This is a genomic window from Haloarcula nitratireducens, assembly GCF_019599505.1.
In genome coordinates this window covers 441,502-494,750 of sequence record NZ_RKLT01000001.1, presented here as the reverse complement: position 1 = coordinate 494,750, position 53,249 = coordinate 441,502, and the positions used below count along the sequence as shown (strand labels likewise).

Here is a 53,249-nt window from a genome sequence, read left to right as displayed (position 1 = left end):
TCGAGAGCGTCCCGAACTGCCGGTCGAAGTCGCTGTCGGTCCACCACGTCCTGATGTTCAACGCGCCCGACTTCGGCGGGGTGCTCGCGTCGCTGGCGACGCTTCTCGAAGACGGCGATCTCACCGCAGAGGTCGCACAGACCTACAATCTCGCCGAGGTCGCCGACGCACACCGGGACGTTCTCGAAGAGAGCTTCCTCGGGAAGCTCGTCGTCACTCCCTGAGTCCGCCGGCGGACTGAGCTTTTATCGGGCCGTCGCCCCTCTCTTCGAACATGTCCGTCACCTTCGACATGGACGGCGAGGTCGCACTGGTCACCGGCGTCGGCGGCGCATTGGGGAGTTCCGTGGCCAACGCCTTCCTCGAAGCGGGGGCGACCGTCTGCGGGGCCGACGTGGTCGAACCCGACAGCGAGGACTTCCAGCTATCGGATCCCGACCGCGTCGACTTCCACGGCGGCGATTTCACCGAGGAGGACGACGTCGCGGACGTCGTCGAGACCGTCGTCGACGAACACGGCCGACTGGACTACCTCCTCAACATCGCGGGGACGTGGCGCGGCGGCGACCCGATAGCGGAGACCGAGGCCGATACGTTCGACTTCCTCTTCGACGTCAACCTGAAGACGATGTTCCTCGCCTCGAAACACGCCCTGCCGCACTTACAGGACAGCGAGGGCGCGATCGTCTCCGTCTCCGCCCGGTCGTCGCTCGAAGGCGGCGAGGGCGACGGTATCTATCGAGCGACGAAGGCCGGCGTTCGATTGCTGACCGAGACCATCGCCGAGGAGAACCTGGGCACCGTCCGAGCGAACAGCGTCATGCCGAGCGTCATCGACACGCCGATGAACCGCGACATGATGCCCGACGCCGACTTCGAGGAGTGGGTCGACCCAGCGGACATCGCCGCCGTGATGCTGTTCCTCTGTTCGGACGCCGCGGCGGTCACCAGCGGGGCGGCGGTGCCGGTCTACGGGGAGGCCTGAGATGCCGGAGAAGGCGGGGTCGAGGGGAGACCCCCGAAAGAGGAGAACGCATGACTGACTGTCCACACCGGGGATAGACGGGACGGAGCACCGTGACGACGGGTCGCTGACTGGTCCAGCGGCCGGCGGCCGAGTGTGGACGATCGGATCTGCGGGACCGACCCACTAGTACGTTGATAATATCGCTATATAGCGCTCCGTCGTCGGCCGGTACCGCGGTCGGCGTCGACCACGCCGCGATATCTCGCCGGAATCACAGCCGTTAACCGGGGAACCGGCACAATCGTTCCACTATGTCAGAACGAGAGACGTGGACGACGCGCGTCGGATTCCTCCTCGCGGCCATCGGGAGCGCAGTCGGTCTCGGGAACCTCTGGCAATTCCCGTTCAAGACCGCGACCAACGGCGGCGCGGCGTTCGTCGCCTTCTACCTCGTCGCCGTCCTCGTCGTCGGCTTCCCGGCGATGCTGGCGGAGTTCGTCCTCGGCAGGCGGACGAACGTCAACGCCGTCGACGCCTTCGAGGAGATGGGCCACCGCAACTGGCGCATCGTCGGGGGCTTCGCCGTCTTCACCGGATTCTGGATCCTCTCGTACTACAACGTCGTCGGCGGGTGGGTCCTCCGGTACATCCTCGGGAGCGTCCGCGGCGCGTACTTCGGCGACCCCGCCGGCTACTTCGGGGCCGTCTCCTCGGGCCCCGAGGCGGTGCTGGCACAGGCGATCTTCCTCGCCGTCGTCGTCGGCATCGTCGCCTTCGGCATCGAGGACGGCATCGAGAAGGCGACGAAGGTGATGGTTCCGAGCATCGTCGTCCTGATGGTCGCGCTGGCGGCGTGGGTGGCGACGCTTCCGGGCGCCGGCGAGGGCTACGCCTTCTTCCTCTCGCCGGACCTCGGGACGATGGTGGCTAACGCCGGGTCCATCATCCCCTTCGCCGTCGGACAGGCCTTCTTCACGCTCTCGCTGGGGATGGCCATCATGATAACGTACTCCTCGTACGTCGGCGAGGACGACAACCTCATCTTCGACGGCGGCGTCATCGTCGTCTCGAACACGCTCGTCGGCATCCTCGCCGGCATCGTGGTCTTCCCCATCCTGCTCACCATCGGCGCGGAGATTACCACCCAGACCGGCGGGGCGGGCGCGCTGTTCGTCGCGACGGCCGCCGGGTTCGGAACGCTCCCGTACAGCCGCGTCTTCGGCGTCGTCTTCTTCGGCGTCGTCCTCATCGCGGCGCTCTCCTCGGCGATCAGCCTACTGGAGGTGACCGTCGCCTACGCGAACGACAACTACGGGATACCGCGACCCTACCTCGCCGGGGCCGCCGGCCTCGGCCTGTTCGTGCTCGGTCTCCCTTCCGCGTGGAGTACGACGTGGCTGACGTGGTTCGACAACTTCGCGTACCAGTTGTTCCTCCCGTTCTCGGGGCTGCTGCTGACCGTGTTCGTCGGCTGGGTCGTCGGCGGGCGCGCCGTCGACGAACTGGGTCAGGGGGCGGAGGGGCTCGGTTCGTTCGGCGGGGTCTGGCTATGGACGCTCAGGCTCGTCGTGCTCGTCGCGCTCCTCGGGACGCTCGTCCTCGGTATCCAGACGATGTTCCTCGGTTCCGACCCCGCGTTCTTCGCACCGTTCTGACGTGTCTGGCCCGCTCTCGACACGCTTTTCGGTGTCGACGCGGACGCTGAGACGATGAGTAGAGCTACGTGGCGCACGCGAGTCGGGTTCGTCCTCGCCGCCGTCGGGAGCGCGGTCGGGCTGGGCAACATCTGGCGGTTCCCGTGGCTGACCGCCCAGAACGGCGGCGCGGCCTTTCTCCTGTTGTACGTACTGGTGATCGTCCTCGTCGGCGTCCCCGGGCTGCTGGGCGAGATGGTCATCGGGCGGCGGAGCCGGCGCAACCCGGTCGGCGCGTTCGGCGAACTGGGCGGCCGCCGCTGGCGGGCCCTCGGCGGCGTCGCGCTGCTCGCGTCCGTCGTCGTCCTCTCCTTCTACTCGGTCGTCGGCGGGTGGATCCTCCGCTACACGCTCGCCAGCGCCACCGGCGCGTACTTCGGAGACCCGCAGGGGTACTTCGCGGCCATCGACTACGGCGTCGGCGCGGCGGGCTTTCACGCGCTGTTCCTGCTGGCGACGGTCGGCGTCGTCTACGCCGGCGTCGACCGCGGCATCGAGGCGGCGACGAAGGTGATGGTCCCCGGCATCGTCCTCCTCTTCGGCGGCCTCGCGGCGTGGGCCGCGACGCTCCCGGGGAGCGCCGGCGGCTACGAGTTCTTCCTCTCGCTCGACGTGGGTTACCTCCGGGCGAACTTCTTCGACGTCCTCGTCGCCGCGGCGGGCCAAGCGCTCTTCACGCTCTCGGTCGGCGCGGGCGCGATGCTGACCTACGCCTCCTACATCGGCGAGGACCGCTCGCTGGCCGCCGACGGGACGCTCATCGCCGGGCTGAACACCGGCATCGGCGTCCTCGCGGGACTGGTCATCTTCCCGCTGCTGTTCTCGCTGGGCGTCTCGCCGGGCGAGGGCGGCCCGGGCGCGCTGTTCGTCAGTCTCGCGGGAGCCTTCGCGGATCTGCCCTACAGCCGCGTCGTCGGGTTCGTCTTCTTCGGCGTCGTCCTGCTGGCGGCGCTGTCCTCGGCCATCAGTATCTTCGAGGTGCTCGTCTCGTACCTCGTCGACGAACACGGTCTCGGCCGCTCCAGCGCCACGGTCGGCGTCGGCGGCCTGTTCCTCCTCACCGGGAGCGCCGCCGCGCTGTCGCCGCCGCTGTTCGCCCTGCTGGCCGACACGGTCGCCAACCTCGTCCTGACCGCCGGACTGCTCGGCTTCCTGCTGTTCGACGGCTGGGTGCTGGGGAAGGCGGCGCTCGACGAGTACGAGCGCGGCGCGGGCCGCCTGGCCCGACTGGCCGGTCGCCCGTGGTACTACGCCGTCGCCGTGGTCCTCCCGCTGTTCCTCGCGTTCACGCTCGTCTCCGGGCTGGGCGGTCTCCTCGGCGTCGCGGTCTCGGCGACGCAGGCCGCCGCCGTCGCTCTCGTCGGCGTCGCCGCCTTCGTCGCCGCCGTGCGGTTCCGCGGCCGACCCGCGAGCTGATCGAGAGCGGAAGATAGAAACCCGGAAACCGCTCCGAGGCGTCCGACCGAACGATGGAACGGGGCACTATCGACGTCGATTCCCTATCGGGCGGACTGGACCTGCAAGCCACCGTCGAGAGCGGCCAGTCGTACCTCTGGGACCGCGAGGACGGCCGAATGTACGAGCGGGAAGCGGCCAGCGGCGGCGATGCGTGGTACTGGACGACGCTCCGGACCGACGAGGGGCCGGTCGTCGTCCGCGTCCGCCAGACCGACGACGAACTGGTCTGGGAGTCGTCCGTCGACGCCGAATCGCGCGTCCGGACGCTGCTCGGCCTCGACGACGACCTCCCGGCGATACGAGAGACGGCCCCCTCCGACGACGTCGTCGAGGAGGCGTTCGACGCCTACTGGGGGATGCGTATCGTCCGCGACCCGGCGTTCCCGACGCTGATCTCCTTCATCTGCTCGGCCCAGATGCGAGTCGGACGCATCCACGGGATGCAGCGGGCGCTCCGCCGGGAGTTCGGCGAGACCGTCTCCTTCGACGGGCGGACTTACGACGCCTTCCCGACCCCCGCCGCGCTGGCGGCCGCGAGCGAGGCGGAGCTCCGAGACCTGAACCTGGGGTATCGCGCCCCCTACGTGAAGCGGAGCGCGGAGATGGTCGCCGACGGCGAGGCTCGCCCCGAGGACGCGATCGGCTCGGAGTACGAGGAGGCCCGCGAGGCGCTGACGGCGTTCGTCGGCGTCGGCGAGAAGGTGGCCGACTGCGTTCTCCTGTTCTCGCTCGGCTATCTCGAAGCGGTCCCGCTGGACACGTGGATTCGGAGCACCATCGAGGAGTACTACCCCGAGTGCGACCGCGGCAACTACGCCGAGACCTCCAGGGCCATCCGCGAGACCCTCGGCGGCGAGTACGCCGGCTACACGCAGACGTACCTCTTTCACTACCTTCGTTCGGGCGGGCGGGACTAGGCAACGGGCGACAGAACGAATTATACAGACCGTATCGGAGTAAGGTCCGAACCCCGAGGGATAGCGTCCGACTTACTTTCCGGACTCTATCTGCTACTATGACGCATGGAAGACGGCGATACTCCGGACGGGTCTGCCGTAGTGATATCGAACGACGCGCCCGGCTCGGTGACCGCCGTCAGGTCGCTGGGCCGGCGCGGCGTCAGAACTATCGTCGCGTCCGACAGCGACCGCTCGCCGGCGTTCGCCTCGAAGTACTGCGACGAGCGGGTCCGGTTGCCCAGTCCGTACGACGACCTGCTCTCGTATCGGGACGTGCTCCTCGACCTCGCGGCGCGCCCCTCCGTGAAGACTATCGTCCCGGTTCGGGAGGAAGATGTCTACGTCCTCTCGAGATACCGCGAGGCGTTCGAGGAGTACCTCACGCCGGTGTGGCCGACGATGGGGACGCTATCGAGAGTTCACGACAGGCTCGACCTCTTCTCGGCCGCCGAGCGTGCCGGCGTCACCGTTCCCGAAACCAAACTGCTCACCGACGTGGACGACTGGGACCGCCGTCTCATCGCGAAGGGGCGCTACGGGGCGCTTACCGACTACTACGTCGACGAGGTCCCCCCGACGGAGTCGTGGTCGATGCCGAACACGCAGTACTTCGAGCCGGGCGACCCTCCCGACGTCGAGGACCTGATCGACCGCATGGGACACGAACCCATCGTCCAGGAGTACGTCGCCGGGACCGAGTACACCATCCGTGCGCTGTACGACGAGGGAGAGGCGCTGTTCAGCACGCAGAAAGCCCTCCGTCGCGGGTTCAAGTACCCTCGCGGTCCGAGCGTCTACCACGAAGCCGTCGACATCCCGGAACTCCGCGAAGCGGGGCTCGCGGTGTTGGACGAACTGGAGTGGCACGGCGTGGCGTCGGTCGGGTTCATCCGCGACGAAGCGACAGGGGAGTTCGAGATCCTCGAAATCAACCCGCGGTTCTGGTCGTCGCTCCCCTGTGACCTCCACGCGGGGGTCGACTACCCGCTGTACTACTGGCGGCTCGCCAACGGAGACCGCGGCCCGTTCGCGCCCGAGTACCGGCCCGGAACGGCGTCGCACTTTCTCCGCGGCGAAGTCAGTCACCTGCACAGCGTCGCCACGGAGGAGTACCCGTTCGTCGAGAAGCCGTCGCTGCTGCGAACGGCGGCGGAGACGGTCGGCTCGATGGTCACGCAGCCGCACTTCGACTTTCTCGACAGCGACGACATCCGGCCGTTCCTGCGCGACGGTCTGAACGCCGTCCTAGAGCGACGAGATATCGGGACGTCGCGCCCGACGACCACGCTGTCAGCGGAGAGTCGTCTGGTCGACGCGGAGCCGAACACCGAGAGTACCGAGCGGGAAGTGAGCGCCGACCGCCGGGCCTAACTGCCCGCCGCGAGTAGGCGCGGACATGGCGCGCCGACGCGTTCACGTCTACGTCTCCGGGCGAGTACAGGGCGTCTACTACCGTGCGACGACGCGGGACACCGCCAACGACCACGGCGTCGACGGCTGGGTGACGAACTTAGACGACGGCCGCGTCGAGGCGGTGTTCGAGGGCGACCCCGACGACGTCGAGTCGATGGTCGAGTTCTGCCACGAGGGGAGTTCCCGGGCGGACGTCGTCGACGTCGAAGTGGAGGAGGAAGACCCCGAAGGCATCGACGGCTTCGAAGTCCGCTGGTAGCGCCACACCGCCCGTCGCTCCGCTGTCACCGTCCACCACCGTTACCACGCTGGCGGGCGAACCGCCGCCCATGCTCACCGGTACTGAGATGGGCGTCGTCGACGAGAACGCCGCGGCGCTCGGCGTGCCGCGCAAACAGCTGATGGAGTCCTCGGGCAACGCCGTCGCGCGGGCGGTTCGAGACCACGCCGACCCCGGCGACGAGGTGACGATCGTCGCCGGCCGCGGGAACAACGGCGGCGACGCCCTCGTCGCCGCGCGGTTCCTCGACGAGTTCGACCTCCGCGTCCTGCTGTTGGGCCGCCCAGAGACAATCACGACCGACATCGCCCGCGAGAACTGGGACGCGCTCGAAGCAGCGGAGTATCCGACCGAGCAGGTCCGCGACGCGAGCGACGTCTCGCTCGCAGACCCCGCGGTCGTCGTCGACGCGATGCTGGGGACCGGCATCGGCGGCGCGCTGCGAGAACCCGAAGCGACCGCCGCGAGCGCGATGAACGACGCCGACGCGCCGGTTCTCTCCGTGGACGTGCCGTCGGGGCTCGACGCCGCGGACGGCACGCTCGCGGGGAACGCTGTGGAAGCCGACCACGTCGTCACGTTCCACGACACGAAGCCCGGCCTCCCCGAGCTGGACGCCGAGGTCACCGTCGCGGACATCGGCATCCCCGACGCCGCCGAGCTGTTCGTCGAACGCGGCGACCTCACCCGCCTCAGTCGGGCCGGCGACGCGCACAAGGGCGACAGCGGCGAGGTGCTCGTCGTCGGCGGCGGCCCCTACACCGGCGCGCCGGCGCTCTCCGCGCAGGCGGCGCTCCGGGGCGGTGCCGACCTCGTCCGCGTCGCCGCCCCCGAGACCGTCGCCCGCGAGATTCAGGGCTACACGGAGAACCTCATCGTCCGCGAGTACGAGGCCGATTTCCTCGGTCCCGAACAGGTCGACTGGCTCGCCGACCTCGCCGAGGGCCACGATACGGTCGTCCTCGGTCCCGGGATGGGCGACGCCGACGAGACGCTCTCGGCCGTCGAGGAGTTCCTCGGCGGCTACGAGGGCACCGCCGTCGTCGACGCGGACCCGCTCGCCGTCGTCCCCGATATCGAGACGAACGCCGAACTCGTCTGTACGCCCCACCAGGGCGAACTGCAGAAGATGGGCGGGGAGACCAGCGACGACTGGCGCGAGCGGGCCGACCTCGTCGAATCCTTCGCCGCCGATATCGGTCACGCCCTACTCGTGAAGGGGGCCTACGACGTCATCACCGACGGCGAGGAGACGCGCATCAACCGCACCGGCAATCCGGGGATGACCGTCGGGGGCACCGGCGACGTGCTGGCGGGCGTCACCGGCGCACTGACTTGCGTGCAGGAGCCGCGCCACGCGGCCGCCATCGCGGCTCACGCCGTCGGCGACGCCGGCGATTCGATCGTGGACGAGCGGGGCTACGGACTGGTGGCGACCGACCTGCTGGCGGAAGTGCCGCCGGCGCTCTGGAAGTGACGATCAGACGCCGAGCCACTCGTCGTTCCGGACCGAGTAGCCGTTCTTCCGGCAGAACTTCGCCGCCTGCCGGCGCACGTCACGGGACCCAGGGAGCTTCTCCTTCTCGTGGATTCGCTCGACGATCCAGTCGCCGATGACCCGGATTCCCTCGTCCTCGTCGTCCTCGTCGATCGCCTTGAGTTCCCGGAACGTCTTCTCGTAGGCTTCTCGCTGTGAGGTGCCGAGGTCCACGTTCGGGAGCGAGTCGCTCGCTTCCACGATCCGCTTCATGGCCGCGGCGATTCTCGGCCGCTGTACCCGCATTCGGACGGCGGCGGTCGAACTGAACCGCTCCTCGTCCGTGTCCGGGACGAGTTCCTCGACGGTGTAGCTCTCGCCGCCCTCGGTCAGGGTTCGGTCGCCGACCGCCGCGACGACGTCGCTCCCCGTCGCCGGGAATTCGACCGCGTCGAGCGCCGCCTCGAAGTCGTCGAGTTCCGCCGGGTCGACCGGCGGTTCCGTCTCGTCCCCGCGCTCTAGTTCCGCGACGACGTCGCGCTCTCGCTGGCGTCTCTCCGCGTCGCGCGCTTGCTTGTCTCGGCCTGATTTATCGTCTGCCATCACTACGTGTAGGATTCGCAACTGGATAACCCTGTGGCTGGTACCCGGAGCCGACGGGGTTCGTCGTCGGCGAGCGGGCTCTCAGGCCGACGCGCCGACGAGGTCGCCCGCTTTCGCCCGAGACTGCTCGACGATGGCGGGGCGGGCCTCGAACTCGATGACGACCTGGTCGCCGTAGTCGACGGTCTCGACGTGGGCGTGGTCGTGGATCCACGACACGACGCTCATCGTCTCGTCGGTCATCGGGAGGACGAGGCGCTCGCGCTCGTAGTCAGGGAGCTCCGCGTCGATGCGGGCGGCGAGTTCCTCGATGTTCAATCCCTCCTTGCCGCTGACGGCCACGGGGTTGGGCGCGAGTTTCGAGAGCGCCTCTCGCTTCCGGCGGACCTCCTCGTCGTCTACCACGTCGGTCTTGTTCAGCACCGTCACGATGGGGGCCTGGTTGCGCTCGTAGAGCGTGTCGTGGCTCGTCACCAGCTTCTCGCGTATCTCCTCGACGGATTCGGAGACGTCCACGACCAGCAGGACGAGGTCGGCGCGGTACACCGAATCCAGCGTCGACTTGAAGGACTCGACCAGCCAGTGTGGGAGGTCCTGGATGAACCCGACAGTGTCCGTCACGAGCACGTCGCGTTTGCCGACCTGCGCCCGGCGCGTGGTGGTCCCCAGGGTCGTGAACAGCCGGTCCTCGCTCTCGGCGGTCGTGTCCAGGTCCGGGTGGAGGTCGTCGTTCTCGTCCACCTCGAGGTCGTCGGCCAGGCGGCGAAGCAGCGTCGACTTCCCGGCGTTGGTGTAGCCCGCCAGCGCCACGAGATCGAACCCGGACTCCCGGCGCTGTTCGCGGCGGTGTTGCTCGGTCTCCTCGATGGATTCGAGCTCGTCGCGGATGTTCGAGATCTGCTTTTTGATGTCCTCTTCGCGGGTCTCGTCGTACTCGCCCAGCCCCATGAACCCCGGGCGCTCGTCGCGCTTGGCGAGGCTGGCCTTGGCCTCCGCTCTGGGCAGTTCGTAGCGCAGTTCGGCGAGTTCGACCTGTAGCTGCGCCTTCCGCGTCTGGGCGCGCTGGCCGAAGATCTCGAGGATGAGTCGGAACCGGTCGACGGCCTGAACGCCCTTCGGGAGTTCGTTCCCGATGTTGTACGTCTGATAGGGCCCCAACTGGTTGTCGAAGATGACCGTGGTGGCGTCTTCGAGCGCCACTTTGTTGGCCAGCCGCGTTACCTTCCCCTCCCCGAGGTGATACGCCGGGTCCTCGGTTCTGGTCTGTGTGACTTCCCCGACCACTCGGTACCCGGCGGCCCGGGCGAGGTCGCGAATCTCTTCGGTGTCTGCCGTGCCGCTGTCGACCCGCTTTACGACAACCGCACGCTCGGTGGTGTGTGTCGCCGTCACTTACGCGACAGTACGCCGTCCGATTATTTAATCTGCGGGGTGGGTCGCGTCGCTCCACCGGTGATACTCTGAGCACAAAGGATTTAATAGCCGATATTCTGGTATCCAGTATGGTCGAATTTGTGTTACAACTAGAGGGGTTCAATCTCCCGCAGATGGGCCTCGAACTGGGTACTGGCGGCCTCATCGGCGGTATTATCGGATTTGCTGCCAAAAAGATCGCGAAGATCATCGCCGTCATCGTCGGTCTCGAACTGGCGCTCTTTAAGTTCCTGGAGACGCGGGGCATCCTCGAAGTGAACTGGCAGGCTATCGGCGGGGCCGCTCAGAACGCCACGCAGGGGGCGACGTCGGCCGCCGGGGGACAGCCGCCGTCGTGGATGATGTCGATCATCTCGGCGCTCCCGGTCAGCGCGGGCTTCACCGGCGGCTTCCTCGTCGGCTTCAAGCAGGGATGACCGGCCTCGGCGAATCCCTCGCGAAGTGAGTTCGGTAGGAGCGAGGTCGAAAGTAGAATCTTGGCCGTCCCGGCGGAGCGCTATACGGTGATACGGCTCACCCGAGGAAGTACCGAGCCCACGGGTACTGTTCTACGAGTGGTACTCCATCGACCTCGTACTGTTCGATATAGGCATCGAGACCGAAGATTCTGCCCGCGCCGAACGCGGCCACGGAGAGGAACACCAGCAGATACGCGAAGTCGCCGTTGATGTAGCCGTGAGCGATGTCCCAGTTGCCGAAGTAGAACATCACCATCGTGACTTCCTCCCACGAGTACAGTCGTGGGCTTCCCGAGGTTCTTATGTTACTCCCGTCAATTCGGATGGTTGGGAATTTACGGTTTGTTGGACAGTCAGCCACTGGGAAAGCCACGTCCCCGTTACTCCTATCCCGCGAAGGACTTGGAGATATCTGATTGTTTAACGACTGTCGGAGTGGTCGGCTTACGTTTTGATTTCGGCTACGAACCGTGGCAAACACCGAGTCAACTGCCAGTTCTCCACTCACACCACTCAATACGGTGGTTTGTGACTTACTAGGTCGGATCATCCCACGACTGAAGTCGTAGGTTTTCTCCTCGAATCTCTATAAATGCGCCCCAGAACGCCGCCAGCCGCGTCAGGCATCCGACTATCAGCCCGAGACCGATGAGCAACTGCCCCACGGGACGGCGACGTTCACGAAGACCGGAGACCGAGTCTGTCGCGGCCGTGATTCAGCGAGTGCTGATGTCGTCTTCGTCTTTGATGATCTGCGTCTCGGCTTCGCCGCTCGTGTGCTCGTTGACGAGGTCGTAGAACTCGTTTTGCATCCCCGCCGGGAACGTGAGCACGCCGACCCACGAGCCGTCCGATTGCCACTCTTCGCGCTCTAAGTCGCCGAACTGCCGGATCTGGGCCTGCGCGCTCCCGGCGTAGTCGGCGGGCACCTGCACGGCGACGGTCACCTCGTCGAACCGGATGGGGATGACCGGCCGCAGGGCGTCTAAGGCCTCGTCGACCTGCGTCTCGACGGGTTCCATCGGGTCGACGCGGAAGTCCGTCTCTTCGAGCGCCGACTCGATGCGTTCCGGCGGGTGGGGCGCGTCGTCCATCTGCGGGTTGACGGCGTTGCGGGTTATCTGCTGGACGAGTTGCTTGTGCTTCTGTTCCTGCATCTCGCGGCGCTGGTCGGCCGTGATCTGTATCTCGCCGCGTTCGACGACCTCGGGGATTATCTCCATCGGGTCTGTGGTGCCGAACACCTCCTCCAGGCTCTCTTCGGGCGGTCGATCACCGTGCGAGGCGTCCTCGAAGACGTCCTCGGCCGCGATGACGTCCTCTAGCTCGCCCTCGAACTCACCGCGCTTCATCGCCAGCGCCGCGTCGGGGTCGACCAGTACCTCGAAGCGCTGTCCGTGCGACTCGAGGCGCGCCGTCACAGCCTCGTCAAGCGATATCATACCCGTCGGTAGCGGGGGGTCGGTTAAAGTCCTTACTGCGTCGGTCGATTCGAACGCCCCCAGACGCGGCGAGAGCGAAAGAAGAGGGCGGCGGCGGGCGCGGCGTTTACTCCTCGTCTTCCGGTTCGTCGGTCTCCTCACCTTCGTCCTCTCCCTCGGACGGGAGCAGGTCGGCGTCGGCGAGGTGGTCCGCTTTCTCCTCGTCCGTGAGCTCGCGGAACCGCTCGGTCTCGACGTCGATGACGGCGACGCCGATCCCTTCGGGGGTGAGTTCGTCGTCGTTGGCCGAGGCCAGCGCCGCGAGCGCCAGGTCGACGCCGGCGTCTAAGTCCATCTCCTCGTCGTAGTGCTCTTCGAGGTAGTCGCGGATGTCGCTGCGGTCGGCACCGACCGCGAGCGCCTTCCACTCGTAGGGGGTCCCCGAGGGGTCCGTCTCGTACAGGCGGGGTTCGCCGTTGGCGATGCCGGCGATGATGAGCGCGACGCCGAACGGCCGCGCGCCGCCGACCTGCGTGTACTGCTGGATGTAGTCCGTGATCTCCTTCGTGAGCGTCTCGACGCCGACGGGTTCGCCGTAGCGCAGCTGGTTGACCTGCGCCTGCCGGCGGGCGAAGTCGATGAGCTGGCGGGCGTCGGCGACGTGGCCGGCGGAGGCGATGCCGATGTGGTCGTCGGCCTTGTGGATCTTCTCGACCGAGGAGCGCTCCATCAGCGGCGAGCGGATGCGCTTGTCGACGGCCAGCACCACGCCGTCCTTCGTCCGGATGCCGATGCTCGCTGTGCCGCGCTTGACCGCCTCGCGGGCGTACTCTACCTGATAGAGGCGTCCGTCCGGCGAGAAGATAGTGATTCCCCGGTCGTACGCCTGCTGTTGATTTTGTCCCTGCATAGTTATCGGAAATCGAGGTCTGTCGCGCCCGCGAACGCGTCGTCTGTGCGCACGTCGACTCGCTTTCCACGGGCGTCGGCGCGCCTCTCTGCGTTCTCGAACACGACGTGTCTCTGTTCGAACGGTTCCCCCGGCCCGCCTATATACTTTTCTTCACACGCACGTACGGTGCCGCTCGTTCCCGTCACGCGAAGGCCCACGGGTTGCCCGTCGATGGCGTCGATACAGGCCAGCGCGGCCCGCGCGTCGTCGGCGTGCCCGCGGCGGACCCGGACGATCGCGTGGCCCGTCGCGTCGTCGTGGGCGAAGCGGATGACGGTCATACCGGCGTCGGCGCTGCCCGGATCACCGAGGAGGTTCTGTGCGGCGTACCAGACTTCGCGCTGGAATGCCCGGCGGCCCACGTCGGCGTCGGGCCACGTCTCGATACGGACCGCGAGATAGCGCCAGCGCGGCCGGAGGTGTTTCGGGAGGTGTTTCATCGTCCTGTCGGCGCACTCCGCATACCCGACGGTGTCCCGCCCGAGTGAAGAACTGTCCGATACGTATCGGTCGTCGAAAACGGACCGCTACCGGTATCACGTCCGGCTAGCGCAGCGTCGACCCGATTCGACTGGCGCTGTCCTCCTCGTCGACCCGCCGCGGCGACTCGTCCTCGATCGGATTCCGGACGAGTAAGTACGCCGACGCGAGTCCCATCCCGACGGTCTCGGTGACGATGATGGGGTCGAACGCGAGCAGGGCGGGGGCGCTGAGCGCCGCGACGAGCAGGAACGTGAGGACGGTTGCCGCCCGCGCCCACCCCGCGCCGTCGACGATTCCGCCCGCCGCCACCACCAGCAGGAGTCCGGCGGCGAACGTCGCCGGGACCGACCCGGTGACCAGCATCGCGTCGCTCACCGCCGTCTCCACCGTTGCCAGCACCCCGCCGATGAGGTACTTCGCCCCGACGACGGCCGCGAGCGAGGCGACGACGAGCGCGCCGAACCTCGGGGTCCTCTCGGTCATATCAGGAGTTGACGCCTGTGAGACACATAAATGTATCAGACTGTTCGCGGCGCAAAATTGGGTTAGGCGTCGTCTATATCCTCGATTCGGACGCCCGGTTCGACGAACGCGTCGTCGGTGAGCCGTCGGTTGCGCTCGACGAGCGCCCCCCACTCCGCCAATCCCGACGTTATCTGCTCGGCGTCGAACCCGATGCGCTCGCCGAGCGCGACGAGCTCTCGGGGGGCGCGCATCTGGAGATGACCGCGGGGGTCGGCGCTGACGACGTAGGGCGCGTCGGCGTCGACGACGAGCTCTCGGAGCTTTCTGAGGTCCTGTAGCGCCCGGACGCGACTGCCGCCGGTCTCGCGCAGTATCGAGCGAAGCGAGAACTCCACCCGGACGCCGTTCTCTGCGGCCGCCTTCGCCAGCACGTGGTTGAAGTCGCCGTCGCCGCGCATCGGGTGGGCGAGGACGTCGACGGCCGGTTGCTCGACGGCGAACCGGTTGATGGCCCGAGTGCCGCCGTGGACGGCGACGAGCGTCTGTTTCGTCCGGTGGTTCCCGACGAGACCGCTGGCCTGCGAGCGGTCGTCGGCGCGCACTTCGACGCCGCTTACGACGTCGGTACCGTACTCCTCGGCGACAGTCTCGGGGTCGTAATCGGCCGGTTCGTCGCCGTGGTTCCGGACGACGATGCCGTCGAAGCCGTATTCGGCCGCGGTAAGCGCCTGTCGAGCGACGGTGCTCTCCCCGTCCGGGTGGGCGTGGACGGCCTCGTACATCACAACTCGTCGAGGACGGCGCGGGCGTTCGCCACCGCCTTCTCCCGCTTTGCGGGGTAGGCCTCTACTTTGGCCCGCAGGGTGATGCCGTCGCCGCGACGCGCCTCGCCGCCGAAGGCGGCCTGCTTGTCGAACGTGAGAAAGAACGAGCAGTTGTCGTCGACCCTGTCGCTCAGTTCCGCTTTGACGGCGTCGATATCGTCGACCGTCGCCACCTGCGAGAGGACGTGGCGCACGTCGTCGGCGTTCTCGACGCGCGCCGAGAGGACGACGATCCGATCGCCGTAGTGACCCTCGCTCTCGGCCCGTTCGATGGGATACTCCGCCGGCAGAAAGGTGCGGAGCGCGTCCTCGACGCGCTTGTCGTCCTCCGTGGCGTAACAGAACGTCCGGAGGTCGACGTAGTGGAACGGAACCGACGACATGGATACCTACGCGTCGTCCTCGGCCGCTTCGAGGTTATCCTCCGGGACGCCCTGTTCCTGGCCGTCTTCGAAGGAGACGGTGTAGTTGGCGTCGCCGAACATCGTCTCGACGACCTGCGTGACCGTCCCCGTCTGCCCGTCGTAGTCGCTGTGCTCGTCGTGAAGCGTGACGCTGTCGTCTTCTTCGAATGCCATGTCCCGCGGTACTCGATGGCCGGTCAAAAAGGGACTGATTCGCCGCGGGGAGCGGTTTCACTTCCGGAACCGTCGCGGACGACCCCCGATCGCTCGCCGGTCGCTGTCTTCTCCGTTCGACCGGGTGTCGAAGAGTTATAGTAATTCTTGCCCCTACGTGGTCGTATGACTGGTTCGTCTCTCTCCCTCCGGCCCCCGTCTCCGTGCGGTAGGTGCGACGCGTTCGACGGCGGCAGATGACCACCGTCGACGACCTGTGGTATCTCGCCGACGTCGCCAGCCAGCAGGCCGAGCAGGCGTATCACGAACTGACCGACGGCTACGACGCCTTCGTGGAGTTCACGCGCCACCACCGCGTCCCGCGGCGGCGATTCCGACGCGTCGCCGAGGACGCGAGAGACCACGGCGCGCCCTACGGCGCACACACGCTCACCTATCGACCGTCCGGCGACCTCCTGTTAGTCCGCCACGAGGGCGTCGACAAGTGGGTGTTGCCCGGTGGCGAACTCGACGGCGCCGAGTCGTTCCGCGAGGCGGCTATCCGCGAACTCGCCGAAGAAGGAGGCGTCGAGGCGACGATAGAGGGACTGGGGATGGTCGGCCGCATCGAATTCCACTGCGACGGCAACAGCACCTGGGGCGTCCTGCCGGTGTTCGAGGCGCGCGCCGAGACGACCGAGATAGCCGTCGCGGACCCGGACGGGGAGATAAGCGACGCGCGCTGGTTCGCCGAGCTACCCGAGGACACTCGGGACCGCGCGGAGATCCTCCGGTGGCGCGACCGGCGGTTCGCGTAGCGCACGCTATCGGCGTACCGAAGACGACGGAAGAAACCGAGACGGCTACGCTTACGCTTGCTCTTGGCTCTGTGACTCGGCGGACTGCTCGGACCGGCGCGACTTGGCCTTCTCGACGAACGGCGCGGCCGCGCCCAAGTTGTCGGAGGTCGTCGAGCGCGCCTTCTCGACGAACGGCGCGGCGCTGGACCACTTCTCGCCGACGAACGCGCCGGCCAGGGCACCGAAGCCAGCGCCGGTGCTGGCGGCGCTCCGCCCGACGAGTCCGCCGAGTGCGCCGCCGACTGCGCCGCCGATTGCTGCGTACTTTGCGCGACTGACCGCTCGTCCGACGCGTTCTTTCATACCTGTACTGTCGGGGGTCGGACGTATAAAAGTGACCGCCGAGAGCCGACATGTAGCTCACGTATCACGTCCGCTCACTCCGGCCCGTAGGACTTTCCCTCGCGGGCATCGGCGTTCATCCGACGCACGGTCGCCCGGGCGTTACTGGCGTCGTAGCCGAACAGCACCGAACGGCCGTATTCCTCGGCGACTTCGACCGCTTTGGCGAGGTCGTCCACGTCGACGTCGACGGCGTACAGTTCGATGCTGAACGGGGCGTCGAGGCGGTCGACGAACCCCTTCGCGAGTATCTCCAGCCAGTAGGTCGTCGAGTAGGCCATGTCGTAGATGGGGACGACGAACTCGTCGACGAACTGGGAGATATCGTCGACGCTGACGCCGGTGCGGGCTTCGAGGTGGCCCGGATAGGGGTCGGGATAGACTGTCACGTAGAGGTCGCCCGGCACGCGCTCTCGGGCGTCGGCGACGAACTCCGTGATGACGTTCGTGCGCCACGCCGACCAGTCCTCGAAGTCGCTCTCGGCGAACTTCCGCTCGCAGCGCTCGCAGTGACAGTACTCCTCTCGTGGAAACCCCACGTCGTCCAGGCGCACGTCCTCGTTGACGGTGGCAGCCTCCTCGACGATGTCGAGCAGTCCCTCGCGGTAGCGCTCGTGGGTCGGACAGACGTACGTCCAGTCGAAGTACGGTTCGTTCCGCGTCGCGGCGGTGCCCTCGTCGTCGAACGCCAGCAGCTCCTCCTCGCCCTCGACGGCGTTGTCCCCGAAACACGACACCATGTTGACCGCGTCCTCGATGGGTTCGACGGCTCGACCGGTGACGTCCTTGACCTCGTAGAACGCCCGGTCGAACTCGGACCACCGGGTCTCCTCCTCGTTGCGCGTGACGACGCCGTACATGGGCGGCCGTAGGACGGTAGGTCGGGTAAGGGTTCTGAAAAGGGCGGTCGGAAACGATACGACTGCGTCTCCCCCGCGTTATCGCTTGGTGGCGTACACCAGCGCGAGGGCGACGACGACGACCAGGGCAAGTACCTTCTTCGACATCGTTTCGAGGTGCGAACGGCGCTCGTAAAATACTATCGCTCAGATGACCACTCGCTCAGTCGTCTCCGGCCTGCGTCGCGTCGTCCGGCGTTCCGTCGTCCGTCGTCGCGGCGGCGTCGTGTGTCCCGACCGGCGGACGGTTGACCTCGGCGGCCGCGGTCGCCGACGCGTCGGTTCGGTCGTCGCCGTCGGTCTCGATGTCGGCCATCTCGCCGCTATCGCGGGCGTCCTGGTCGATGCGCATCGAGCAGAAGTCGACGCCGCACATCGAGCAAAAGCGGGTGTCCTTGTAGTTGTCGCCGGGCAGGGTCTGGTCGTGGTACTCGCGGGCGCGGTCGGGGTCCAGCGCCAGTTCGAACTGCTCGCGCCAGTCGAAGGCGTAGCGCGCCTCAGAGAGCGCGTCGTCCCACGCGCGAGCGCCGTCCCGCCCGTCGGCCACGTCGGCGGCGTGGGCGGCGATGCGATACGCGGCCAATCCCTCCCGAACGTCCTCCTCCTCGGGGAGACCGAGATGTTCCTTGGGCGTGACGTAACACAGCATCGCGGCACCGGCCCGAGCGGCCTCCGTCGCGCCGATGGCGCTCGTGATGTGGTCGTAGCCCGGCGCGACGTCGGTCACCAGCGGTCCGAGGACGTAGAACGGCGCGCCGTCGCAGACTTCTTGCTGACGCTCGACCTGCCCGGCGATCCGGTCCATCGGAACGTGGCCCGGCCCCTCGACCATCACCTGCACGCCCTGATCCCGCGCCGTCCTCGTGAGTTCCCCGAGCGTGTCCAACTCGGCGAACTGCGCGTCGTCGCCCGAGTCGGCGAGACAGCCGGGCCGGAGGCCGTCACCGAGGCTGAACGTCACGTCGTACTCGGCGAAGATATCGCAGATCTCCGCGAATGCCGCGTACAGGGGGTTCTGCATCTCGTTTTCCTCCATCCACTGCGCGAGGATGGACCCGCCGCGCGAGACGATGCCCGTCTTGCGGCCGTCGGTCAGCGGCAGATGCTCCATCAGGACACCGGCGTGGACAGTCATGTAGTCCACGCCCTGCTTTGCCTGTTTCTCGATGACGTCGAGCAGTAGTTCGTGGGTGATGTCGGTCGCGTCGCCGGCGCGCTTGACGGCCTCGTATATCGGCACCGTGCCGATGGGGACCGGCGAGTGCTCGACGTTCGCCTCCCGGATCGCGTCCAGGTCGCTGCCCGTCGAGAGGTCCATCACGGTGTCGGCCCCGTAGTGAACGGCGGTGTGCAGTTTCGACAGTTCGCCCTCGACGTCGCTGGTCTCCTCGCTGTTGCCGATGTTGGCGTTGACCTTCGTTCCGAACGCCCGACCGATGACCATCGAGTCCAGCGCGTCGTGCCCGACGTTGTTCGGGATCACGGCCCGTCCCTCGGCGACTCGCTCGCGGACGAACTCCGCCGAGACGCGCTCTCGTTCGGCGACACGCTCCATCGCTTCCGTGACGGTACCACGCCGTGCGGCCTCCAGTTGCGTCATCGATAATCTAGTTATATTACTAGGTAATAAGTCTGGGGTCGGCGGTTCTCGCGCGCATCCGAACAGCGAAGTGGGCGACTCGTCGATCCTAGCGTGATGAGTGATCGGCGTCGGCGAGACGCCCTCGCCGCCATCGGCAGCGGCGTCGCCGCCGGAATCGGCGGGTGTTTCGGGCTGGCACAGTCGCGGGTGCGGACGCTCGTCGCCGGAAGCATGCAGGCGGCCGCGAGCGGGACCCTCCAGCGGGAGACGACCGCCGAGTTGGCGGTCGAATCACACGGCACCGTCCACGCCGCGCGACTCGTCGCCGTCACCCTGCTCAGCGTCGCGCTCGGGACGCTACTCGTCGTTCACGCGCTTCGGGCGACGCCGTGGCGGTGACGCGAGTCAGGGAGTTCCCGAGTTATTAGATCCGGCGTGACTGATCGGCTCGGAGTCTAGTTCGGTCGGTAAAGACAAGTCTCCCACCACTCACCGAGAAAACGTTTTCCGTAGCAAATTCCTTAGCACAGGTATGTCTACGGCCATCACAACCCCAGACGCCGACGAGACCTGTGCGTATTGTGGGTCGCGTATCTTCGACCACGACCCAATCTGTATCCGTGATTGTACGGAGGACTGCGGGTCACCTGCGTACTTTTGTAACTACGCTTGTCTCTCCGCGTACATCGACGAGAACAGCCTCACAACGGGCGATGCGTGCGAATGGAACCCGGATGAAAATGACTGCTGTTGACCGAGGATACCGATAGATTCGCACCTCAAACTAACGCCCCCGCCACGATAGCTTTCGTCTGAAGAATAGAACTTCGACGGAGTCACGGCGACTGAAAAGCCGAGTCAGGCCCCCGGGACGCCGACGGCGTCGAAGCCCGCGATGCCGACCAGCGCCAGCAGATAGAGGACGACGAGCGAGGCGACCCACGCTAGCAGGGCGATGAGGATCGCGTTCCCCCACCCGCCGGGATACCGGGCGTTGATGACGGCCACGTACGCGAGGAGGACGAGCAGCGGTCCGAGAAACGGGATCCAGCCGAAGAAAAAGCCGACGACGCCCCAGACGATCGCCCCGAGTAGCGCCGTCACGATGGCGTAGGTGTAATCGTCGTAGCCCGCGACGACGCGCGCGCCGACGTAGATGCCGAGCGCGCCGACCAGCAGGCTGACGAGGAAGACGACGACGGAGTCGAGGAGTGCCATGTGGGGTCCTCCGAAGACGGAGACGTAGTTATACCGCGCTTACGTCGGGAATCCCCGGAATACCGGCTGTTCGCCAGTCTTCACAGGCGTTCAGTCCAGCAGTTGGTCCGCGATGGTGTTTCGCAGCACCTCGCTGGTCCCCTCGTAGATCTCGTTGAGTTTGGCGTCGCGGTAGAACCGCTCGACGGGGAAGTCCTTGGTGTAACCGTAGCCGCCGTGAATCTGGATGCCCTCGTTGGCCACCTCGCGGGAGACCTCAGAGGCGTAGAGTTTGGCCTGTGCGGCCTCCTTGACGAACGGTTCGCCGCGCTCTTTCAGGTCGGCGGCCCTGTGCATCAGCATCCGGGCGGCCGACGTCTTGGTGTCCATGTCCGCGAGTTTGTGCTGAATGGCCTGGAACTCGCTGATGGGCTGGCCGAACTGCTCGCGGTCCTGTGCGTACCGAAGCGACTCGTCGAGAGCCGCCTGTGCGATGCCGACCCCGCGGGCGGCGATCGTGATACGCCCGCCGTTGAGCGTCTTCAGCGCGTGGACGAACCCGCGGCCCTCCTCGCCGAGGCGGCGCTCTTCGGGGAGGAACATGTCGTCGAAGCGCAGTTCGGCGGTCGGACAGCCCTTGTCGCCGAGTTTGTGTTCGGTCCCCTCGACGACGAACCCGTCGTCTTCCTCCGGACGGACGACGAAGGAGGAGATTCCTTTGTTGTCTGCCTCGGGGTCCGTCTTGGCGAAGAGGACGACCGTGTCGGCGACCGAGCCGTTCGAGATCCAGAGCTTGCCGCCGTTTACGACGTAGCCGTCGCCGTCTCGCTCCGCGGCTACGCCGCTCCGTTCCGAGGCGCTTCGCGCCTCGCTACGCTCCGCCGTGGTCTCCATCGCCGGCACGTCGCTGCCGGCCCCGGCTTCCGAGAGGGCGAACGCGCCGACGTCTTCGCCCGCGGCCATCGGCGCGAGGTACGTCTCCTTCTGGGCCTCGTCGCCGAACTCGTAGACCATGTTGCAGGCGAGCGAGATGTGGGCGGCGACGATGGTCCCGAGGCCGCCGCTGCCGCGTGAGATCTCTTCGAGCGCCATCGCGTAGCTGTGGTAATCGAGGCCCGCGCCGTCGTACTCCTCGGGAATCGGCATCCCCATCAGCCCCAGTTCGGCCATCTGTTCGACGAGGTCCCGCGGGAACTCGTCGTCCGCGTCTATGTCGGCCGCCCGGGGAACGACCTCCTCGTCGACGAACTCCGCGACCATCTCCCGTATCTGGCGCTGCTCCGCAGAGGGACTGAAATCCATGCGAGTAGGTATCGAGCCACACTCCTTTACTGTTCGGCAACGGACGACCCGTTGTCGTCGGTCGTATCCGCCCCATCGTCCCGTCTCGGTCAGTCGTACTCGTAGAAGCCCGCGCCGGTCTTCTTCCCGAGATCGCCGGCGGCGACCTTGCGTTTCAGGAGATACGCCGGCTGGTAGCGGTCGCCCAGTTCCTCGTGGAGCGTCTCGGAGGCGTCCAACACCACGTCCAGCCCGATGTGGTCGGCCAGTTCCAGCGGTCCCATCGGGACGTTCGTCCCGAGCGTCATCCCGCGGTCGATGTCCGCCTCCTCGGCGACGCCCTCGTCGTAGGCGCGGATCCCCTCGTTTATCCACGGCATCAGGATGCGATTGACGACGAAGCCGGGCTTGTCGTCGGCCTCCCACGTCTCCTTTTCGAGGTCCTCGGCGAAGGCGTGACCGAGCGCGAGCGTCTCCTCGCCCGTCTTCTCGCCGACGACGACTTCGACGCCTTTCATCACCGGCACGGGATTCATGAAGTGCAGACCGAGCACGCGCTCCGGGTCCTCGACGACGCCGGCGATGGTCGTGATCGAGAGCGTGCTGGTGTTCGTCGCGAGAACCGTCTCCGGACCGCACGTCTCGGCGAGGTCGGTGAAGACGGACTGCTTGACGTCCATGTCCTCGGTGACGGCCTCGACGACGAGGTCGCAGTCCGCCAGGTCGTCCACGTCGGTGGTGCCGTCGATGCGGCCGCGCGCGCGGTCCGCCTCCTCGCGGGTGAGTTCGTCGCGGGCGACCAGCCGGTCGAGGCTATCGTCGATGTCCTCGAACCCCGCGGAGACGAAGCGCTGTTCGACGTCGCGCATTACCACGTCGTAGCCGGCGGTCGCGGCGACCTGCGCGATGCCGTTTCCCATCGTCCCCGCGCCGACGACGCCCACGGTGTCGATTTCGTCGAGTTCCATAGTCGAGGTTCGATCCGATTTCGTGTAAGTCTGCCGACGGTAGTAGAAGGGTAAATCTGCTTACCATCACCGAAAGGTGTGACTTACTACCACGCTAAAACCACCAGACAACGGACGATTCAAATAATTCACTCGCTCCGTAGTAAATGTCAGGAACAAGATACTTATGGGGTGCGCCGGAATAGACGAGTGACGTGACAGCGCTCACACCCGGACGACCGAGCCGGCTATCGACTAACCAGTACGACGTCCGGGAACCGACGCCCAGCATCTCCGAGAATGAGTAAATCATCCGACGCCTCGGCCGCCCAGGCCGACCAAACGGTCGCACAGGTAATCGACACCATCGCGGACACCGCTGCGGACGTACGCACGGCGATCGCCACGGAGCGCGAACACAGCGGGACGGTCAACCCCAGCGGCGACGAGCAACTGGCCGCCGACGTTCGCGCGGACGAACTGTTCGAACAGCGCATGCTCTCTATCGACGGCGTGGCCTCCTACGCCAGCGAGGAGCGCGAGGACGTGACGACCAGCGACGGGCACGTCCACATGGCGATGGACCCGCTCGACGGCTCCTCGAACCTCGAACCCAACAGCGGGATGGGGACCATCTTCGGCGTCTACAGCGAACAGCCCCCCACCCACGGCAGCGACCTGCTGGCGGCCGGGTTCGTCATCTACGGTCCCGTCACCTCGATGGTCGTCGCCCGCGACGGCACGGTCGAGGAGTACATCCTCGACAGCGAGGAGAAGCGCCTCGTCGACGACGACGTGACCGTCCCCGAAGACCCGACCGTGTTCGGCTTCGGCGGCGGCGTCGACTCCTGGACCGACAACTTCGGCTCTTTCGCCGAGGAGGTCCGTCAGGAACTGAAACTGCGCTACGGCGGCGCGATGATCGCCGACATCAACCAGGTGCTCAACTACGGCGGTATCTTCGCCTATCCCGCGCTGGAGTCCAGTCCCGACGGGAAACTCCGCCTCCAGTTCGAGGGGCAGCCGATGGCCTACATCGTCGAGACGGCGGGCGGCCGCTCCTCCGACGGTTCTCGTTCTCTTCTCGATCGGAACCCCGACGACCTCCACGAGCGCACGCCGCTCCACCTCGGAAACGCTGACCTCATCGACCGCCTCGAAGCCTCCGTCGAGCAGTACCAGCGGTAGAACGCCACCGACTTCGCAGCCGCGGACACCGTTCCAACCAGTTCTCCGTCTGTAACGCTCCGTTTCGACCGACCGGCCAGCGATGCGACCCGTCGGGGTAACTACTGTGACCCCGGGGGTCGTGTGGGGTGGTATGAAGGTACGTATCGCGGCGGGCGCGAGCCGCGAGGAAGCGTCCGCTATCGCCGCCGCCGTCGCCGAACACGTCGGCGAGACCGTCGAGGTGTTCGTCGGCGACAGCGACGAACCGACGCTCGTCCGCGAAGTCAGCGAGACGGACGACGACGGACCCGATAGCCCTCCCGAACCGGACGAGGACCTCGGCCCGACCGACCGCGAGGAACGCCTCCGCGAGGAGATCGCCGACATCGAACGCGGCGGCCCGGAGAAGTACCGCGAGCGACTGGCCGAACAGGGGAAGCTGTTCGTCCGCGACCGCCTCGACCTCTGGTTCGGCGAGGACGGACTGGACTTCGAGGACGGTCGGTTTGCCAACTTCGACAACTGGCATCCGGACAGCCCGGACGTCGAGGCGGGCGACAACGACGACCGGCTCCCGGCTGACGGCCTCGTCACCGGCGCGGGGACGCTCGACGGTCGGAAGGTCCACGTCGCCGCGAACGACTTCACCGTCAAGGCCGGTTCTGTCGCCAAGCACGGCGTCGAGAAGTTCCTGCGCCTCCAGCAGCGCGCGCTGAAGACCGGCCGACCGGCGCTGTACCTCGTCGACTCATCGGGCGGCCGGATCGACCAACAGCGCGGCTTCTTCGCGAACCGCGAGGGAATCGGGAAGTTCTACTACAACCACTCGATTCTCTCCGGGGCCGTCCCGCAGATCTGCGTGCTCTACGGTCCCTGCATCGCCGGGGCGGCCTACACGCCGGTTTTCTCGGACTTCACTGTGATGGTCCGCGGGATGAGCGCGCTGGCCATCGCCTCGCCGCGGATGGTCGAGATGGTCACCGGCGAGGACATCGACTTAGAGACGCTCGGCGGACCGGACGTCCACGCCCGCCACTCGGGAAGCGCCGACCTCGTCGCCGACGACGAGGAACACGCCCGCGAGCTCGTCGCCGACCTGATCACGTATCTGCCGGACAACTGCGAGGAGAAGCCGCCCGGCCGAGACCCCGTCGCCCCGTCGAAATCACCCGAGGGTCTCGATAGCGTCGTCCCGCGGGAACCGAACAAGGGCTACGACATGCACCGGGTCATCGACCGCGTGGTGGACGGGGACTCCTTCTTCGAACTCCAACCGGAGTACGGCAAGGAGATCCTGACCGGGTTCGCGCGCATCGACGGCCGCACCGTCGGCGTGGTCGCCAACCAGCCGAGCCACCGCGCCGGGGCCATCTTCCCCGACTCGGCCCGCAAGGCCGCCGAGTTCGTCTGGAAGTGCGACGCCTTCAACGTTCCCCTGCTGTACCTCTGTGACACGCCGGGGTTCATGGCGGGGTCCGGCGTCGAGAAGGAGGGGATCCTGGAGGCGGGCAAGAAGATGATCTACGCCACCTCCTCGGCCACCGTCCCGAAGCAGTGCGTCGTCGTCCGGAAGGCCTACGGCGCGGGCATCTACGCGATGTCCGGCCCGGCCTACGACCCCGAGACGACGCTCGCGCTCCCGAGCGGGGAAATCGCAATCATGGGACCGGAAGCAGCCATCAACGCCGTCTACGCCAACAAGCTCGACGCCATCGACGACCCCGAGGAACGGGCCGAGCGCGAGGCGGAACTGCGCGAGGAGTACCGCCGCGACATCGACGCCCACCGGATGGCCAGCGAGGTGGTCATCGACGAGATCGTCCCGCCGAGCGACCTGCGCGCGGAACTGGCCGCCCGCTTCGAGATGTACGAGACCGTCGAGAAGGACCGCCCCGAGAAGAAGCACGGCGCGATCTTGTAGCGGCGGTCAGTCGGCCGCCGAGTTCGCGGAGGTCCCGCCGAGCGTCTCGCGAGCGAGTTCCGGCGTTCCGCGAACCGCCAGCAGCGCCGCCGCGAGTCCGAACGCGGCAGTCCCCGCGAGGCCGACGGGGCTGGCGACCAGTTGCGCGACCAGTTCGCTATCGGACCGCGCGTACACCGCCACGAACCCGGCAGAGCCGTTGAAGACGCCGTGTAACAGCGCCGCCGCGAGAACGGAGTCGGCGCGCACGACGAGATAGGTGTACAGCGGCGAGAACGCCACGCAGGCCAGCACCATCATCCCGACGCCGACCGCCGGGAACGACGGGAAGTTGTAGCCGTCGAGGATGACCGGCGCGTGCCACAGCCCCCACAGCGCGCCGACGGAGAGCGACGCTCTCCAGAACCCCAGCGGCGCGAGCTCCCACAGCAGGTAGCCGCGCCAGCCGAACTCCTCGCCGAAGGCGAAGACGGCGTTGATGGTCACTCCGGCGACGAGGACGATTCCGAAGACGACGAACAGACCCGCCACACCGCCGGGGAGCGGGACGCCCGGCAGCGGATTCGCCGTCGGGTCGAAGGACGCGCCGGGGACCGCAAGCGAGAGAGCGAGGGTCAGTCCGACGAGCGGCAGCGCGACCAGCGCCGCGGCGGCCAGCCACCGCGGCCGCCCGATTCGCAGGCCGACCGTCGACGGGGAGACGTCGCTGGTGAGCACGGCGACGAGGCCCGCGACCATCGGCGTGAACATGTAGAGGGGAGCCAGCACGACCATACGAATCCCCGTCGAAAGCGAGACGGCGACGATGAGTGCCGCGAGACCGACGAGCGCGACGGCGAAGCGCGCGAGACGGCCGGTGTCCGGGCGATTCGGGTCCTGTCGCGCGGCGTCCGGCCGCGCCGCGTTCGTCCGAGTTCCGTCTGCTCCCGCCACGGTCACTCCGGTTTCCGCTCGACCAGCGCGGTCCGCTCGAACGTGCAGACGAGCGTGTCGTCCTGCTTGTACACGTCGACCCGCATCGTGACGACCCCGCGCTCCTCGTCGCTGGTGAGCCGCGTCCCGGTCACCGTCGTCTCGGCGCGGATCGTATCGCCGTGGAACACCGGCGCGGGATGCTCTACGTCGTCGTAGGAGAGGTTGGCGACGATAGTGCCGTCCGTCGTGTCCGGAATGGTCAGCCCCACCGCCAGCGACATCGTGTAGAGGCCGTTGACCAGTCGCTCGCCGAACTGCGTTTCACCCGCGAACTCGGCGTCGAGATGGAGCGGCTGCTGGTTCATCGTCAGGTCGCAGAAGCGCTGGTTGTCGCTCTCGCTTATCGTCCGGCGCTTCCCGTGACGGATGGTCTCGCCCTCCTCGAACTCCTCGTAATAGAGGCCTGGCATGGACGGGGTGACGACCGCCGGTCCCTTAGCAGTAAGCCCTTAGATACCCCCCGGCGGGATGTCCGGGTGGAGAGTCAGTCGGCGGAACGATCGAAGCGAGACTGCAAGCGCCGACACTTACGGGCCGGGGCCGTGTACGGGGTGCCATGCCCCGTCGTAGCATCCTGTTCTCCCCCGGCGACGACGCCGGGAAACTGCGGAAGGCCCCGGAGACGAACGCCGACGTGGTGGTCTTCGACCTGGAAGACGCCGTCGTGCCCGACCAGAAGGCCGCGGCCCGCGAAACCGTCCGCGACGCACTTTCGGACGTGTTTCCGGCCGACTGCGAAGTCTGCGTCCGCGTCAACCCGGTCGGCGCGGGCGCGGCCGAAGACCTCGCCGTGGTCCTCGACGGCCCGACGCCGGACAGCGTGATGCTCCCGAAGACGCGAGACGCCGACGACGTACGACGGCTCGCGGAGCTGTTAGCCGACGCGGGCGTCGACTGTCCGATACTCGCCCTCGTCGAGTCCGCGGCGGGCGTCCTCCGCGCCGAGGACATCGCCGCCACCGAGGCCGTCGAAGCGCTGATATTCGGGGCCGAGGACCTCGCCGGCGACATCGGCGCGACTCGAACCGAGGACGGGAGCGAGGTCGAGCACGCGCGCCAGCACGTCGTCCTCGCCGCGCGGGCCGCGAACGTGACGCCCATCGACACGCACTTCCCCTCTTACACCGACGACGAGGGGCTCCAGCGAGAGGCGAAACGCGCGCTCCAGTTGGGCTACGACGGGAAACTCGCCATCCACCCGGCGCAGGCGACCATCATCAACGAGGTGTTCACGCCGACGCCCGCGCGGGTCGAGTGGGCCGAGCGCATCCTCGCGGCGCGCGACGAGGCGGGCGGCGGCGTCTTCGTCGTCGACGGCGAGATGATCGACGCGCCGCAGATTCGCCAGGCCGAACGGGTCTTAGAGCGGGCGAACGCCGGCCGCGAGTGAGCGCCAGAGGAGGTAAACCCACGCGGGCCGACGCGTATCGTGTGCCATCGATACCCGAGGAGTACCACGACTTATTCGAGAAGTCGACGTTCGCCCACGTCGTGACCATGTTACCCGACGGCCGACCCCACTCGACGCCGGTCTGGGTCGACTACGACGCCGGGGGCGACCGCCTGCTCGTCAACACCGAACGGCATCGACGCAAGGCGAAGAACGTCGAGAACGACCCGACGGTCGCCGCGAGCATGACCGACCCCGAGAACCCGTATCGGTTCCTCTCGATAACGGGGGCAGTCGACGAGGTGACGACCGAGGGCGCGCGCGAGCACATCGACGAACTGGCGAAGCGGTACATGGGCGAAGACGAGTATCCCCAACCCATCGAGAGCGAGCGAATTATCCTTCGCATCCGCGCCGACGAGGTGTTCACCGGCGGGTAGGCCCCTTGCCTGCCAATGACGGCGGTATCCTTTTCCTGCCGGTCGACCACTGCTAGCGTATGTCTGACGAGGTGAATCCCTTCGAGAGCCTGCAGGAGCAGATCGACGACGCCGCCGCCTATCTCGAGTACTCGCCGGACGTGCTCGACCGATTGAAACGCCCCGAGCGCGTCCTCGAGACGAACCTCTCGGTCGAGATGGACGACGGCTCTATCGAGGTGTTCCGCGCGTACCGCTCGCAGTTCAACGGCGACCGCGGCCCCTACAAGGGCGGCGTCCGCTTCCACCCCGGCGTGTCCCGCGACGAGGTGAAGGCCCTCTCGGGGTGGATGGTCTACAAGTGCGCCGCCGTCGGCATCCCCTACGGCGGCGGGAAAGGCGGTATCGAGATCGATCCGGACGACTACTCGGCCGACGAGATGGAGCGCATCACCCGGTCGTTCGCCAAGGAGCTCCGCCCGCTCATCGGCGAGGACCGCGACATCCCCGCGCCGGACGTCAACACCGGCCAGCGCGAGATGAACTGGATCAAGGACACCTACGAGACCCTAGAGAACACGACCGAACCCGGCGTCGTCACCGGGAAAGGGAAGGACTCCGGCGGGAGCCTCGGTCGGATGGAGGCCACCGGGCGGTCGGTGATGCTGACGACCCGCGAGGCCTTCGACTACCTCGGGAAGGACATCGAGGGCGCGACCGTCGCCGTCCAGGGATACGGCAACGCCGGGTCCGTCGCCGCGAGGCTCATCGAGGACCTCGGCGCGGACATCGTCGCCGCCTCCGACTCCTCGGGCGCGGTGTACGACGCCGACGGACTCGACGCGCGAGCGGCGAAAGACCACAAGAGAGAGACCGGCTCGCTCGCCGAGTTCGAGGGCGCGAGCGAGGAGTTCTCGAACGAGGAACTGCTGACGATGGACGTCGACCTGCTGATCCCGGCGGCGCTGGAGAACGCCATCGACGGCGACCTCGCCGAGGAGGTGCAGGCGGACGTCGTCGTCGAGGCGGCCAACGGTCCGCTGACGCCGAAGGCCGACGACGTGATGACCGAGCGGGACGTCGCCGTCTTCCCGGACATCCTGGCCAACGCCGGCGGCGTCACGGTCTCGTACTTCGAGTGGGTGCAGAACCGTCAGCGCTTCTACTGGGACGAACAGCGCGTCAACGACGAGCTCGAACGGATCATCACGGACGCCTTCGACGAACTCGTCTCGACCTACGAGCGCACCGACGCGCCGAGCTTCCGCACCGCGATGTACGTCGTCGCCATCGAGCGGGTCGCCACCGCCGCCGAGGAAGCCGGCATCTGGCCCTGAGCTCGGGCGCAGTCGTCGCCTCGTCTCGAACCGCCGCCACCGCCGGTATTTTGCCCTCGTCGTCCGAACGGGAGGTATGGTCGTCTTCGAACGAGAGGTCCGCGTGGCCGCGCCGCTCCCCGAGGTCTGGGCGTTTCACTCCACGAGCGACGGCCTCGTGGCACTCACTCCCGACTGGATGCACCTCCGCGTCGAGGAGACGCGCGGGCCCGACGGCGACCCGAACCCCGAGGTGCTCGGCGAAGGGGCCGTCGTCATCTCCACGGCCCGACCGTTCGGCGTCGGCCCGCGCCAGCGCTGGGTCTCCGAGATCGTCGAGCGTCGCTTCGACGAAGACGAGGGCACCGCCGTGTTCCGGGACGTGATGCGGGACGGGCCGTTCCCGAAGTGGGAACACACCCACCGCTTCCGAGCCGACGGCGACGACGCGACCATCGTCCACGACCGCGTCGAGTACGAGCTGCCGGGCGGTCCCTTCGGCCGCGCCGTGGGACCGGTCGGCTTCCTCGGGATGGAACCGGTGTTCCGGTACCGCCACCAGCGGACCAAGGAGCTACTGGAAGGCTGAGCGGCGGCGCTCGCACCGCCGGATCGGTCGTGCGACTAGATGGCACAGCCGTGGCTTTATCCGGAAGTGGGACCCAGTAGCGCCCATGACAGACGTACTCGTCGCCGGCGGCGGTCCCGCCGGGCTGAGCGCCGCACTGTTCACGGCGAAGAACGGGCTGGACACCGTCGTCTACGACACCGACGAGACGTGGATGCACAAGGCTCACCTGTTCAACTACCTCGGCATCGACTCCGTGGACGGCTCGGAGTTCCTGGAGGACGCCCGCGACCAGGTCGAGGGGTTCGGCGTCGACCTCCGAGAAGGCGAGGTCGAGAGCGTCGAAGAGGGCGGCGACGGTTTCGTCGCCACCGTCGACGGAGAGGAGGTCGAAGCGCCGTATCTGGTGCTGGCGACCGGCGCGGACCGCTCGCTGGCCGAGGAACTGGGCTGTGCGTTCGACGGCGACGTGGTCGACGTGAACGTCTCGATGGAGACCAGCGTCGAGGACGCCTACGCCACCGGCGCGATGTGCCGCGACCAGGAGTGGCAGGCCATCATCTCCGCCGGCGACGGCGGCGCGGCCGCCCTCGACATCCTCTCGAAGGAGGAGGGCGAGCACTTCCACGACTTCGACGTGCCGGACGGCGCGTAGTGACGGGCACCGACTTCGCGGACCTCGACCCGCGGGTCGGCCTCGTCGTCGCGGTTCTCGCGGTCAGCACGAGCGCCATCCTCGTCCGGGCGAGCGACGCGCCGGCGAGCGTCGCGGCCTTCTACCGCGTGGCGATGACGACGCTGTTAGTGGCTCCGCTCGCGCTCTGGCGCGACCGCGGCGCCTTCTCGAAGCTCGCGCGCCGGGACCTGCTGGCGGCCGTAGCCACCGGCGTCGCCCTCGCGGTCCACTTCGCCGCGTGGTTCGAGAGCCTCGCGTGGACCAGCGTCGCCGCCTCGGTGACGCTCGTGCAGTCCCAGCCCCTGTTCGTCGCCGTCGGCGCGTGGGCGTTGCTCGACGAGCGGATCACCCGCGGGACGACGGCCGGCATCCTGCTCGCCGTCGGCGGCATCGTCGTGATGTCGCTCGGCGAACTGCTGGGCGGCGGCGTCGGCCCGCGACCGCTGTACGGCAACGCGCTGGCGCTCCTCGGCGGGGTGATGGCCGCCGCCTACGTGCTGGCGGGCCGGTCGCTCCGCCAGCGGTTCCCGCTCTTTCCGTACGTCACCGTCGTCTACGCCGTCGCCGCGGTCTGCCTGTTCGCGTTCGTCCTCCGCGGCGGCCACCCCGTCGTCGACTACCGGCTCCGCGAGTGGGTGCTGTTCTTCCTGATGGCCGTCGGTCCGGGCGTGTTCGGCCACACCGTGCTCAACTGGGCGCTCGGCCACCTCGAATCGAGTCTCGTGAGCGTCTCGCTGCTCGGCGAACCCGTCGGGAGCGCGCTGTTGGCGTTCCTGTTGCTCTCGGAGCTACCGGGAGCGTGGACGCTCGCCGGCGGCGTCGCGGTCCTCGCCGGGATCGGCGTCACCGCGCGTTCTCGCGCGACACTCAGCTAGCGCACTGCTCGATAGCGCCGCGGATCGCGCCGGCGTCGAAGTCGTGGTCCGGGCGGATGTTGACGAAGTCCAGGAACTCGTCGGCGTCGAGCAGTTCCTCGACCGTGTAGTGTTCGGCCGCCGCGTCGACCGCCGTGTGCGCGCCGACGAGCGGCTCCAACGCGCCCAGCGCGCAGGCGATGTCGTAGGCCCGCGCGTCGGCGATGGCCTCCTCGCGGACGCTGGTCGCGTCGATGAAGTACAGTTCGTCGTCGGCGACGAGGACGTTCTCACAGCGGAAGTCGCCGTGGGCGAGGCCGTCCTCGTGCATCCGGTGGAGGTAGTCGAACACCGTCGGGGCGTGGTGTTCGACGGCCTCGGGCGGTAAGTCGTCGAGCGCGGCGAAGTCCCGCAGGTACTCGAAGACGAGGACGCCCATCCCGTTGTGCTCGAAGGCTTCGATGGGTTCGGGCGCGTTCACGCCCAACTCACGCATCCGCTCGGTCGCTTCGAGTTCGTGCTGGGCCATCTGGGCGGGCGTCCCGAAGTGCTCGAAGAAGCCCTCGGTGCCCGAGGAGAACGCGCCGATGTTCCGGCCGGTGGTCAACAGCGCGTGGACCAGCGAGTTCTGCTGGGTGATGAGTTTCACGAACCAGCGGTCCTCAACGACGAACGGCGTCGAGAGCCAGTTGTCCGCCTCCAGAAAGACGACGCGGCCGGACGACTCGCCGTAGCGGTTGAGCACCGCGCGCGCGACACCTTCCAGTTGCTCCCACGGGACCGACCCGCGGAGAAACCGACGAAACGCCATTGGATGAGACGAGGGGAGGGTGGCGGATAGCGCTTGTGCCCCACATGGTATTTGATGACAGAACCCGTAGCCGGTGGTATGGAGTTCGACCTCCCGGACGAACACCGGCTGATGCGCGACTCGGTGCGGGACTTCTGCGAGAACGAGATCGCCCCGATAGCGCAGGACATCGAGGACGAACACCGCTTCCCCGCCGAGGTGTTCGACGAGCTCGGGAAACTGGACGTGATGGGCGTCCCCATCGGCGAGGAGTGGGGCGGGCTGGGCGGCGACCAGTTGATGTACGCGCTGGTCTGTGAGGAACTGGGGCGGGTCTCGGGTTCCGTCGGCCTCTCCTACGCCGCGCACGTCTCGCTCGGCTCGAAGCCCATCGAGTCGTTCGGCACGGACGAGCAGAGAGAGCGGTGGCTCGAACCGCTCGCCCGGGGCGACCACCTCGGGTCGTGGGCGCTGACCGAACCCGGCAGCGGCAGCGACGCCAGCGGTATGGGGACCACCGCAGAGCGAGACGGCGACGAGTACGTCCTGAACGGCACGAAGCAGTTCATCACGAACGCGAACGTCGCCGGGTCGATACTGGTGAAGGCCGTCACGGAACCGGGAGCGGGCTACGACGGCATCTCCACCTTTATCGTCTCGCCCGAGGACGACGGTTGGGAAGTGACGACGGTGTGGGAGAAGATGGGGCTGAACGCCTCGCCGACCTGCGAACTCCAGTTCGACGACTGCCGGGTCCCCGAAGACCGCTTGCTCGGCGAGGAGGGCGACGGCTGGGACCAGACGAAGCGGACCTTGGAGGGCGGGCGCATCTCCATCGCCGCGCTCTCCGTGGGGTTGGCACAGGGCGCTTACGAGGCCGCGAAGTCCTACGCCACCGAACGCGAGCAGTTCGGTCAGCCGATCTCGAAGTTCGACGCGGTGCGGGACAAGGTCGTCGAGATGGACCGCAAGATAGAGCGCGCCCGACTGCTCACTCACAAGGCCGCGGCGGCCTACGACGCGGGCAATCGTGAGGACCTCACCCGCCTCGCCGCGCTGGCGAAGCTCGACGCCAGCGAGATCTGCCGGGAGGTCGCCGAAGACGCCGTGCAGGTGCTCGGCGGCTACGGCTACACCACCGACTTCGCGCCCCAGCGGTTCTACCGCGACGCGAAACTGATGGAGATCGGCGAGGGGACCAGCGAGATTCAGCGGCTGGTTCTCGGGCGCGAACTCGGGCTCTGATTCCGAGTAGTCACCAGCGACGTGCCACCTTCGTTCGTTCGGTCCTCGCACGCCGTTCCGACCAGAAAGCCTATGCGTCGAGCCGCGACCTGACTCGTCATGGGCCTCGACGCGCTGCCGACGCCGGACGAAGACACCCTCGACCAACTCGCCGGATTCACGGGCGTGGGGTGGACGACCTCTCTCTTCGGATTCCTCACTTCGGCCGTCGGCTACGGCAACAGCATCGTCACCCGGGTCGCGGCCGACCCGGTGTCGCTGCTGTACGTCGGCGTCGTGTTCTTCCTCGCGACGCTCGGGCTGGACCGACTCGCCGGCGTCGTCGCCGAGGACTGACGCAGCCGCGACCGTTTCGGGTTTTATCGAGTCTCTCGAGCGCCGTTGCCCGTGACGATGGTGACCGGCACGTTCGCCGCGTCCACGACGGCGTAAGCGGCGTTGCCCGACGCTAACCGGCCGGCGAGCCCCTTCGATTCGTGACCCATGACGATGTGGGTGACGTCGACGTCGGCGGCCACTTCGAGCAGTTCGTGGCCGACGCGGGTCCCCGGACGCGGTCCCGACCGACCGACGTGTTCGAGCGAGACCGTCCCGACGACGGCCTCGTCGACGAGGCGCTCTCGGATCTCGTCTCGCACCTGTTTCGCCTCGGCATCCGCGAACTCGTCGCTCACCAAGTGGACGACGTATAGCTCTTCGTCCAGTCCGCGGCCGAGTCTGATGGCGGTGTCGAGAACCTCCCCGGACGCGTGGTCGTCGTCGACGGCCACGAGGATGGTCATACGGGCAACACGACGGCCGTCGATATAGCGGTTACCGCCGAAGACAGTCAGTTCAGGTCGGTCACGAGGTGGCCTTCAGGTTGTGGACGGCGTCGAGCCGATCGACCACCTCGGCGGTCGGTTCCAGCGCCGCGACGATCTCCTCGGCGTCCTTGTACGCCATCGGCGCTTCGTCGCGGACGCTCTCGACGACCGACTCCGAGTAGACGCCGGCCATCGCGTCGGCGAACTCGGCCATCCCGACGACGTCGTGAGCCCTCCCGCGGCTCATCACTCGCCCCGCGCCGTGCGGTGCGGTCCGATGGAACTCCTCGTTGCCCTTCCCGCGGGCGAGGACCGACCCCTCGGCCATGTTGAACGGGACGACGAGGCGCTGGTCCTCGCGGGCGGGCGTCGCTCCCTTCCGAATCGTCATGTCCCTGAAATCGATGTAGTTGTGGATGCTCTGAAAGCGCTCGACGGGGTCGACGCCCAGCGCCTCGCAGATCGCGTCGCTCATCAGCTCGCGGTTCCAGCGGGCGTACTGCTGGGCGAACAGCATGTCGACGTAGTAGCCGTGGGCCTCGCGCCCCTCCAGCCAGTCGAGGTCGCCGTCCCGGTCTTCGTCGTCGCCGACGTGCGGGCCGAGCGACCCCAGCGCGTCGAAGGCGTCCTCGATGTCTTTCCCGTCGAGTTCCCGGCGCAGGCGGTCCTTCTCGATGTGCGATTCGCCCTTGCCGCCGGTGACCCACTCGTAGAGGTCGCCATCGCCGACCGTCTCGGGGTCGAACTCGAGGTAGTCGGCGTACGCCTCGGGAATCTCCTCGCGGATGGAGCCGATGGCCCGCCGGTCGGTCGCTTTCGACTGCCAGAACTCCGCCACTGACTTCCCTAAATACCGGGAGCCGCTGTGGACGACGAGCCAGTAGTCGCCGCTCTCGCGAGCGCGGGCGAACTCCACGAAGTGGTTGCCGCCGCCGAGCGTCCCGGCGCTCTGGATGACGTGACCCATCCCCTGGCGCTGGTCGGCGAGCACTCGACTGCAGAGCGACTCGAAGTACTCGCCGTCGTAGCCGTCGAAGTCAAACTCTCTCGGGTCGACGCGCTCGCCGAACCGCGCCTCGAAGGCGTCGTCGAACCCCTCGAACACCTCGTTGGCTCGCTCGAAGGGAAACTCGGAGACGAGGTGCGGGGCGTCGTCGTAGTCGTGGACTGAGCGGCCCATCGGGACCGCCTCGCGGACGCGGCGCTCTCGCTCACCGTCGTCGAGGGGCAGCGAGTCGCCGAGGTTCGTCGCCGCCATCCCGCAGCCGACGTCGACGCCGACGACGTTCGGGACGATTCGGTCGCCGAGCGGCATCGTGAAGCCGATGGGCGCGCCCGCGCCCCAGTGCGTGTCGGGCATCACCCGGACCGGTTCGGTGAAGGCCGGGTGGTCGACGAGCGACTGTATCTGATCGAGACAGCCCGCCTCGACCAGCGATTCGTCTTCGACCATCACGCGCGCCGTCGTGTACTCGCCGGCCAGTTCCAGTGACATCGCTGTCGTGGCTACTCGGGACCGAGGTTTGAAGCTCACGGTGGGACGTCGGGCCGTCGCACACGTCCCCGCGGATATAAATGCGAACCCGAACACACCTCCTCAAATAATCGTCCACAATTCGGCGTCTTACCCGCCCCAGGACCGTTTTCAGTTCGCGGGAACGCACTCCTGTTTATATGCCTGTCTCGGCCGGAGTTGCACATGTGAGGTAACGATGTCCTACCAAGCAACCAACCCCCTGGCCGACGAGTTCGAGCTCGGACTGGACGGGCCGCTGACGGCGTACTGGCTGGCGTTCCTGCGAGTGGTCACCGGATGGTGGTTCTTCCACGCCGGCGTGACGAAACTCATCGAGGACGGGCTGGCGTTCACCTACGGACCGGCCTACATGCAGCAGATGACCGGTACGGCGCTCGGTCCCATCCCGATCTGGATGGGGAACAACCTCGCCTGGCTCATCGCGCCGGGCGTCCCGCTGTTCGAGACGCTCATCGGCCTCGCGCTGATGGTGGGCGCGTTCACCCGACTGGCGGCCTTCGGCGGGGTCGTCTTCATGACCCTGTTCTGGGTCGGCAACGCGGGGTTCGGGCACGGCCTGGTCAACGGCGACCTGATGGGCCTGCTCCTGTTCGTGACCGTGATGGTCGTCGGTGCCGGCCGGTACTACGGCCTCGACGCGATCATCGAGAAGCTGGCGTTGGTGGAGCGCCACCCCAAACTCCGCTACCTACTCGGCTGACGAGGTGACAAGACATGACTAACATCATCGACAAGGCGGCGATGGCACTGAGCGGCGGACTGATGCTGCTGGGCATCGTCGGACTGGGCATCGCGGAGATACTCGCCGGCGCGCCCTACGGGGCGGCCCCGGTGACGAACGAGGCGGGCGAGATCGTGGCGACGCCGATGGTCGACCCGACGCTCCGGACCGGCCTCGTCATCGCGGGCCTGGTCGTCCTGGGCCTGTACGCGGCCTACCGGGTGGCGACCCCGGCCGACGGGACTGACGTGGCGAAGGGCCACGAGACGATGGCCGACTGAGCGCTCGTCCCGACACTTTTTCTCGTCGCCGCGTCTCTCGCCGGTAATGCTCGAAATAGGCGACCCGGCACCGGACTTCGACTTAGAGGGCACCGCGGGCGAGGGTCGCGGTGCCTATCGCCTCTCTGCGGCGGCCGGTCGAGCGCCGGTGCTGGTCGCGTTCTACGCCGAGGACTTCGCGCCGGCCTGCCGCTCGTATCTCGAAGCGCTCCGCGACACCGACTGGGGGTCGCTGACCGACGCCATTGCCGTCTTCGGCGTCGCGCCCGGCAGTCTGGAGGACCACCGAGCCTTCGCGTCCGACCTCGAGCTGCCGTTCCCGCTGTTGGTCGACCACCCCGGCGTCGACGCGCAGTTCGGGGTCCAGCGACCCGACGGCTCGACGCGCCGATCGGCGTTCCTCGTCGACGGACGGTGTCGCGTGCGATTCGCGTGGGCCGACGAGCGCGACGCTCCGGGCGAAGAACCCCCGGACGTGACGCCGATTCTGGACGCAGTCGAGTCGCTCTAGCCTCGCCAGTCGCTTTCGAGCAGTCCGTAGACGTGGACGTCCTCGTAGTCCCCGTCGCGATACCAGTGCTCGCGCATGACGCCTTCGCGCTCGAAACCGACCTTCTCCAGCACTCGCTTCGACGCTCCGTTGTCGGCGACTGCCCGCGCGTGGACCCTGTGGAGGCGGAGCTGCTCGAACGCGTGGCCGAGGAGCGTCCGCACCGCGTCGGTAGCGCACCCCTTTCCCCACGCGTCGGGGACGAGGTAGCAGCCGATCTCGGCGTTGCCGAGACGCGTATCGAGGTCCCGCAGGCCGACGGTACCGACGGGGTCGCCGTCGTCACAGACCAGGAGGTGGACGTCGTCGGCGTCGGGATCGGTGACCGATTCGACCCACTCGCGCTCCGCCCGTTCGGTCTTCGGGCGGGCGGTGGAGAGCCCGGCGCGGACCTCGGGGCGGTTGATGGTCTCGTAGAGGAACGGTACGTCGTCGTCGCCGATGACGTGGAGCGTCACGCGCTCGCCGCGGAGGAAGACCGGGCCGGGCATACGTCGAAATCACTAGCGACCGACAACAGCGTTTCGCTAGTGGGTTACACAGTCGCATATCCGCCGACGGGAACGATAGGCCAAAGGCGGTCCCCCACCGTCGTCTGGTATGGGCACGATGCTGGAGAGCCGCGAAGCGCAGGCCGAGGCAGTCGTCGACCGACTCCACGAGGAGTACCCCGACTCGACCATCTCGCTGAACTACTCGAACCGGCTGGAGCTACTGGTCGCCGTCGTCCTCTCGGCGCAGTGCACCGACGAACGCGTCAACGAGGTGACCGCCGAGTTGTTCGAGAAGTACGAGACGCCCGAGGACTACGCCGCGGCCAGCGAGGAGCAACTGGCCGAGGACATCTACGGCATCACCTTCCACAACAACAAGGGCGGCTACCTGAAGGGGATCGGCGAGAAGATCGTCGAAGAGCACGGCGGCGAGGTCCCCGATACGATGTCGGCGCTGACCGAATTTCCCGGCGTGGGTCGCAAGACGGCCAACGTCGTCCTCCAGCACGGCCACGACGTCGTCGAGGGCATCGTCGTCGACACGCACGTCCAGCGCCTCTCGCGCCGCCTCGGCCTGACCGAGGAGGAGCGTCCCGAAGCCATCGAACAGGACCTGCTCGGAATCGTCCCCGAGACGGAGTGGCAGCAGTTCACCCACCTGCTCATCGACCACGGCCGCGCGGTCTGCGGCGCGCGCACGGCCGAGTGCGGCGAGTGCGTGCTGGCCGACATCTGTCCCTCGGAGAAGGGCGACAGCGAGATCGACCTCGCCAGCGGCGAGCCGTGGTGATCAGCCCGGGAAGAGGACGAGGCGACCGATGACGTAGCCGAAGTACAGAACGAGTAGCGTTCCGCCCTCGCGCCGGCCGAGCGACCCGTCGCCGACGAAGCGGAGATACGCGAAGAGGCCGACCCCGACGGCGAGTTTGAACGGCAGGTCCCAGAGGATCACCGACGGCGGGACGGCGTACGTCGAGACGACGCCGCCGAGACCGATACCGATCAGCGGGTTGACGACGTTGCTGCCGACGAGCGTCCCCAGCGCGAGCGCGGGCGTGCGACGGCGAATCGACTCGATGACCGTCGTGAGTTCGGGGAGCGCCGCGGCGATACCGACCGTCACGACGCCGAGCATGGACCCGCTGAGGCGGAGGCGGTCGACGGTCGCCTCGACGACGCTGAGGACGGCGAACGCGCTCGCGAGGACGAGTAAGAGCGCCCCCGCGGCGATCGCCGCGTCCCGCCCGACTCGCGTGCTCTCTTCGGGTACCTCCGCGAGCACGGTGCGGTCCACCGGCTCGCTGAACCGCCGGTAGGCGTAGCCGGCGAACGCCAGGAGGAGGACGACGCCGTCGAGTCGCGAGACGATCCCGTCGACCGCGAGGGCGAGGAGCAGGACGAACGCGCCCAGCATCGGGAGATAGCTCGACCGGAGGAACGACTCCGTCGGTTTGTAGCGGCCGTAGCCGACGAACAACACGCCCATCAGGAAGAGCTGTTGGGCCGTCGACGCACCCATGTTCGCGCCGAGGACCGTTCCAGAGGCGACGGCGTACTCCAGGCGTCCGCCGAGGATGCCGAACGACGCGACGAGGTGCGTGCCGATCTCGGGGAGGCTCGTGCCGATCGACAGGACGAACATCCCGACGAGGTCCTCGGAGACGTCGAAGTGCCGCGCCAGCGATAGCGAGCGGGAGACGGCTACTCCGGCCCCCTTCACGAGCGTCACGAGCGCGACCGTCCCGGCGGCGAGTTCCAGTATCGTAGCTGTGTCGAGCGCTACCATCTCTTCTCTCTGGCCCCCGACATACGCTCGGGGACGGACGCCCCCCACTCAGGTCTTGGCACGATCAGACCACGTACCGGAGGACGAACCGAGCCACGCCGACGAGGTAGGCGAGTATCCAGAAGATGACGTAGCCGAAGACGCCGATGCGCAGGCGCGAGCGCCAGTGACTCATCCGCTCGCCGCCGATCTCGTCCATCAGCAGGTCCTCGTCGTAGTCGTTGTAGAGGTCGTGTTCGCGCTTGGCTCTGAAGATGCGGACGATCCCGGTCCCACCGAACAGCAGGAGGGCGTACGCCTGTAGACCGAGGTAGGCGTGAACCGCCGAGAGGCCGCCCAGCTGGTCGAAGAGGCGGGGAACCATCCAGAGCAGCATCGGTACCGTCGTCAGGACCAGCCCCGTGACGACGAACTTCAGGTGGTGCATCAGCACCCCCCAGGTGACCGGCTCGGTCTCGATGATGTAGTACGCGCCGTAGAGAAAACAGGGCAGACTCAGCGTCACCGACACGAGCGCGACCGTGGCGACCAACCAGTCCGACACCATATCGGCTCGTTAGGACACGACGCGCTAAAACGTGCCGAATGCGGTCGGTCAGAAGGCGTAAGTCCGAGGAAGGCCAAGTGGACTCGATGGCAGACACCGACTCGACGTCGTCAGCGGCGGACGCCGACGAGGACCCCGACCGCGAGTCGGCCTCCGCGACCGACGGGTCGGACGCCGCCTCCGCCGGGGAGGAGGGACTCGGCGAGAGTCCCGACACCGAGGCACTCCGGAGACAGGTCGAGGAGAAGTACGACTTCGACGACTTCGGCCCGGAAGACATGGCCGAAATGACCGCCGAGGAGTGGGACGTGGCCTTCGACGACGAGTCCTGGATCACCGGCGACGAACTGCTCGACCGCGTCGCGCGCGACCTGCGGAACCGCGTGGCGAACCGGGACGTCTTCGCCCGCATCGAGCGCCACCGGGAACCGCCGCGCGTGCTGGCGTACTCCGACGAGGGGTACGCAGTCGTCTACCCCGACGGCAGCGTCGAGGGCGAGGGGACGGTGCTTCGGGACGTGAAACCGACCATCGCGCTCGCGTCGATGGACTCCTACGAGGTGCCGGAGACGGTGCCCGAAAATCCGCTCCCCGATCCCGAGGCAGTTGCGGAGGGCGGCGGCGAGTTGGGCAACTTGATGTTACAGGTCATCGCCGGCGCGCAGTTGCTCGCCGGGGTCGCCCTCCTGATCGGCGGCGTGCTCGCCGTCGCGGGCGTCCTCGGCGGGCCCGGAACGAACGTCGTCGCGCTGTTCGTCGCCGGACTCGCGTTTATCGGCATCGCGCTGGTCCTCTTTTTCACCGTCGCCAACGCGCGCCTCTCGGACAAGTTCCGCGCCGAGGAGTACCGCGACCGACTCAGAGCGGTCGGCTTAGAGGACGGCGAGCGACCCGACTTCGTCCCCGAACTCGACCCCCAGGGCGGACGCGACCAGACGGAGCGCGAAGAGAGCGACGAAGCCGGGGCATGACGGTGCCTGCGGGCGGTATCCGGTGGGTTTATACAAACACAGTCCTGAGTCTCGGACGTACATGAACAGGCGGGAGTTCGTCCGGACTGCAGGGGGTGCCGCAGGCGCTGCGGCGACCCTGGGAACCGCCGGCACGGCCGCTGCCCAGGAAGAGGGCGGCGGCAACGGTTCGAGCGGCGGCGGCAACGGCACCAGCGGCGGTGGCGGTGGCGGCGGCAACACAGCTCCGGACTACGGCAACTGGTTCAGCAACGTCGGTAACTACGGCGGCCCCGGGAGCACGGTCGACGAGACCGGCAACAGCGAGGTGACCGTCGAGGTCGGGGTGCAGGCCAACGGCGGCGCCTACGGGTTCGGCCCGCCCGCGGTCCACGTCGACAACGGCGCGACGGTCCTCTGGGAGTGGACCGGCGAGGGCGGCGGTCACAACGTCGTCTCCCAGGGCGAGGGGCCGCTCGATTCGGGGAGTACGACCTCCAGTGCCGGCGTCAACTACGAGTACACCTTCGAGGAAGACGGCATCTACAAATACTACTGCGCGCCCCACGAGGGCCAGGGCATGAAAGGCGCCATCGTCGTCGGTTCGGATTACCCCACGACGACCATCGGTGGCGGCGTCCAAGAGGTCAATCCCCACTACGCCGGCGTGCCCATCCAGCCCCACTTCGTCGGCTTCGGCGCGGGGCTGGCGGTCATCATCCCCCTCATCTTCACGTTCTTCCAGCTGAAATACGGTGAGTCCCCGCACACCAGCGGAGGGAACAACTGATGGCCTCCGAAGGCTCCACCTACGGGGACATCCACCGATACGAACCGCCGCGTGAGAGCACGGCCGCAGCTGTCGGAATCGTCCTCCTGACGCTCATCCAGATCGTTCTCGTCGGACTGTTCACCTACGGGATGCTCACCGGGTGGGCGTCCGGTATCGGGACGAAACTGACGGTGCGGCTCATCGAGGCCAACATGTTCCTCGGTGGCGTCCTGACGGTCATCTTCCTCGACCTGGCGTTCGTCATGCTCCTGTACCGCAAGGAGTTCCTCCCCGACGTGATGATCGTCAAGAAGCGCCGTCGCAAGTGGGAAGACCTCTACGTCCGACAGGATCAGGTCGACGGTACCACGATGGGCGGTGACAGCGACGAACTCGTTGAGTCTATCAAACGCGCGGTCTACCCCTACTACAAGAAATAATGCCACTAGACGAAGACAAGTATCCAGCCGAGACCGGCCGACGACGCTTCGTAAAGGGCGTCGTCGGGAGCGCCGCCCTCTCTAGCGTCGGTGTCGGCGGTGCCGCGGCCGTCAGTGCCACCACGGACGCCGCCGGCGAAGGCGGCGGGACGACCAATTTCGTCGCCGTCGAGAACACCGACGGTCCCGCGCCGCGCGGGATGCCCATCATCCCGCTCACTATCGAAGGCGGTCAGCTGACCGGCGTCTGGCCGGAGTTCGACGAGGAAGCGGGCGTCGCCATCGCGCCGAACTTCGGCGGGAGCGGTATCGACTACTCCTCCGCCTGGTTCCAGTACTGCGGCATCCAGAGCTCGCCGGGTATCTACCCGCAGGCGGAGCGAACTAACACGTTCCTCAGTAGCCCCGGCACCTACGAGTGGCAGAGCGAAATCCCGCAGGGAGAGCCCCTCACCGTCGATATGTTCGACGACTACAAGGAGTGGGGCAACGGTATCGGACGATCCGGAGTCGGAAAGCCGGCCGGCGCGGTATGGCGTTCCGAGGGCGGCGAGGAAGGCGTCCCGATCCAGCTCATCCGCTCGGTCCAAGTAGAGCGGATGGCCAACGGCGAAGGCCCGTACAGCGACCTGTCGAGCGACATTCAGAGCTTCATCTCCGAGGCGACCCAGAACGGGTTCATCGCGTGGCTGAACAAGTGTACGCACTTCTGCTGTGTCCCCGGATTCAAGACGCAGGCCGGGAGCGCGAACTTCGGTGCCGCGAACAAGATCTACTGCCAGTGTCACCAGTCGGTGTACGACCCGTTCAGCCCGGTCAAAAAACAGTTCGTCGCGCTCCCGCGACCCCCACAGGAAGACTAGACTATGAGTCTCGAACGCAAGGACGAACACGACCACAAAGGCTGGATGGAATCGCGCGAGCTGTCGCCGCTCGAATCCATCTACCTGACCACGCTCATCTGGCTCGACAAACGGCTCCGGGTCGTCGACTACCTGGAATTGCTCGAGGACCTCTACTACAAGGTCAACATGCAGATGCCGAAGAGCCACACCGAGCAGTACAACCTCGACAACAAGTTCTGGTACTGGTACCCGCTGTACGCGCTGGGATCCTTCTCGACTATCGCGTACATCGTCGCCGCCATCTCCGGGGCGCTGCTCGGCTTCTACTACGCCCCGGCCGCCGCGGCCGCCGACGGAACGCCGACCATAGCGTACGACTCGGTGCTGATAATCATGGGCCAGCTCAACCTCGGATACTTCCTGCGCTCGGTCCACCGCTGGTCCGCGCAGATAATGGTCGCCGCGGTGTTCCTGCACATGCTTCGCGTCTACTTCACGGGCGCGTACAAGGAACCCCGCGAGCTCAACTGGCTCATCGGCATCGTCCTCATCTCGCTGACGCTGGTGTTCGGATACACGGGCTACCTGCTCCCGTGGAGTCAGCTGTCGTACTGGGCGGGCCAGATCGGCGTCGAGATGTCGCTGTCCATCCCGCTCATCGGCGAGTGGGTGGCACAGCTACTGTTCGGCGGCTTCACCCTCTCACAGTCTACGCTACAGCGGATGTACATCCTGCACGTGTTCTTCCTGCCGTTCATCACGACGGCGCTCGTCGCCGTCCACATCGGCATCGTCTGGATGCAGGGCATCGCGGAACCACACTAACCCATGAGCGAAAACGACACCGACGACGACGTTCGCACAGACGGCTCGGGCGGCGGCGGGATCGTCGCACCTGACGACGAGACGCCGACGTGGTCCGAGCGCAAGCAACGCAAACAGGGCCTCTCGCGGCTCACTTACGAGTACTTCGAGCGAGCACGGCGCGAGGATCAGGACCTTCGCCAGCAGTCCGACTACGTCGAGCGCGACGTGCTCGGGTTCCCGGCCTGGCCCCACGAGATGATACGGAACCTCGCGCTGACGAGCTTCTTCGTCGGGATGATCCTGTTCGTCTCGGCGGCGCTCCCGCCGGAGATGCCGAACCCGGCGAACTCGGGCGTGACGCCCGCCATCATCCTGCCGGACTGGTATCTCTACTGGTCGTTCGGCCTCCTCAAACTCGGGCCGCTCAACCCGAACCTGAGCATCTTGGGCGGACAGAAGCTGATGGCCGACCGGACCTACGGCGTGCTGGCGAACGTCGTCGTCGTCGGCTTCGTCGCCATCGTCCCCTTCCTCAACAAGGGCTCCGCGCGCCGTCCGGTCGAACAGCCGTTCTGGGCGGCCGTCGGGATGGCCGGCGTCATCTTCAGCTTCACCATCGCCGCGCTGTCCATCAAGAACCTCGTTCCGATGGACTCGAAGCTGCTGTTCGACCTGACGTTCCTCTTCCCCGTCGTCTGTGCGACGATCACCTACGCTGTGTTGAAGGCGATGCGCGAGGGATACATGTTCGACCTCAACCGCCGGTACTACCGACTCAGACCGCCGAAGTAACGGTCGTCTATTTTCCGCCGCGATTCGTTTCGAGTCCGCGGGCCAACAGTATTGTAGCCTCGGCGTCATTTATCTCGCATGACCGACGTGGTCGTCGTAGACGGCGCTCGCACCGCACACGGAGCTCTTCTCGGCAGGCTCTCGGAGCGTCCGGCGACGGCGCTCGGACGGGCCGCCGTCGAGGGGGTACTCGACCGCACCGGCGTCGAACCCGACGTCGTCGACTGGGTCTGTCTCGGCAACGCCGTCCAGGCGGGCGTCGGGCAGGTGCCCGCGCGGCAGGTCGTCGTCGACTCCCCGCTGCCCGACGCCTGCCCGGCGACGACGACCAACGAAGCGTCGGGGTCCGGCCTACGAGCGATTACGACCGCCGTCGACCGCATCGACGCGGGCCGAGCGTCGATCTGTCTCGCCGGCGGGATGGAGTCGATGTCGAACGCGCCGTATCTCGTCCGCGAGCTGCGCGGCGGCCGCCGCCACGGGGACACGACGCTCGTGGACGCGATGATACACGACTCGCTGTGGGACAAAAGCTACGACGCCCACATGGGGACGCTCACCGACCGCATCGCCGAGCGCTTCGACGTCTCCCGGGAGGCACAGGACGAGTACGCTCGACGGAGCAACCACCGCGCCGCCGACGCCGTCGACGACGGACTGTTCGAGCGCGAGATCGTCCCCGTCGACGTGGGGGATCACCTCGTCACCGAGGACGAGGGGCCGCGCCCCGAGACGACCGTCGAGCGGTTGGCGACGCTCCCGCCGGCGTTCGGGGAGGACGGGACGATAACGGCGGGCAACGCCTCGAAGCTCGCCGACGGCGCGGGAGCGGTGTTGCTCGCCGACGCGGAGACGGCCGACGCCGCGGGCGTGGGGCCGATGGCCCACGTCGAGGATTACGCCGTCGCCTACCGCGACCCCGCGGAGTTCTCTCTGGCCGTCGCCGACGCCGTCTCGAAACTGCTCGACGAGAACGACCTCTCGGTCGCGGACGTGGACCACTTCGAACTCAACGAGGCCTTCGCCGCTCAGATGGTGTACGTCGCCGACGAACTCGATATCCCGCCGGAGAAGCACAACCCGCTGGGCGGCGCGGTCGCGCTCGGCCACCCCATCGGTGCGAGCGGCGGCATCCTCGCGACGACGCTCGTCTACGCGATGGAGCGCGAGGATTTGGACAGGGGTGTGGTGGGGATGAGCGTCGGCGGCGGGGGCGCTATCGCTATGTCGTTAGTCCGGTAGTCCCGCGCGGCGGCGACGCGAGTGACGTCGGCGGCGGGGGCGCTCTCGCTATGTCGTTGGTGCGGTAGCCCCGCCCGGCGGCGACTGCTCACCGAACGCGGAAATCGGGAGCATTATCGGGACGGCACCCGCCCAACAGGGTATGCCAGCCTTCTCCACGCGCGTCGAACAGGTGTCGATCTCGGGCATCCGCGAGGTGTTCGAGGCCGCGGGCGAGGACGCCATCAACCTCGGTCTCGGCCAGCCGGACTTCCCGACGCCGGACCACGCCCGCGAGGCCGCCGTCGAGGCCATCCGAGCCGGCAAGGCCGACGCCTACACGTCGAACAAGGGGACCGAGTCGCTCCGCGAGGCCATCGCCGAGAAGCACGCCCGCGACAACGACTTCGACGTCGATCCGAACGACGTCATCGCCACCTCCGGCGGGAGCGAGGCGCTGCACATCGCGCTCGAAGCCCACGTGAACGAGGGCGAGGAAGTGGTCTTCCCCGACCCCGGCTTCGTCTCCTACGAAGCGCTGACCCACCTCGCCGGCGGGACGCCGAAACCGGTCGGGTTGCGAGACGACCTGACGATGGACCCGGCGGCCGTCGAGGACGCCCTCACCGACGACACCGTCGCGTTCGTCGTCAACTCGCCGGCCAACCCCACCGGCGCGGTGCAGTCGCCCGACGACATGCGCGAGTTCGCCCGCATCGCGGCCGAGCACGACGTACTCTGCATCTCGGACGAGGTGTACGAGAAGCAGGTGTTCGACGGCGAACACCGCTCGCCGGCGGCGTTCGACGAGACGGGCAACGTCGTCGTCGTCAACGCCTGCTCGAAGGCGTACTCGATGACCGGGTGGCGACTCGGCTGGGTCACCGGGTCGAACGAGCGGATCGAGCGGATGCTGCGCGTCCACCAGTACGCGCAGGCCTGTGCCTCCGCGCCCGCCCAGTACGCCGCCGAGGCGGCGCTCACCGGCCCGCAGGACCGGGTCGTCGAGATGCGAGAGGCCTTCGAGGAACGGCGCGACGTCCTCCTCGACGGCTTCGAGGAGATGGGACTCGAGTGTCCGACGCCGAAGGGCGCGTTCTACGCGATGCCGAAGGTGCCCGACGGCTGGGTCGATGAGGTCATCGACCGCGGCGTCATCGTCGTCCCGGGCGACGCCTTCGGCGAGAACGGCGACGGCTACGCTCGAATCTCCTACGCGACGGACATGGAGACGCTGAAAGAAGCTATCGACATTATGGCCGAGGCGACGGCCGCTCTGAAGCGGTAATCCGGACTGAGACGCGGCGAAGCGTCATAGTCCTCGGGGACGTACCGACTCCCGATGAAGCACCTCGCGCCGTCGAACGTCCCGGTCTACGAGACAGCCGACGAGCAACGGGCCATCTGGCGACGGTGTGCCGAACGGGGACAGCCGGTCATCGCCGTCCGGAACGCGACCCGCGGCTACATCGTCAAGTACGACCTCCAGCATCTCGACCGACAGCTCTCGCCGTCCGTGGTCCAGCAGTTACGCGACCGGGTCCGCTCGCGGCGGCCGTACCCCACTGGGACCGACCCAATCTCGGAGACGGAGGGCGTCGGCGGCGAGGCGGGGCCGGTGTCGGGGGAACTCCACGCGCCGACGGAGGCCGCCGCCCGCGAACTCGCCTCCCACATCTCGCAGTTCGTGTTAGATCGGGACAACTGGCGATAGTTTCGCTTCGAGAGAGAGGGAGAGATAGCGTACGAGAATTTTTCAGTCGCGCGACCCAGGTTACCGTATGGCAGTTTCTCGACGCGGAGCGGGACCGCTTGCCGCGGGGCGGGCGCTCGCCTCGCAGGTCCATCCGGTGTTCATGCTCCCGCCGCTGGCCACGTCGCTGTTCGGAGCCGTGCTCGCCGGCGACGTCTCGCTCTCCATCGCGGCGCTGCACGCCGGGGCGATGTTCTTCGCCGTCTACACCGCCCACGTCAAGGACGGCTACGTGGACTTCCACCTCCGCGGCGAGGACGACGACCACCCGCTGACCGTCGGCGGCTGTCGGGGTGCACTCGTCGCTTCCGGCGCCGGGTTCGCGTGCTGTACGGCGGGTCTGTGGCTCCTCGCCGGCCCCGGCGCGGCCCTGCTGACGCTGCCGACGTGGGTCATCGGCTACGCGCACGCCCCGCAACTGGACCTCAATCCCGTCGGGGCGACGATGGGCTACCCCGCCGGTATCGCCCTCGCGCTCCTCGGCGGCTACTACGCGCAGGCGACGGGGCTCAGCCCCCGCGTGCTCGGGTTGGCCGCCGTCTTCCTCTGCTTGCTCACGGGCATCAAGGTGATCGACGACGAGAAGGACTACGACTACGACCGCTCCATCCGGAAGCGTACCGTCGCCGTCGTGCTGGGGCCGGCGCGGGCCAGACGGTTCGCGCTCGCCCTGCTGGTGGCGGCGATGGTCGGCGTCGTCGCCCTCGCGGTCGCGCTTCCGGGAATCCCGCCGAGCGCCGCCGGCGCGGCCCTCGTCTTCGGTATCGTCGCCGCCGTCGCCCAGCGCGCGGAGTCGGAACTGGCGACGATGCTACTGATCCGAGGGTCCTACCTCTTCCTGGCCGTGCTGGTCGCGGCGGTGTGGTTCCGGCCGCTCGGGTGAACGACGAGCGACAGCGGCCTTATCGCGTTCAGTTGTCGCTGACGATCTTGATGACCGACCCCTCTTCGAGTTCCTCCTCGTCGCTGATTCGCATCCCCTCGCGGGCGTCGACGGCGTGGATGTAGCCGTCGCCGATGTCCGAGTGGACGGCGTACGCGAGGTCCTTCGGCGTCGAGCCGCGGGGCAGGAGGAAGGCGTCGGGGAGGACGTTCCCCTGACCGTCGGTCCACTTCGTGTCGTTCTGGACCGGGTACGCCGTGACGTGGTCGAGCAGATCGTAGACGGCTGTGTCCATCGCGCCCTGGACGCCGGTACCGCCGTGCTCGGCCATCACCTCGCGGATGCGTTCTAAGCCCTCGCGTTGCTGGTCGTTCAGGTCACCGAGGATCTCGAAGTCCGGGTCGCCGGGGTCGTACGCGACGACGCCCGCCTCCGCGGCTTTGCGCAGCGCCAGCTCCCCGTCGGCGGTGGCGGGGACGACCACATCGGCGGCTTCGCGGAGCCGCTCGACGTTGCCCTCGGGCGCGACGTCGGCCTTGTTGGCGACGACGACGATGGGTTTCGTCCGGCGGCGGATCTCGCGGGCCAGCGCCTCGCGGTGGTCGTCGGTCCACGCGATCGGGTCCTCGGGGTACTCTAAGTCACGCAGCGTGCGTGCCACGTCGAGTTCCGTCGCGCCGACGCCGGTCAGCATGTCCACGAGCGCCTCGTCTAAGTCGAAGTCGGGCGAGCGGGACTGCCGCTCGACGGACTCCCAGTTGCGGGAGACGATGCTCGCGAGCCAGAGGTCCATCTCCGTCTCGACGAAGTGCACGTCCTCGACCGGGTCGTGTTCACCGACTTCGACGGGTTCGCCCTCCTCGTCGGTCCCGCCGGAGGCGTCGACGACGTTGAGGATGACGTCGGCATTGGTCAGTTCGTCCAGAAACTGGTTGCCCAGTCCCCGGCCCTCGTGTGCGCCCGGGACGAGACCGGCCACGTCGATGAGTTCGACGGGGACGTAACGCTTCCCGTCGTGGCAGCCGTCGTCGCCGCAGCGCTCCTCGCGGTCGAGGCAGGGACAGTCGGTGCGGACGTGGCTGACGCCGCGGTTGGCGTCGATGGTCGTGAACGGGTAGTTGCCCACGTCCACGTCGGCCATCGTCGCCGCCTTGTAGAAGGTAGACTTCCCGGCGTTGGGCTTGCCGGCGAGTGCGATAGAGAGCATGCCACCACGTACCAGTGACCGCGGAAAGGGGGTTTCGGTTCGCGGGTCGCCGAGTCGCTTCCGACCGGGACCTTAGAACGAGCCCCGGTCCAGCGTTTCGAGGTGGGCGACCGTCCCACGGTGAGCGTCGTCGTCGAACGACTCCACGCGGGCGAGGACGCGACAGCCGACGAGGTTCCGCGGCCCGTCGACGAACGAGAGCCGCGTTTCGCCGACCAGAGCGTACAGGTCGCCCTCGGCGTCGTCGAAGTCCGTGACGTACACCTCGATCTCCTCGCCCGCCTCGAAGGAGGGCGTCGTCGTCCGGAACGTCGCTCCGGCGAGGAACTGGTCGAGAATGCTCATACGCGACTCACCTCGTCGGAGCGGCGGTCAGTGGTGTACTCCAGCCCGAAACCGGTCAGTGCCGACAGCAGGAACACGAAGAACAGCAGCCAGCCGTGGAAGACGAACGGCCAGACCTGGATGGGATTGACCACCATCGCCTCGGTGAACCACTCGTACTGGTCGGGCAAGCCCTGCATCGTCGCGAAGCCGACGAGGACGCCACCGGCCCACGGGAAGATGTAGCCGAGCGCCGAGGTGTTCGCGTCGAGGATGTTCGCCCGCCGGTAGCCGTTGATGTTGTACTTCTGGCCGATGCGGGCGATGTACGGCGCGATGGCGATCTCGGCGGCAGTGTTGATCGTGATCATGGAGTTGACGAAGGCGGTGCCGACCACCATCGTCGTCTCGGCGCTGCGGACGCCCGTGGCGACGTTGTCGAGCAGCCAGTCCTGGATGGCCGCGAAGCCCCCGCCGCGGATCATGATCTCCGAGCCGGCGATGATGAGGAGGACGAGCACGATGAGCGGGAAGAACCCGGCCGCGCCGCTGTACAGCGACCCGGTCACGCCGGCGTTGCCCGGGTCGACGATCTCGACGATCGGCAAGCCAGCGACGGCACCGGCCACGACCGAAGTGTCGGGGACGCGAAACAGGAGCACCGCGCTCAGCGGCGCGAGGCCGAAGACGAGGTTGAAGACGACGGCAACGACCAGTCCCCAGGAGACCGCTTCGACGATGTGTCGCCCTATGACGGCGGTCACGATGACGACGAGCATCGAGAGGAGGTGGACCAGACCGGCCGGCTCACTGTTCTCGATGAACAGGTCCTGGGCTTGCTGGGAGATGTCGAGGCCGGGCATCGCGCCGCCGGCGACGACGTACGCCGCGAACGCGAAGACGGCGGCGACGATGGCGTACTTAAACCGCGAGGCGACGACGCCGCCGATGTCGGCGTCCTGGGTTACCGCGCTCACGATGGTGGTGTCGCTCACCGGCGCGAGGTTGTCGCCGAAGACGGCCCCCGAGAGGATGGAGCCGAACAGGAGGACGGGGTTCGCGCCGAGCAGGATGCCGGCCGGGAAGAACAGCGCCGTGAACGCCACTGTCGTCCCGTAGCCCGTGCCGATACCCGTCGCGAGCAGCGCGGCGAGGATGAACGTGACTGCCGGGAACAGCGTCGGACCGACCGCGGCGGCGTTGGCCGCCCAGACGAGGCCGCCGACGAAGCCGCCCGCTTGGAGAGTGTTCGCGAACATCCCCGCCCAGAGCCAGGCGACGACGGCCGTCGCGGCGACACGCTTGGTCATCCCGTCGAAGATGGTGTTGGCGTAGTCCGTCCAGTCACCCTTTACGAAGAACATCCCGACGATGAGCGAGACGAGCATGCCGGCGACGAGCCCGGTCGTGTCGCCGATCCTGAACAGGCCGCTCTGGACGATCGCCCACAGGACGAACAGCGCGATGGGCAGGACGCTCGTCCAGCGCCCGCCGTAGAACTCGATTCGATCCACGTCCGGCCCCGAGATCGCGTCGATCTCGGGCGACTCGTCAGAGGGAGCGTCTGCCATGTGTTATGACACCTGATAAAGGCCACGACAGAGAGTGGCACAATAACCGTTTCCCCCGAACCGAGAGCGGCGCTCGAACTCGCGGCGGAGGCGTCCACGAGCGAGCGGCGGCTATCGAGAATCGTGTCGCAATCAGACATCGCGTCGAGAACGTCGCTACTCGGTCGCCTCGGCGGCGTCCTCGGCCGCCGCGGACTCCCCAGAATCCCCGGTTGTGTCGGTCTCCACCGAGTCGGTCGTGTCGTCGTCCGCCGAGTCGGTCGTGTCGTCGTCCGCCGAGTCGGACGGTTCCGTGTCGGCCGGCGAATCCGCGGTCGCGTCCTCGTCGGTCTCGTCGTCCGCCGTCGCGTCGTCGGTGTCGGGCTCCGTAGTGTCACTGTCGCCTTCGAGTTCCTCGGCCATCTCCGCCATCGCGGCGGCGGACTCGTCCGGCCGGGAGAGCACTTCGTCGGTGTGCATCCGCGTCCCGTCGCTGGCGCGGATCTTCCCGTCGACCGTGGCATTCTCGTGGAGTTCGACCGTCGACGCGGAGATGTCGCCCCAGATCTTCGCGCCGGGACCGACGCGAACGTCGCCGTTGCGGGTCGTCACGTCGCCCTTTATCTCGGTTCCCTTCCCGACGACGACGTCCTCGCGGCCGCGCAGGCTGCCGAATATCACGTTGTCGCGGCCGACCTCCAGCGATTCGGCGCGGACGTTGCCGTGGAGGCGGCAGTCGTCGCCGATGGTCGCGGGCGTCGAGACGCGCCAGGCGTCGTCGGAGACGCTGGCTCCCCGCGGGACGAGTATCGGCTGCTGATCGTCGTCCTCGCCGAGCATCTCCTCGACGAGGTCCTGCGCGGCGTCGTCCTCGCCGATGCGAAGGAGTTGCGAGAGGTAGACGAACAGGAAGACGATGGTCGGCATCGGGTTGCGGATGACGATCCAGCCGTTGGCCTCGAAGCCGTTCTCGATGTCGACGTCGTCGCCGATGTCGAGGTCGCCGGCGACGCGCAACTCGCCACCGATGTGGACGCGTTCGCCGATGTAGGCGTCCTCGCCGACGAGGACGTTGTCCGCGACGTCACACCACATGTCGAGGCGGC

General features: G+C 67.4%; 63 protein-coding genes and 1 pseudogene (2 of these 64 only partly in view). 36 read left to right on the top strand and 28 right to left on the bottom strand.

Going from position 1 to position 53,249, the window contains the following annotated elements; genetic code table 11:
- From EGH23_RS02550 to EGH23_RS02515, 8 genes are all read left to right on the top strand, one after another.
- Positions 1-224, top strand: partial view of an NADPH:quinone reductase gene (locus EGH23_RS02550; protein ID WP_220578462.1) — the end only. Its footprint begins 733 nt before the window's first position; the window shows 224 of its 957 coding nt (coding positions 734-957); its start codon lies off the left edge, out of view; the stop codon is at positions 222-224.
- Between the two features lie 50 nt (positions 225-274).
- Positions 275-985, top strand: coding sequence for an SDR family oxidoreductase (locus EGH23_RS02545; RefSeq protein ID WP_220578461.1), 711 nt, complete (start codon positions 275-277; stop codon positions 983-985).
- 293 nt (positions 986-1,278) lie between these two features.
- A complete protein-coding gene (locus tag EGH23_RS02540) occupies positions 1,279-2,622 on the top strand; it encodes a sodium-dependent transporter (RefSeq protein ID WP_220578460.1) in 1,344 nt (447 codons plus the stop codon).
- 54 nt (positions 2,623-2,676) lie between these two features.
- Entirely contained in the window at positions 2,677-4,077 is a 1,401-nt protein-coding gene (locus EGH23_RS02535; protein ID WP_220578459.1) for a sodium-dependent transporter, read from the top strand.
- A 53-nt stretch (positions 4,078-4,130) separates the two neighbouring features.
- Entirely contained in the window at positions 4,131-5,036 is a 906-nt protein-coding gene (locus EGH23_RS02530; RefSeq protein ID WP_220578458.1) for a DNA-3-methyladenine glycosylase family protein, read from the top strand.
- Between the two features lie 141 nt (positions 5,037-5,177).
- Positions 5,178-6,449 (top strand): carboxylate--amine ligase, encoded by a 1,272-nt coding sequence (locus EGH23_RS02525; protein WP_328765774.1) that lies wholly within the window; start codon positions 5,178-5,180, stop codon positions 6,447-6,449.
- A gap of 25 nt (positions 6,450-6,474) precedes the next feature.
- A complete protein-coding gene (locus EGH23_RS02520; protein WP_220578456.1) occupies positions 6,475-6,750 on the top strand; it encodes an acylphosphatase in 276 nt (91 codons plus the stop codon).
- Positions 6,751-6,820: 70 nt separating this feature from the next.
- The gene (locus tag EGH23_RS02515; protein WP_220578455.1) at positions 6,821-8,248 is read left to right on the top strand and encodes an NAD(P)H-hydrate dehydratase; all 1,428 of its coding nucleotides are present in this window, start codon (positions 6,821-6,823) and stop codon (positions 8,246-8,248) included.
- Between the two features lie 3 nt (positions 8,249-8,251).
- Here the strand turns inward: EGH23_RS02515 and EGH23_RS02510 are convergent, their stop codons facing one another.
- Both EGH23_RS02510 and hflX read right to left on the bottom strand, forming a co-directional pair.
- Positions 8,252-8,851, bottom strand: a complete 600-nt coding sequence (locus tag EGH23_RS02510; RefSeq protein WP_220578454.1) for a DUF5789 family protein — start codon at positions 8,849-8,851, stop codon at positions 8,252-8,254.
- A gap of 81 nt (positions 8,852-8,932) precedes the next feature.
- Entirely contained in the window at positions 8,933-10,243 is a 1,311-nt protein-coding gene (gene hflX, locus EGH23_RS02505; RefSeq protein ID WP_220578453.1) for a GTPase HflX, read from the bottom strand.
- Positions 10,244-10,353: 110 nt separating this feature from the next.
- On the opposite strand from hflX, the gene EGH23_RS02500 reads away from it, so the two are divergent.
- Complete coding sequence (locus EGH23_RS02500) at positions 10,354-10,701, top strand: FUN14 domain-containing protein (protein WP_220578452.1); 348 nt, start codon at positions 10,354-10,356, stop codon at positions 10,699-10,701.
- 97 nt (positions 10,702-10,798) lie between these two features.
- Here the strand turns inward: EGH23_RS02500 and EGH23_RS02495 are convergent.
- The 8 genes and pseudogenes from EGH23_RS02495 to EGH23_RS02460 all read right to left on the bottom strand — a co-directional run.
- Positions 10,799-10,999, bottom strand: a pseudogene (locus tag EGH23_RS02495) (DoxX family protein); the annotation flags it as partial.
- Positions 11,000-11,459: 460 nt separating this feature from the next.
- Entirely contained in the window at positions 11,460-12,185 is a 726-nt protein-coding gene (locus EGH23_RS02490; protein WP_220578451.1) for a ribosome assembly factor SBDS, read from the bottom strand.
- A 106-nt stretch (positions 12,186-12,291) separates the two neighbouring features.
- Positions 12,292-13,074, bottom strand: a complete 783-nt coding sequence (gene psmA, locus EGH23_RS02485) for an archaeal proteasome endopeptidase complex subunit alpha (protein ID WP_220578450.1) — start codon at positions 13,072-13,074, stop codon at positions 12,292-12,294.
- Positions 13,075-13,076: 2 nt separating this feature from the next.
- Positions 13,077-13,556: an Rpp14/Pop5 family protein gene (locus EGH23_RS02480; protein ID WP_220578449.1), complete on the bottom strand. Its 480-nt coding sequence runs from the start codon at positions 13,554-13,556 to the stop codon at positions 13,077-13,079.
- A 106-nt stretch (positions 13,557-13,662) separates the two neighbouring features.
- Complete coding sequence (locus EGH23_RS02475) at positions 13,663-14,082, bottom strand: hypothetical protein (protein ID WP_220578448.1); 420 nt, start codon at positions 14,080-14,082, stop codon at positions 13,663-13,665.
- A 62-nt stretch (positions 14,083-14,144) separates the two neighbouring features.
- Positions 14,145-14,846, bottom strand: a complete 702-nt coding sequence (locus tag EGH23_RS02470) for an RNase P subunit p30 family protein (RefSeq protein WP_220578447.1) — start codon at positions 14,844-14,846, stop codon at positions 14,145-14,147.
- Complete coding sequence (locus tag EGH23_RS02465; RefSeq protein ID WP_220578446.1) at positions 14,846-15,271, bottom strand: RNA-binding protein; 426 nt, start codon at positions 15,269-15,271, stop codon at positions 14,846-14,848. Before EGH23_RS02465 ends, EGH23_RS02470 begins: the two co-directional genes overlap by 1 nt.
- A 6-nt stretch (positions 15,272-15,277) precedes the next feature.
- Complete coding sequence (locus EGH23_RS02460) at positions 15,278-15,466, bottom strand: DUF1918 domain-containing protein (RefSeq protein WP_162316527.1); 189 nt, start codon at positions 15,464-15,466, stop codon at positions 15,278-15,280.
- A gap of 236 nt (positions 15,467-15,702) precedes the next feature.
- Between EGH23_RS02460 and EGH23_RS02455 the strand changes: the two genes are divergently transcribed.
- Positions 15,703-16,263, top strand: a complete 561-nt coding sequence (locus tag EGH23_RS02455) for an NUDIX hydrolase (RefSeq protein ID WP_220578445.1) — start codon at positions 15,703-15,705, stop codon at positions 16,261-16,263.
- Positions 16,264-16,314: 51 nt separating this feature from the next.
- Here the strand turns inward: EGH23_RS02455 and EGH23_RS02450 are convergent, their stop codons facing one another.
- The 3 genes from EGH23_RS02450 to thiC all read right to left on the bottom strand — a co-directional run bounded on the left by EGH23_RS02450 (position 16,315) and on the right by thiC (position 19,146).
- Positions 16,315-16,608, bottom strand: coding sequence for a glycine zipper 2TM domain-containing protein (locus EGH23_RS02450; protein ID WP_220578444.1), 294 nt, complete (start codon positions 16,606-16,608; stop codon positions 16,315-16,317).
- A 74-nt stretch (positions 16,609-16,682) separates the two neighbouring features.
- Complete coding sequence (locus EGH23_RS02445; protein ID WP_220578443.1) at positions 16,683-17,507, bottom strand: hypothetical protein; 825 nt, start codon at positions 17,505-17,507, stop codon at positions 16,683-16,685.
- A gap of 202 nt (positions 17,508-17,709) precedes the next feature.
- Positions 17,710-19,146: a phosphomethylpyrimidine synthase ThiC gene (gene thiC, locus EGH23_RS02440; RefSeq protein WP_220578442.1), complete on the bottom strand. Its 1,437-nt coding sequence runs from the start codon at positions 19,144-19,146 to the stop codon at positions 17,710-17,712.
- Between the two features lie 96 nt (positions 19,147-19,242).
- On the opposite strand from thiC, the gene EGH23_RS26240 reads away from it, so the two are divergent.
- Both EGH23_RS26240 and EGH23_RS26235 read left to right on the top strand, forming a co-directional pair.
- Positions 19,243-19,527 (top strand): hypothetical protein, encoded by a 285-nt coding sequence (locus tag EGH23_RS26240; protein ID WP_236044591.1) that lies wholly within the window; start codon positions 19,243-19,245, stop codon positions 19,525-19,527.
- A gap of 133 nt (positions 19,528-19,660) precedes the next feature.
- A complete protein-coding gene (locus EGH23_RS26235) occupies positions 19,661-19,882 on the top strand; it encodes a hypothetical protein (RefSeq protein ID WP_236044590.1) in 222 nt (73 codons plus the stop codon).
- Between the two features lie 104 nt (positions 19,883-19,986).
- Here the strand turns inward: EGH23_RS26235 and EGH23_RS02430 are convergent, their stop codons facing one another.
- From EGH23_RS02430 to EGH23_RS02420, 3 genes are all read right to left on the bottom strand, one after another.
- Positions 19,987-20,346, bottom strand: coding sequence for a hypothetical protein (locus tag EGH23_RS02430; RefSeq protein WP_220578441.1), 360 nt, complete (start codon positions 20,344-20,346; stop codon positions 19,987-19,989).
- A gap of 90 nt (positions 20,347-20,436) precedes the next feature.
- On the bottom strand, positions 20,437-21,627 hold the full coding sequence (locus tag EGH23_RS02425; RefSeq protein WP_220578440.1) for an acyl-CoA dehydrogenase: 1,191 nt from the start codon (positions 21,625-21,627) through the stop codon (positions 20,437-20,439).
- 89 nt (positions 21,628-21,716) lie between these two features.
- Complete coding sequence (locus tag EGH23_RS02420; RefSeq protein ID WP_220578439.1) at positions 21,717-22,574, bottom strand: 3-hydroxyacyl-CoA dehydrogenase family protein; 858 nt, start codon at positions 22,572-22,574, stop codon at positions 21,717-21,719.
- Between the two features lie 279 nt (positions 22,575-22,853).
- Here EGH23_RS02420 and EGH23_RS02415 point away from each other — a divergent pair, with 279 nt between their 5' ends.
- A complete protein-coding gene (locus tag EGH23_RS02415; RefSeq protein ID WP_220578438.1) occupies positions 22,854-23,741 on the top strand; it encodes a class 1 fructose-bisphosphatase in 888 nt (295 codons plus the stop codon).
- Between the two features lie 133 nt (positions 23,742-23,874).
- A complete protein-coding gene (locus EGH23_RS02410) occupies positions 23,875-25,644 on the top strand; it encodes an acyl-CoA carboxylase subunit beta (protein WP_220578437.1) in 1,770 nt (589 codons plus the stop codon).
- Positions 25,645-25,650: 6 nt separating this feature from the next.
- On the opposite strand, the gene EGH23_RS02405 is transcribed toward EGH23_RS02410, so the two are convergent.
- Together EGH23_RS02405 and EGH23_RS02400 are read right to left on the bottom strand one after the other, a co-directional pair.
- Positions 25,651-26,577, bottom strand: coding sequence for a CPBP family intramembrane glutamic endopeptidase (locus EGH23_RS02405; RefSeq protein ID WP_220578436.1), 927 nt, complete (start codon positions 26,575-26,577; stop codon positions 25,651-25,653).
- 2 nt (positions 26,578-26,579) lie between these two features.
- On the bottom strand, positions 26,580-27,029 hold the full coding sequence (locus tag EGH23_RS02400; RefSeq protein ID WP_220578435.1) for a MaoC family dehydratase: 450 nt from the start codon (positions 27,027-27,029) through the stop codon (positions 26,580-26,582).
- Positions 27,030-27,175: 146 nt separating this feature from the next.
- Between EGH23_RS02400 and EGH23_RS02395 the strand changes: the two genes are divergently transcribed.
- The 6 genes from EGH23_RS02395 to EGH23_RS02370 all read left to right on the top strand — a co-directional run bounded on the left by EGH23_RS02395 (position 27,176) and on the right by EGH23_RS02370 (position 31,863).
- The gene (locus EGH23_RS02395) at positions 27,176-28,009 is read left to right on the top strand and encodes an HpcH/HpaI aldolase/citrate lyase family protein (RefSeq protein WP_220578434.1); all 834 of its coding nucleotides are present in this window, start codon (positions 27,176-27,178) and stop codon (positions 28,007-28,009) included.
- A 41-nt stretch (positions 28,010-28,050) separates the two neighbouring features.
- A complete protein-coding gene (locus EGH23_RS02390) occupies positions 28,051-28,449 on the top strand; it encodes a PPOX class F420-dependent oxidoreductase (RefSeq protein WP_220578433.1) in 399 nt (132 codons plus the stop codon).
- Between the two features lie 59 nt (positions 28,450-28,508).
- The gene (locus EGH23_RS02385) at positions 28,509-29,765 is read left to right on the top strand and encodes a Glu/Leu/Phe/Val family dehydrogenase (RefSeq protein ID WP_220578432.1); all 1,257 of its coding nucleotides are present in this window, start codon (positions 28,509-28,511) and stop codon (positions 29,763-29,765) included.
- Between the two features lie 76 nt (positions 29,766-29,841).
- The gene (locus EGH23_RS02380; RefSeq protein ID WP_220578431.1) at positions 29,842-30,333 is read left to right on the top strand and encodes an SRPBCC family protein; all 492 of its coding nucleotides are present in this window, start codon (positions 29,842-29,844) and stop codon (positions 30,331-30,333) included.
- A gap of 85 nt (positions 30,334-30,418) precedes the next feature.
- Positions 30,419-30,967, top strand: coding sequence for an FAD-dependent oxidoreductase (locus EGH23_RS02375; RefSeq protein WP_220578430.1), 549 nt, complete (start codon positions 30,419-30,421; stop codon positions 30,965-30,967).
- Complete coding sequence (locus EGH23_RS02370) at positions 30,967-31,863, top strand: DMT family transporter (protein WP_220578429.1); 897 nt, start codon at positions 30,967-30,969, stop codon at positions 31,861-31,863. Before EGH23_RS02375 ends, EGH23_RS02370 begins: the two co-directional genes overlap by 1 nt.
- Here EGH23_RS02370 and EGH23_RS02365 read toward each other — a convergent pair.
- Entirely contained in the window at positions 31,856-32,653 is a 798-nt protein-coding gene (locus EGH23_RS02365; protein WP_220578428.1) for an RIO1 family regulatory kinase/ATPase domain-containing protein, read from the bottom strand. The genes EGH23_RS02370 and EGH23_RS02365 overlap by 8 nt on opposite strands.
- 78 nt (positions 32,654-32,731) lie before the next feature.
- Here EGH23_RS02365 and EGH23_RS02360 point away from each other — a divergent pair, with 78 nt between their 5' ends.
- Together EGH23_RS02360 and EGH23_RS02355 are read left to right on the top strand one after the other, a co-directional pair.
- The gene (locus tag EGH23_RS02360; protein ID WP_220578427.1) at positions 32,732-33,877 is read left to right on the top strand and encodes an acyl-CoA dehydrogenase family protein; all 1,146 of its coding nucleotides are present in this window, start codon (positions 32,732-32,734) and stop codon (positions 33,875-33,877) included.
- A gap of 99 nt (positions 33,878-33,976) precedes the next feature.
- Positions 33,977-34,213: a hypothetical protein gene (locus EGH23_RS02355; protein ID WP_220578426.1), complete on the top strand. Its 237-nt coding sequence runs from the start codon at positions 33,977-33,979 to the stop codon at positions 34,211-34,213.
- Between the two features lie 23 nt (positions 34,214-34,236).
- On the opposite strand, the gene EGH23_RS02350 is transcribed toward EGH23_RS02355, so the two are convergent.
- Together EGH23_RS02350 and EGH23_RS02345 are read right to left on the bottom strand one after the other, a co-directional pair.
- On the bottom strand, positions 34,237-34,659 hold the full coding sequence (locus EGH23_RS02350; RefSeq protein WP_220578425.1) for a universal stress protein: 423 nt from the start codon (positions 34,657-34,659) through the stop codon (positions 34,237-34,239).
- A 61-nt stretch (positions 34,660-34,720) separates the two neighbouring features.
- On the bottom strand, positions 34,721-36,178 hold the full coding sequence (locus EGH23_RS02345; RefSeq protein WP_220578424.1) for an RtcB family protein: 1,458 nt from the start codon (positions 36,176-36,178) through the stop codon (positions 34,721-34,723).
- A 217-nt stretch (positions 36,179-36,395) separates the two neighbouring features.
- On the opposite strand from EGH23_RS02345, the gene EGH23_RS02340 reads away from it, so the two are divergent.
- The 3 genes from EGH23_RS02340 to EGH23_RS02330 are packed head-to-tail and all read left to right on the top strand — an operon-like array spanning position 36,396 to position 37,733.
- Positions 36,396-36,920, top strand: a complete 525-nt coding sequence (locus EGH23_RS02340; RefSeq protein WP_220578423.1) for a DoxX family protein — start codon at positions 36,396-36,398, stop codon at positions 36,918-36,920.
- Positions 36,921-36,934: 14 nt separating this feature from the next.
- A complete protein-coding gene (locus tag EGH23_RS02335; RefSeq protein WP_220578422.1) occupies positions 36,935-37,222 on the top strand; it encodes a hypothetical protein in 288 nt (95 codons plus the stop codon).
- A 46-nt stretch (positions 37,223-37,268) separates the two neighbouring features.
- Positions 37,269-37,733, top strand: coding sequence for a redoxin domain-containing protein (locus tag EGH23_RS02330; RefSeq protein ID WP_220578421.1), 465 nt, complete (start codon positions 37,269-37,271; stop codon positions 37,731-37,733).
- Here EGH23_RS02330 and EGH23_RS02325 read toward each other — a convergent pair.
- Positions 37,730-38,263, bottom strand: a complete 534-nt coding sequence (locus EGH23_RS02325) for a GNAT family N-acetyltransferase (protein ID WP_220578420.1) — start codon at positions 38,261-38,263, stop codon at positions 37,730-37,732. The two genes, EGH23_RS02330 and EGH23_RS02325, sit on opposite strands and share 4 nt — an antisense overlap.
- A 109-nt stretch (positions 38,264-38,372) precedes the next feature.
- On the opposite strand from EGH23_RS02325, the gene nth reads away from it, so the two are divergent.
- The gene (nth, locus tag EGH23_RS02320; protein ID WP_220578419.1) at positions 38,373-39,056 is read left to right on the top strand and encodes an endonuclease III; all 684 of its coding nucleotides are present in this window, start codon (positions 38,373-38,375) and stop codon (positions 39,054-39,056) included.
- Here nth and EGH23_RS02315 read toward each other — a convergent pair whose 3' ends face one another.
- Entirely contained in the window at positions 39,057-40,052 is a 996-nt protein-coding gene (locus EGH23_RS02315) for a sodium:calcium antiporter (protein WP_220578418.1), read from the bottom strand.
- Between the two features lie 64 nt (positions 40,053-40,116).
- Positions 40,117-40,599, bottom strand: a complete 483-nt coding sequence (locus EGH23_RS02310; protein ID WP_220578417.1) for a DUF7321 family protein — start codon at positions 40,597-40,599, stop codon at positions 40,117-40,119.
- 86 nt (positions 40,600-40,685) lie between these two features.
- On the opposite strand from EGH23_RS02310, the gene EGH23_RS02305 reads away from it, so the two are divergent.
- From EGH23_RS02305 to EGH23_RS02260, 10 genes are all read left to right on the top strand, one after another.
- The gene (locus EGH23_RS02305) at positions 40,686-41,570 is read left to right on the top strand and encodes a DUF7319 domain-containing protein (RefSeq protein ID WP_220578416.1); all 885 of its coding nucleotides are present in this window, start codon (positions 40,686-40,688) and stop codon (positions 41,568-41,570) included.
- 61 nt (positions 41,571-41,631) lie between these two features.
- Entirely contained in the window at positions 41,632-42,339 is a 708-nt protein-coding gene (locus EGH23_RS02300) for a halocyanin domain-containing protein (protein WP_220578415.1), read from the top strand.
- Positions 42,339-42,761 carry a DUF7318 family protein gene (locus EGH23_RS02295; RefSeq protein ID WP_220578414.1) on the top strand — a complete coding sequence of 141 codons (423 nt, stop codon included), beginning with the start codon at positions 42,339-42,341 and terminating at the stop codon, positions 42,759-42,761. The genes EGH23_RS02300 and EGH23_RS02295 overlap by 1 nt, the downstream gene beginning before the upstream one ends.
- Entirely contained in the window at positions 42,761-43,624 is an 864-nt protein-coding gene (locus EGH23_RS02290) for a ubiquinol-cytochrome c reductase iron-sulfur subunit (RefSeq protein WP_220578413.1), read from the top strand. Before EGH23_RS02295 ends, EGH23_RS02290 begins: the two co-directional genes overlap by 1 nt.
- Before the next feature lie 3 nt (positions 43,625-43,627).
- A complete protein-coding gene (locus EGH23_RS02285) occupies positions 43,628-44,431 on the top strand; it encodes a cytochrome b (protein ID WP_220578412.1) in 804 nt (267 codons plus the stop codon).
- A 3-nt stretch (positions 44,432-44,434) separates the two neighbouring features.
- Complete coding sequence (locus tag EGH23_RS02280; protein WP_220578411.1) at positions 44,435-45,205, top strand: cytochrome b family protein; 771 nt, start codon at positions 44,435-44,437, stop codon at positions 45,203-45,205.
- A 78-nt stretch (positions 45,206-45,283) separates the two neighbouring features.
- A complete protein-coding gene (locus EGH23_RS02275; RefSeq protein WP_220578410.1) occupies positions 45,284-46,447 on the top strand; it encodes a thiolase family protein in 1,164 nt (387 codons plus the stop codon).
- A 142-nt stretch (positions 46,448-46,589) separates the two neighbouring features.
- Positions 46,590-47,714 (top strand): pyridoxal phosphate-dependent aminotransferase, encoded by a 1,125-nt coding sequence (locus EGH23_RS02270; protein ID WP_220578409.1) that lies wholly within the window; start codon positions 46,590-46,592, stop codon positions 47,712-47,714.
- Between the two features lie 54 nt (positions 47,715-47,768).
- Positions 47,769-48,140, top strand: a complete 372-nt coding sequence (locus EGH23_RS02265; protein ID WP_220578408.1) for a hypothetical protein — start codon at positions 47,769-47,771, stop codon at positions 48,138-48,140.
- A 67-nt stretch (positions 48,141-48,207) separates the two neighbouring features.
- The gene (locus EGH23_RS02260) at positions 48,208-49,062 is read left to right on the top strand and encodes a UbiA family prenyltransferase (protein ID WP_220578407.1); all 855 of its coding nucleotides are present in this window, start codon (positions 48,208-48,210) and stop codon (positions 49,060-49,062) included.
- A 28-nt stretch (positions 49,063-49,090) separates the two neighbouring features.
- Here the strand turns inward: EGH23_RS02260 and EGH23_RS02255 are convergent, their stop codons facing one another.
- The 4 genes from EGH23_RS02255 to EGH23_RS02240 all read right to left on the bottom strand — a co-directional run.
- A complete protein-coding gene (locus EGH23_RS02255; RefSeq protein WP_220578406.1) occupies positions 49,091-50,269 on the bottom strand; it encodes a redox-regulated ATPase YchF in 1,179 nt (392 codons plus the stop codon).
- Between the two features lie 72 nt (positions 50,270-50,341).
- A complete protein-coding gene (locus EGH23_RS02250; RefSeq protein WP_220578405.1) occupies positions 50,342-50,614 on the bottom strand; it encodes a DUF7513 family protein in 273 nt (90 codons plus the stop codon).
- Positions 50,611-52,164, bottom strand: coding sequence for a Na+/H+ antiporter NhaC family protein (locus EGH23_RS02245; RefSeq protein ID WP_220578404.1), 1,554 nt, complete (start codon positions 52,162-52,164; stop codon positions 50,611-50,613). Before EGH23_RS02245 ends, EGH23_RS02250 begins: the two co-directional genes overlap by 4 nt.
- A gap of 156 nt (positions 52,165-52,320) precedes the next feature.
- A protein-coding gene (locus EGH23_RS02240) for a polymer-forming cytoskeletal protein (protein WP_220578403.1) crosses the window boundary here: on the bottom strand, positions 52,321-53,249 show its 3' portion. It continues 193 nt past the right edge of the window; the window shows 929 of its 1,122 coding nt (coding positions 194-1,122); its start codon lies beyond the right edge, outside the window; its stop codon occupies positions 52,321-52,323.

Coding starts and splice junctions, on each gene's coding strand:
- EGH23_RS02545 (WP_220578461.1), top strand. CDS start 275: ATGTCCGTCACCTTCGACATGGACGGCGAGGTCGCACTGGTCACCGGC.
- EGH23_RS02540 (WP_220578460.1), top strand. CDS start 1,279: ATGTCAGAACGAGAGACGTGGACGACGCGCGTCGGATTCCTCCTCGCG.
- EGH23_RS02535 (WP_220578459.1), top strand. CDS start 2,677: ATGAGTAGAGCTACGTGGCGCACGCGAGTCGGGTTCGTCCTCGCCGCC.
- EGH23_RS02530 (WP_220578458.1), top strand. CDS start 4,131: ATGGAACGGGGCACTATCGACGTCGATTCCCTATCGGGCGGACTGGAC.
- EGH23_RS02520 (WP_220578456.1), top strand. CDS start 6,475: ATGGCGCGCCGACGCGTTCACGTCTACGTCTCCGGGCGAGTACAGGGC.
- EGH23_RS02515 (WP_220578455.1), top strand. CDS start 6,821: ATGCTCACCGGTACTGAGATGGGCGTCGTCGACGAGAACGCCGCGGCG.
- EGH23_RS02510 (WP_220578454.1), bottom strand. CDS start 8,851: ATGGCAGACGATAAATCAGGCCGAGACAAGCAAGCGCGCGACGCGGAG.
- EGH23_RS02500 (WP_220578452.1), top strand. CDS start 10,354: ATGGTCGAATTTGTGTTACAACTAGAGGGGTTCAATCTCCCGCAGATG.
- EGH23_RS02490 (WP_220578451.1), bottom strand. CDS start 12,185: ATGATATCGCTTGACGAGGCTGTGACGGCGCGCCTCGAGTCGCACGGA.
- psmA (WP_220578450.1), bottom strand. CDS start 13,074: ATGCAGGGACAAAATCAACAGCAGGCGTACGACCGGGGAATCACTATC.
- EGH23_RS02480 (WP_220578449.1), bottom strand. CDS start 13,556: ATGAAACACCTCCCGAAACACCTCCGGCCGCGCTGGCGCTATCTCGCG.
- EGH23_RS02475 (WP_220578448.1), bottom strand. CDS start 14,082: ATGACCGAGAGGACCCCGAGGTTCGGCGCGCTCGTCGTCGCCTCGCTC.
- EGH23_RS02470 (WP_220578447.1), bottom strand. CDS start 14,846: ATGTACGAGGCCGTCCACGCCCACCCGGACGGGGAGAGCACCGTCGCT.
- EGH23_RS02465 (WP_220578446.1), bottom strand. CDS start 15,271: ATGTCGTCGGTTCCGTTCCACTACGTCGACCTCCGGACGTTCTGTTAC.
- EGH23_RS02460 (WP_162316527.1), bottom strand. CDS start 15,466: ATGGCATTCGAAGAAGACGACAGCGTCACGCTTCACGACGAGCACAGC.
- EGH23_RS02455 (WP_220578445.1), top strand. CDS start 15,703: ATGACCACCGTCGACGACCTGTGGTATCTCGCCGACGTCGCCAGCCAG.
- EGH23_RS02450 (WP_220578444.1), bottom strand. CDS start 16,608: ATGAAAGAACGCGTCGGACGAGCGGTCAGTCGCGCAAAGTACGCAGCA.
- EGH23_RS02445 (WP_220578443.1), bottom strand. CDS start 17,507: ATGTACGGCGTCGTCACGCGCAACGAGGAGGAGACCCGGTGGTCCGAG.
- thiC (WP_220578442.1), bottom strand. CDS start 19,146: ATGACGCAACTGGAGGCCGCACGGCGTGGTACCGTCACGGAAGCGATG.
- EGH23_RS26240 (WP_236044591.1), top strand. CDS start 19,243: ATGAGTGATCGGCGTCGGCGAGACGCCCTCGCCGCCATCGGCAGCGGC.
- EGH23_RS26235 (WP_236044590.1), top strand. CDS start 19,661: ATGTCTACGGCCATCACAACCCCAGACGCCGACGAGACCTGTGCGTAT.
- EGH23_RS02430 (WP_220578441.1), bottom strand. CDS start 20,346: ATGGCACTCCTCGACTCCGTCGTCGTCTTCCTCGTCAGCCTGCTGGTC.
- EGH23_RS02425 (WP_220578440.1), bottom strand. CDS start 21,627: ATGGATTTCAGTCCCTCTGCGGAGCAGCGCCAGATACGGGAGATGGTC.
- EGH23_RS02420 (WP_220578439.1), bottom strand. CDS start 22,574: ATGGAACTCGACGAAATCGACACCGTGGGCGTCGTCGGCGCGGGGACG.
- EGH23_RS02415 (WP_220578438.1), top strand. CDS start 22,854: ATGAGTAAATCATCCGACGCCTCGGCCGCCCAGGCCGACCAAACGGTC.
- EGH23_RS02410 (WP_220578437.1), top strand. CDS start 23,875: ATGAAGGTACGTATCGCGGCGGGCGCGAGCCGCGAGGAAGCGTCCGCT.
- EGH23_RS02400 (WP_220578435.1), bottom strand. CDS start 27,029: ATGCCAGGCCTCTATTACGAGGAGTTCGAGGAGGGCGAGACCATCCGT.
- EGH23_RS02395 (WP_220578434.1), top strand. CDS start 27,176: ATGCCCCGTCGTAGCATCCTGTTCTCCCCCGGCGACGACGCCGGGAAA.
- EGH23_RS02385 (WP_220578432.1), top strand. CDS start 28,509: ATGTCTGACGAGGTGAATCCCTTCGAGAGCCTGCAGGAGCAGATCGAC.
- EGH23_RS02380 (WP_220578431.1), top strand. CDS start 29,842: ATGGTCGTCTTCGAACGAGAGGTCCGCGTGGCCGCGCCGCTCCCCGAG.
- EGH23_RS02375 (WP_220578430.1), top strand. CDS start 30,419: ATGACAGACGTACTCGTCGCCGGCGGCGGTCCCGCCGGGCTGAGCGCC.
- EGH23_RS02365 (WP_220578428.1), bottom strand. CDS start 32,653: ATGGCGTTTCGTCGGTTTCTCCGCGGGTCGGTCCCGTGGGAGCAACTG.
- EGH23_RS02360 (WP_220578427.1), top strand. CDS start 32,732: ATGGAGTTCGACCTCCCGGACGAACACCGGCTGATGCGCGACTCGGTG.
- EGH23_RS02355 (WP_220578426.1), top strand. CDS start 33,977: ATGGGCCTCGACGCGCTGCCGACGCCGGACGAAGACACCCTCGACCAA.
- EGH23_RS02350 (WP_220578425.1), bottom strand. CDS start 34,659: ATGACCATCCTCGTGGCCGTCGACGACGACCACGCGTCCGGGGAGGTT.
- EGH23_RS02345 (WP_220578424.1), bottom strand. CDS start 36,178: ATGTCACTGGAACTGGCCGGCGAGTACACGACGGCGCGCGTGATGGTC.
- EGH23_RS02340 (WP_220578423.1), top strand. CDS start 36,396: ATGTCCTACCAAGCAACCAACCCCCTGGCCGACGAGTTCGAGCTCGGA.
- EGH23_RS02335 (WP_220578422.1), top strand. CDS start 36,935: ATGACTAACATCATCGACAAGGCGGCGATGGCACTGAGCGGCGGACTG.
- EGH23_RS02330 (WP_220578421.1), top strand. CDS start 37,269: ATGCTCGAAATAGGCGACCCGGCACCGGACTTCGACTTAGAGGGCACC.
- EGH23_RS02325 (WP_220578420.1), bottom strand. CDS start 38,263: ATGCCCGGCCCGGTCTTCCTCCGCGGCGAGCGCGTGACGCTCCACGTC.
- nth (WP_220578419.1), top strand. CDS start 38,373: ATGGGCACGATGCTGGAGAGCCGCGAAGCGCAGGCCGAGGCAGTCGTC.
- EGH23_RS02315 (WP_220578418.1), bottom strand. CDS start 40,052: ATGGTAGCGCTCGACACAGCTACGATACTGGAACTCGCCGCCGGGACG.
- EGH23_RS02310 (WP_220578417.1), bottom strand. CDS start 40,599: ATGGTGTCGGACTGGTTGGTCGCCACGGTCGCGCTCGTGTCGGTGACG.
- EGH23_RS02305 (WP_220578416.1), top strand. CDS start 40,686: ATGGCAGACACCGACTCGACGTCGTCAGCGGCGGACGCCGACGAGGAC.
- EGH23_RS02300 (WP_220578415.1), top strand. CDS start 41,632: ATGAACAGGCGGGAGTTCGTCCGGACTGCAGGGGGTGCCGCAGGCGCT.
- EGH23_RS02295 (WP_220578414.1), top strand. CDS start 42,339: ATGGCCTCCGAAGGCTCCACCTACGGGGACATCCACCGATACGAACCG.
- EGH23_RS02290 (WP_220578413.1), top strand. CDS start 42,761: ATGCCACTAGACGAAGACAAGTATCCAGCCGAGACCGGCCGACGACGC.
- EGH23_RS02285 (WP_220578412.1), top strand. CDS start 43,628: ATGAGTCTCGAACGCAAGGACGAACACGACCACAAAGGCTGGATGGAA.
- EGH23_RS02280 (WP_220578411.1), top strand. CDS start 44,435: ATGAGCGAAAACGACACCGACGACGACGTTCGCACAGACGGCTCGGGC.
- EGH23_RS02275 (WP_220578410.1), top strand. CDS start 45,284: ATGACCGACGTGGTCGTCGTAGACGGCGCTCGCACCGCACACGGAGCT.
- EGH23_RS02270 (WP_220578409.1), top strand. CDS start 46,590: ATGCCAGCCTTCTCCACGCGCGTCGAACAGGTGTCGATCTCGGGCATC.
- EGH23_RS02265 (WP_220578408.1), top strand. CDS start 47,769: ATGAAGCACCTCGCGCCGTCGAACGTCCCGGTCTACGAGACAGCCGAC.
- EGH23_RS02260 (WP_220578407.1), top strand. CDS start 48,208: ATGGCAGTTTCTCGACGCGGAGCGGGACCGCTTGCCGCGGGGCGGGCG.
- EGH23_RS02255 (WP_220578406.1), bottom strand. CDS start 50,269: ATGCTCTCTATCGCACTCGCCGGCAAGCCCAACGCCGGGAAGTCTACC.
- EGH23_RS02250 (WP_220578405.1), bottom strand. CDS start 50,614: ATGAGCATTCTCGACCAGTTCCTCGCCGGAGCGACGTTCCGGACGACG.
- EGH23_RS02245 (WP_220578404.1), bottom strand. CDS start 52,164: ATGGCAGACGCTCCCTCTGACGAGTCGCCCGAGATCGACGCGATCTCG.